Consider the following 43,939-nt stretch of genomic DNA (forward strand, 5'->3'; position numbering starts at 1 on the left):
AACAGATGATCTGCCAGTCATCCTCCCAAAAAAGAACGAATATATGGCACTCAAAGACCAGTACGGAGTCGCGTAACACCAACCACGCAGTCTGGCGGAAAATTGCGATGGGTTAGATGATGCCGCCGATCACGAGTAGTCCGACGACGAGCAGCAGCGTCGCAACCACGCTCCCTCCAGCAAGCAGCTTGTTCTCCATCGCCTTCTCGTGGAGGGGCATCTCGGCGTACTCCTTGCGGAACGCGTCGAGGTTCTCCTCGTCGTAGAAGTACTTCCTCTTCAGCGCGAACCGTTCGGTCACCGCACAGCCGGTACAGACCGGCTCCCCTTCGAGCCGTTCGGTCTTGATGTGGGTGTCGCAGGCGATCGCCCCGCAGTTCGGACAGTAGGTGTACGTCTCGTCGACGCCGCTCGTTTCGCAGTGGACGCAGCGATGAATCCCGTCCTCCAGAGTGACCCGTGAGGGGCCAGCAGCATAGTATTCGTACGGATACGAGTACTCCAGTATCTCTGTCGTCTGCCGAACCTCAGGTAGATACACCGGCTCAATCGATTGCACTGAGATGTCCGAGAGATTCGGCTCACAGGTCTTGTTGTACGTGACGTTATTGTCGCCGGTGTAGGTCACCGTCGTCGTGTGGTAATCCTGGAGGCGGTCAACAGCCCACTCCTTGTACTCCGTTTGGGTCTGGCCGAACCGTCGTTCGTCGACGTCGTCGAATACCTCGGTAAACTGCCCGGTATCGAGGGGGACCGTCGCGTGGAAGTTCTCGGTGACCAGCGTCGCGACTTCGTCGTCGGCCACCTTCGGATGGCCGCGCTCAGCGTGGACAACGAACTGTGTGCGGTCGTTGATCCGGTGGATGACACCGACTGAGGTCTCGAAGACAGAGTTCGTGTCGGCGGTGATCGCAACCACTGGTCGGAACGTCACTTGCGAGTGCGGCACCGGCAGATCCGCGGCCTCGATGTTCTCAATGTCGCGGAACGCCTCCTGGACAGGTGCGTCGACATCCGCCGCCGGATCGTACGGTCGGAGCGTCTCGTCACAGAGGATCTCGATGCGCCCGTTGTAGAGATCGAGACCGATTTCGTCGGCGATCTCCCGAAGGTCCTCGCCGTCGATCAGCTCGATGGGATAGGGATCGTCGTTCCGCTGGAGCCGGTCAGCGTACTCCTCGGCAGGGTTCGTAAATCGACCTGTGGTGGCGACCATCCCTCGCTTCGGGCCGTCGAAGTCGAACGTCGCGATGGCCGAGTGCAGCTTCTGGACGACCGGCCGGCCGACCGTCCCGGTGTGCTTGCACTCGACGATGATCGCCCGTCGCGTGCCGTCGACGATCTCCTCCATGATGACGTCGCGCCCCTCGTCGGCCGTCCGCTCGGCCTGGCGGACGTTTTCGTAGCCGAGGTTCCGGAAGACGTCCTCCATCAAGTCCTCGAACTCGAATCCCGAGAGGTCGTCCAGTACAGCCATCCGAATGTAATTGGACAGTATCTTGCTATGACTATATACGTTGCCGACGGTGGCGACGAAGTCGCGACGACGTGAGCGCTGGTGTTGTTGTTCGTCCCGCAAGGGGTGCGGGACGACACATTCGTCCCGGATTACCGATGAGTTCTGAGAGCAACAGCGAGAGCGCCCCCGACAACTGGTGGTTGCAACGCCGAACAGATGACGACCATTTCGTGTTCGCCTACGAGTTCTCGAAATCCGTCCTTTGCCACGTCCAGCAACCCTCGGACTGGCTGGTCCGGATCGATCGAGCCGATGGGACGATCCTCTTCAGTCAGCACGACCTCCGGTCGCGAGCAGCGGCGTTCGACCTCGCCAAGAGCGTCATGGAGCTCTGTACGATGCTCCATCGGGAGGTCGTCACGGAGCGAAGTCAAGCGCGAAAACCGATGTACGTCGGGCCCCGACCAACCGAGGCCGCGAGTGGGAGCAATCAGGGAGCCGGACCTGGTCCAGATACCGCCCGTCGGCCGTCGGATTCCTTCCCCCGCCAGCCCCCAGAACGACCACGAGGTATGGGTCACTGGGAGGGTGGGTTCCGATGACCGGCGGCCGAGCGTACCGCGGTGAACGCTGTATGGGTGGACAGCTGGTGTACACGCCCGATGGCGACGTACTGGACAAGCACCTCCACGTCTTGCGCCGCGCTCCTGGTGGATTCGACTGGGGACCGGAGGCCGACGAGGCCTGCATCGATCAACTCGCGATCGCGCTGCTGGCCGATTCAGCGACGAAGAAGATCGCACTCGACCACTACAAGGAGTTCGCGCAGTACCTGCGTGAAGAGCTCGAGGGTGACGAGTGGCGGCTCCCGACCAGCGACATTTCGGCCGATACCTGGTCGCGAGACATCGACGTGGCTGATGAGACGCCCTCACCGGAGGACGTCGACATCACGGCAGTCGATTTCGACGAGATGACCTTCGCGGTCGAGCGAGCGCTCTGCGAGCAGCACGACATTAGCATCCACCAGAGCGTCGACGACCGCCGCGAGGAACTGGAAGACGCCCGCCAGGCAGTCCAATCAGAAACTACCGACTCGGAGGCGTCAGAGACCGACACCGGCGGGTTCGAGTTCCCCGCAGCTAGCCAGTAGGGACGGTGAGGGCGTTTCCGGCTCTGTTTGTAGAACCCCCGAGAGGGGTGCGGGGGTCACCACTCCCGCAACGTACCGATGAACGGGAACGCCCGACGCACCACGTCGAACGTAGTCCAGACAGAAGCGCTCGCTAACCGTCGCGACGACTCCGTCGAATACGTCGGCTTTCGCATCGACGGCCAGGCCGTCGTTCTGAATCTCTCCGAACACCAGCGTCTCACTCCGGATCGAAGTCTCGATCTGGTCAACCACAGTCCCACCGGCTACGAGTGGGGATACGCTGGAAGCGGGCCCGCACAGCTCGCCTGTGGGCTCCTCCTCGACTACTACAACGACGCTCAGGTCGCCCGAGAACACTACATCGCGTTCCGAAATCGCGTGATCAGCCAGCTCGAGTGTGATGGCCCCGCGGCGTGCTGGCACCTCACAGGTGAAGAAATCGACGCGGCGATGGCGACGATCACCGACGATGTCGTCGCCCTTCCCGACGGCGGGGGGCCGTCACCGTCACTCCCCGAGAACTGGCGAACGGTCACTCGCCCTGACCGACGAGTCTTCCAGCGGGCTGATCGCGACCACTACATCGTGCTCGGGGAGGGAACCGACGGCTGGCTGGCCGTCCTCTGCAGTCAGGGAGACCGCGCCTACCCGGCACCCCTAGCGAGCCGGACGGTTTCGGGCGATGCCGATGTCGATCGGGCCGTCCGGGCCCTCGTCGACGAGAGCAACGACCTCATCGAGCCACCGGAGGGGGAGTGCTGATGGAGACGCTTCGGTTGTCGCGAGCCACCCACCAGTTGCTCGAACGGGGGGTCGAGGCGCTCGAGAAAATCGGTCGCGAACTGGAACGGTACAACGACCGGCAAGAGCAGACTGACGGTACCGACTCGTGACGCAGACACGTTCTCCCGGCCAGCGAGTGAGTACCGGATTCCAGTACACGCGCACTCCCGAGGGGTGCTCGTGTCCCATTCATCGCGACGGCCAGCCGTTCACGGCGCCGCTCGGCTTGCGGTTCGCAGAGCGCGTCCATATCGAATCGATCCCGCGCCACGTCGCCGGCGCGATCTACGAAGCCCATCATTCCTATATGGACAGTGTCCCGCGGACGAACCTCGTCCATCACGGGCTCTGTTACCAGGACCAGCTACTGGGTGCGATTACCTGGCGCTATCCGCTGATTCGCTCGCTGGAGTACGACGGGACGCGATACGAGGGTGACGAGATCGTCGAGGCAGCACGGATCTGCATCGGCGTCGACTTCCCGAACCTCGCCTCTGCCGCCCTCGCCCGGTCGATGGAACGGTTCGTGCGCCGGCACGGCCGGCGGCGAGGCGTTCGCCTTCTGCTGACGTTCGTGCGAGCTGACTTCGATGGCTCGATGATCAAAGCGCTCAGAGACAAGGGCTGGCACTGTGCCGGGAAAACGGAACCCGGACAGGCAGGTAACCGACCCGACAAGCAAATCCGAGAGCGGCCGAAATGGCGGTTTCTCTGTGAAGTTCCTGCTGAGTCGAGACGGGAACAGACCTCACTCGGACGGTGGACCCCGTGACCACGAACGCTCGCCTCATTGAGTTCGCAGCAGAGGAAGACTCGAACAACCAGCCGGAGCGCGATCCATCAGTGGTTGAGCGACTGTTGGACCCGATATCACCGGCCCTCGGGCTGCGACTCATCCCTGGTCGGGGTGACCCGGTGTACCTCCAAAATAGGGGCACCGAACGCTACCTGTTCCGGGATGCCCACGAGCGGTGGTTCATCCTCCAGCCCTCGGCCAAGGAGTCGGTCGACGACTTCGTTCGCTGGGTGTATCTCCCCGAGGGCAAGCCCGCCGAGATCGCCCGAATAGCGATCCGTCAACGGACGGTTCTCGGCTACAGGTACGTTCAGCGGAGTGAGGCTCCGGAGCCGGTCGCGACGACTGTGACAGCGAGGTATGTCAGTGAGCCCTGGCCCGACGATGTCTACGAGTGTGGTCCCTGTGGTGAGCTGTTTGACGAACCACAGACCCACGCTGTTCATTGTTGGAAAGAACACTTCTGGATTCCAAATCCCAAGCAGATTCGCCGTGCGCGAAGGAAATAACATATAGTTGTTATTTAATGACCAATCTCTATATCGTTTGAATTTGTGTGTGGTAATATGGCGACAAGGATGGCCACCCGACTTGAGGACTACTTCGAGCAACGAACGGACGGAAAGCTCCGTAGCATCGTGAAATACGAGGAGAGTTCCTACGAGATCATCCACCTCAGGGATGATGTTGCCAAGCAATATACGCCGGACGAGCTTGAATCGGCAATCGATGAGTCCCGGATGGAATCGTTAGCTGCCCCAATATATGAGAACACGTTCTCAGAAGGCCACGGACAGCTCACGTGCCTTGTACAGTGCTTCGAGAATGTTATTGAGATGAATTTCGTTCTCGACGATGGGATTGGGGCCGCAGTCGCTCTTGATGCTGAAGCCATGGGTGATGCTCACGGGCTTGTAGCTGAGGCAAGGCAAATCGTCCTCGAAGAGCGAGAGTAGTCGCCGATACTGGGCCATCCAGCCGCATTTTGAGAGGTTCTTCACGCCTATCGGCGACAGTTGATTAACCAACGAATTCCGAGGGACCAGAGTGAGTGTTGGTTAAGTGGTGTTGTTGTTGCGCCCGGCAGAGGGGCGCAGGGCGCGAGACGATGCAGGCGGCCGTCGATGAGCGTTCCTGCGTCGAGGTGACTGAAATGAAGGACCCAGAGTCGAGAACCATCTTCGCTGGCGTCGATGGACGTACCGACACCGAACTGCCCAAGTGGTACCGACAGCGGCACGGGGGCGAAAACCCCGTGAGCTTCGCCGAGGCGATCCGTGACCTCCCGCAGGCCGTCGAGACGACCGTGGCGTACCAGAATCCCTATACTGACGAGTGGGTCGAGACGGAGCGGTTCAACGCGCTCGTCGAGCCAAGTCGCGCTCGCTCGCAGGCCCGAGAAGGGGACGCCGAGACCGATCCGCTATTTCACGTTCCGACGGACAGCTACGCGATCATTAACCCCGTCGACGTCTACGGACCGCTGGAGGAGGTCCTTCGCGAAGAGACCATCGATGGGACGCCGCTGGGTGACGTGATGTTCGGCGAGATCCGGCGCTACCGGAGCGGCGGCGAGGTCCATATGGACATCATGTTCGACGGCCTCGAAGTGCACCTCCCCGGCCGGTCGGACCCGATCACGATGGGCGTCACGTCGGGTTACGACTTCTTCGGTGAGCACGCCGTCTACGTCGAGGGGTTCGCTCAGGACGGGTATTGTTCGAACACGATGCGTTCGCTCACCGACAAGGAGGTCATCAAACACGTCGGCGACGTGTGGAACTTCCGGAGCTGGTGGGAGGAACTCCTCGCACAGGTCGAACTCGTCGCTGACGACCTCTTCGAGTTCATCCGGGACGCCCAGGACATCGACCTCGACTTCTCGGAGCTGCCGTTCACCGTCACGGAGTTTTATAGTCTGCTGGGCTTCCCGGACTACCTGGCCGAGCGCGCTGCGAGCGATGCGGAGGCCAACGCGCCCTCACCGATCGAGATCGATATGTGGACGCTGCATTCCGGGGCGACGTACGCGCTGACCCACTTCTTCCAGGGCAAGGAGGGTGCGTCGCTGGACGGCTACGTTCGCACGGCCAACGACATTCTGTTCAACCCGGAGGGCACCATCGAGCGCGTCGAACGCGCTTACGAGGAGCAGCTGGAGACAGACGGCGATGACGGGTCGCAGGCGTCGCTCGCCGGCGAGCGGGCGCTCGCGAGCATCGAGCGCATCAGCGACGATCTGCAAGAGAAGGTCAACCAGTTCGAGGAGCGCGAGGACGCGCTTCGTGAGCGGTTCCAAGATGCGATGAGCTGATTGTCGGAGCGGCGTTCATTGATACAATCCTAAAATAGCAGTCTACGTTAGAGATTCCGGTTCCTCGTTATATTCGACTACTAATTCAACATCCTCAGGACCGAGTTCATCGCGTTCCGCTTCCAGCGTCTCAAGAGCGTCTTTAACCGGGAAGAAATCCGGCTTCTCGAGTGCATCTTCTGTCGCCCAGGCGTATCGAATCGTTTGCTGGGAATCGATAAGGAACACGGCACGCTGCGGGACGCGCTCGTGATTCTCCCATTCGTCATAACAGATGTCATATGACTCAGCAACCCGCCCGGAACTATCACTAAGTAACGGGAAATTGAGGCCGTATTCCTCGGCGAATGCTCGGTGGGCGTAGACGCTGTCACCAGAAACTGCCCAGACATCGAGAGCTGGCGTCAGCTGAAACCACTCCGCATCGCGAATCGCACACAGTTCGTTTGTACAAACAGGACTGAAATCAAATGGGTAAAATACCAGCAATGCAGCCCGATCATTGGCAGTTGTCTCATCCAAGCAGTACCCGGTTTGTTCTCCGTCACGGAAACCCGGAAGAGTAAATGACGGTGCAGACGCTCCCTCGTTTATCATGCGACATAGTCGCACACGAAGACAGGATAGTCTTTGGGTCAGCACTGCGATCTGAATTGTTGACTACTTGATGGGGGATGAAATCCATTAGAACCCGTACGTCAGGAGTTCGCCGTCGCCCACTCAAGAAGGGGTTCTAATCTCGAACGAATCTCATCCCCCTCGGCAGTTAGCGCGTATTCGACGCGTGGCGGAATTTCGTTGTACTGCGTCCGTGAGACGAGTCCTGCCTCCTCGAACTCGTCGAGGCGTTTCGAGATTGTCGAGGTACTCGCCGTCGGGAGGTGCTCCTCAATCTCCGCGAACCGCAGCGAATCGTGTGCGCCGATGATACTGACGAGTTGCATCGCGTATTTTCGGCTCAATGTGTCGATAACTCCTGTGAGCGGGCAGTAGCACGTCCCGTCGACATCGCACGCGGGCGCCGATGACGTAGTGTCTGCCATAGCTTCGTGGCCTCCAACCTACTCTATAGCTTCGGACTCTGGAGTATAAGAACTTCCCGTCGTAAAGTTTCGGTATAGATGACTCACACATCCGACTATGATCTCGTGATTCTCGGTGGGGGCGCCGCAGCCTTCGCCGCAATCACCGAAGCGAGTCGACGCGATCTCTCGACAGCGATGGTGAATACCGGCTTGCCCATCGGCGGGACGTGCGTGAACGTCGGCTGTGTCCCGAGTAAGCATCTGCTCGCCGTCGCCGAGAGCGGCGCTGCAGCGTCGGAGAACCCTTTCGACGCCGTCCGATACCCCGAGGAGCCGACCGTGGATTGGGCCGCCGCCCTCAACGACACCGACGAACTCGTCGAGCGGTTCCGGCAGGAGAACTACGTCGACATCGCTGAGCACTTCGAGATCGACATCTACGAGGGGTACGGCCAGCTGGTCGACGATACTACCATCGAGGTCGTCGACGGCGCCGACGAGGGCGCGCGCATCACTGGAGAAAAGGCCCTCGTCGCGACCGGCAGTTCACCGTGGGCGCCGCCCATCGACGGCCTCTACGACGTCGACTACTACACGAGTGAGACCATCCTCGAGGAGCGCGACCTTCCCGAGAGTATCCTAATGCTCGGTGGGGGATACATCGCGCTGGAGTGGGGACAGATCCTGCACCGTGTCGGCATCGACGTGACGGTTCTCCAGCGCTCCGACCGCGTCCTCTCGGACATGGAAGGCCAACTTGGTCGCGAGATGCAGCGTGCATTCGAGGAGGAGGGCATCGAGGTGATCACCGGCAACGACTTCCAGCGCGTCCGCACGCTAGCAGCTGACGGCGGCGCCGAAGCGATTCAGTCAGGCGTCGCCGTCGAAACGACCATCGACGGAGACGAGCGAACGGTCACCGGCGACGCGCTGTTCGTCGCGACCGGCGTCCAGCCGAATAGCGAGGGCATCGGCCTCGAAACGGTTGGGATCGAAACGAACCCCGACGGGACGATTCGTGTCGACGAGTACTTCCAGACGACGAATCCCGACATCTACGCGGCGGGCGACGTGATCGGCGAGCCCGAACTGGAGACCGTCGCCGCCAAGGAGGGCAATCACGCCGTCAAGAACGCGTTCGGCAACGAGGGCGTCAGCATCGACTACGACGCGGTGCCAGCAGTCGTGTTCACCAGCCCGGAAGTCGCCGCAGTCGGGACGACCGAACTGGAGTACATGGACGAGCACGGCACCTGCTCGTGCCGAACCGTCCAGATGGCGGATGTCCCGCGAGCGAAGGCCGTCGAGAACACGGATGGCCTCGTCCAAGTCGTCAAACACCACGAAACTGACGAGATCGTCGGCGTCCACATGGTCGGCCCCCGTGCCGCCGACATGATTATGGAAGCCACGCTTGCGGTGACGTTCGGCCTCACGGTCGACGACATCATCGACACCGTCCACCCGTTCCCGACGTTCTCCGAGGCGTTCAAACAGGCCTGTCAGGCGTTCCGACGGGACATATCGATGATGAGCTGCTGTATCGAGTGAATCTCACTCCGGGTCGGCCGGCGCAGTACTGCGGAGGAGCATCGTCTTCACACGACCAACCCCATCGAAATCACGGAGCCGATACACGAGTTCCCGCACCCGCGCCGCATCGCCATGACAGAAGACGGTCTCTAAACACCACTCGCCCTGGTGGGTATGGCTCATCGTTTCGATGACGTCCTGAAACTGGTGCTGGGCCGAATGGAGATCGTGAATCACCTCGTGGTGCTGGTAATCGAACGCCAGTACAGCGACGACCTCGCCTGAAACCTCCTCGAGCTGTGAATGTCCCTCGATGTATTCCTGCATCGCTTCACGAATCGCCCGCGAGCGGGAGTCCAACCCCTCAGCCTGCCACGTCTCATCGAACTCCTCGAGAATGTCCTCAGACACGTTCAAGCTCGTGCGCATACTCCCCAATTGATCCCCTACTGTCTTGACCCCTCGATTATTACGGAATTCCCGTTTCAGTCTTAACAACCGCTATACAGCGCAGGGATAGAGGAATATATGAATGCTCCACGGCGAGGCGTTACCAGTATTGGTCGGGGCGATTGCGCTCGGATTTGTACACGGCATCGAGCCCGGACACGGATGGCCAGTCGCCGCGAGCTATGCGCTTGATCAATCCAACAAGTGGCTCTACGGCCTCGCCAGCAGCTTGCTAATCGGCATCGGCCACCTCATTAGCAGTCTGGCGATGGTCGGCGTGTTCTTCTACGCGAAATCCTCCTTTCAGTTGACGCAGGTGAACGAGCCGATCTCGATTCTTGGCGGCGTTTCCATCGGCGGTCCGGTCAGCATCGTCGCAGGCATCTTACTCATCGGACTCGGGATTCGAGAGTACACACACGGCCATTCTCACCAGCACGAGGTCGACCACGGACACGGTCAGGACCACGATGAGCATACGGAGGAGCAGTCGAGCCACCACAGCCACGGCACGCCACCCACGCACGAACACTCCCCGGATGGGCCTCTTACCTGGGTGAAAATTCGGCTTGGAAAAATCGGAGGGCACTCCCACGAGCACGGGACCGATCCGGCTCCTGACGCCGACCGCGGACTCCTCGGAATCGCCTGGTTCGCATTCGTCCTCGGGTTCGCTCACGAAGAAGAATTCGAGATTATCGGCCTCTGTGCCGGTTCGACGTACTGTCTGGAGCTGATGACTGCGTATGCGCTGACGGTCATCGTCGGCATTGTCGGGTTAACGATGCTCCTCATCGCCGGCTATCAGGAGTACGAAGAAACAGTCGAGCGGTATACACCGTACCTGCCGCTGTTCTCAGCGATCGTCCTCGTCGTCATGGGACTCGGCTTCATCGCCGGCGTCTTCTGAATCACGCCGAACGCTCTCCACCGTCCCATTCTCAGTGAGGTCAATAAGCGCGCGATTTAGCAGTTCCCGGAGGACGAACTCCTCGTAATGCTGTGTTGCACAGTATTCGCACGGCTTCATGTCTCGTGCCACCGCTTCGATGTCGTCGCCGTGCTCCCCATAGAGCGTTTCAACGAGCCCTGCTAATTCGGCGGTCGCGGTTTCCTGCGCCTCAGCGAGCGTCTGCTCAGCGTCCTCTGGAAGGTCATACGAGAATATCCGCGTGTTCGACTTGTAGTACTTCCGCGTCCCCCCACCAGCTTCCTCGAGACGGGCGATCTCAACCATCCCTGCGTCCTTCAGGACGTTCACGTGGTGGCGCACCGTCGTCTCGGCCTTTTCCTCGCCACGACGATGCAGTTCGTCGTGAATCTCCTCGATTGTCATCTCCTCGGTTGCGAGCATGTCGAGGATCTTCGCCCGAACGTCGTTCTCCAGTGCCTTCGCTTTCTCCGGGTCCGTCGTCACGACTTCGCGGATCGGCACGTCAGATTCGAGGAGCGCCATTATTGTGACGAGGTAAGCGGACGACGACGGTAAGAGTAACGCCACGCTCCCGACAGCAGTATCAGTACTTCGAAACCGCTATGAGTTTCGTCATAATGGTTATCCGCGTCGCACGATAATCAATAGGCACGATGGGAACGACACACGAACAATTCAACGTCGGGGGAATGTCCTGCTCGTTCTGTGCCGAGAGCATCAAGAAGGCCTACAGTCGAACCGACGGCGTCGAGGACGTCGACGTAAGCCTTGCCCACGAGGAGGTCCTCGTCGAATACGACGATGAGCGCCTGACCGGGGTCGAGGTGAAGGACACGCTCCGAGATCTCGGGTACACCATCCGCGACCCGGACAAAGCGAAGCGGTACGAGCAACAGCAGGCCGAACTCGCCGACGGCAAGCGCCGCCTCCTCTTCGCCGGCGGCGCATCCATCGTTGTCGCTGCCCTGATGGGATGGATGATTGTCGTGATGGGGCGCTTCGAGTCAGTTTCTCTCGCGATGGATATAGTGACTCTGGGGCTGGCACTCGGGACGATGTTCGGCCCAGGACGATACATCAAAAAGAAAGCCTACCAGAGCCTGCGCCGGGGGATCTTCAACCAGCACGTCCTTCTGGAAGCGGGCGCGTTCGCCGGGCTCGTGGGGGGACTGCTTGGCCTGTTCGTGTTCCCGAGCTTCCCGACCGTCCACTTCTTCGCCGTCTCGGTGTTCATCACCACCTACCACATCCTCTCGGAGTACACCAGCCTCATCGTCCGCACTCGGGCCTCCCAAGCCGTCCAAGGCCTTCTCGACCTCCAGCCCGACACGGCACGCCGCGTCAGTGATGACGGTGGTGTCGAAGAGGTCCCTGTCGACGACCTCGACGTCGGTGATCGCGTCCGGGTCAAGCCCGGCGAGAACATTCCCGTCGACGGTACGGTCGTTGAGGGTGCGTCCACGGTCGACGAGTCGGTCGCCACCGGCGAGTCGATTCCCGAAGAGAAATCCACAGGCGACGAAGTGATCGGCGGTAGCGTCAACGAGACGGGCACGCTCCTCGTCGAGGTGACCGCCACCGGCGAGGACGCGTTTCTGAACCAGGTGGCCCGCGAAATCGAGGAGGCGCGGGCGATGAAACCCGGCATCATCCAGCTCGCCGACCGCGTGCTCAAGTACTTTGTCCCGGGCGTCTTGTCGATTGCCGGGCTGTCGTTCCTCTTCTGGGTGGTTGCACCGCTCGCGTGGGGGGCAGACCCCAACGTCCAGCGCGGGGCGTTCGCAGCGCTGGCGGTCCTCGTGCTTGGCTATCCGTGTGCGCTCGGGATGGCGACGCCGCTGGCGCTCATCCGAGGCGGCGGGAAAGCCGCCGACCGCGGCATCCTGATGCGCTCCGGTGACGCCTTCCAGATATTTCCCGACGTCGACCACATCGTGTTGGACAAGACCGGCACCATCACCGTCGGCGAACCCGCCGTCAGTGAAGTCGTCGCGTTCGGTGCCGACGAGGTGGATGTACTCACGACTGCGGCTAGCGCGGAGGCCTTCTCTGAACACCCGCTCGCAGATGCGATCCTCGAGTTCGCCGACGAGCAAGATGTCGAGTACGCTGACCCCGATGATTTCGACTCCGTGACCGGCAAGGGCGTCCGGGCAACCGTGGCCAGCGACGACGTGCTGGTCGGGAAACCGGGATGGCTCAGCGACGAGGGGATCGACCTGTCGAAGGGGAGCGACGACATCGAGCGACTTCAGGGCCACGGCCTCACCGTTGCCGGAGTTGTTCGTGACGGTGACCTACTCGGTCTGATCGGTATCGGTGACGAGGTCAAGAGCGACGCCGCTGCGACCATCCAACGGATGCGAGACGCCGGCATCACGCCCGTGATGATCACTGGAGACAACGAGCGCACCGCAGACGCGGTCGCCGAGGAGGTCAGTATCGACCGCGTCATGGCCGACGTGCTGCCCGACGAGAAACGCGAAGAGATCGGTCGCCTGCAGGACGAGGGTCACCGCGTAGCGATGGTCGGCGACGGCATCAACGACGCTCCCGCACTCACGCAGGCCGACATCGGGATCGCCATCGGCGCCGGGACCGACATCGCCATCGAATCGGCGGACATCGTCCTGATGGGCGACCGGCTTGGTGGCGTGATGGACGCCTACGAGATCGGGAACGAGAGCTACCGGAAGACCCGTCAGAACCTCGCGACGGCCTTCGCGTTCAACGGGGTCGGTGTCGCCGCCGCGACCACGGGGCTCGTTCACCCGGTGTTCGCGATGCTCGCGATGGTGCTGTCCGTCTCGGCCGTCCTCGCCAACAGCTTCGCTGGTCAGCTCCTCTCCGGCGAGGGTGTCAACACCGAGTTCGCCCTCGACGACCGCACCGACGGCGAGCGTGGAGACGGCCGAGTGACAGCCGATTAAGCCACTACGTCGTAGCCAGCTTGTTCGATTGCCGCGTTCACGTCGTCGTCTGAGACTCCATCCTCGAGGACCACGTCGACCGTGTCAGCTTCGTGGTCGGCCTCGATCCGATTCACATCATCGAGGTTTCGCAGGGCGGTCTCCACGTTCTGTTCGCACCCGTTGCAGGACATCCCGGTGACTGAGATCGTCTTTCGCTCCATGCGGGCCTGTAAACACTCGCGGGGAATGACCATTACGGTAACCGTTGTATCGGTTTCATCTCTATTAGAGGTGGACATTATCGTCCGGAGAGTTGTTTGTGTCGGCCCCAAAGGGGTGGAGGCTCTTTGAGATGGGAACCACTGACGACGAAGAGAGCGACGAATTCCCTCCAGAGAAGCGTCTGGAAGCACCGAACACGCGCCTGATCAAGGCAGGGATCGCGACGATTCCCGATATGGAAACCTTGCAAGAGTGTGTAGCCTACGAGAACGCCCACCAAAATCGAACGCAGATTCTGCGCCGGCTCAAGTGGAAAGCTGAAGAGTTGCGTGAGGACGAAGGGTAAGCGCTGTCCTTAACCAACACACTCCGCGTGAGTTTCCCTATTGTTGGTTAATATGCTGTGCCGCGGTTTTTCGGGCCCCTGAATGGGCGCGGGGCGACCAACAGCCGCCTCGCGAGTTCCGTTATGTCCCTCGGTTTGAGTCCAGACTCCAGCACGGCTAGCGACATCGCTGTCGCCAGACAAGCGGACCATGTGGCGTTCCTCCATCGAGCCCCATTCGTCGCCGATTCTCTCGCCCTCGGATTTCTCCCCGGGTTTCGGGAAGACTGTGGGTACCAGACGGACCAGTACCTGAACCTCGAGATTCCTGTCGGGATGCTCGACAACGATTTTCGGGATCCCGATCTGGAGCGGTTCGTCGACCGCTTTTTCGAGTACGAACCACGTGTCGGGGTCATCGGGGACGTCGACGAAATCGACGACGTCGACGCCCACGTCGCTGCTGCTCGTGAAATCCAAGCGAGCTACCCCGAAGCTGAGCTCATCGTCGTTCCGAAGTCGCGGGCGGTGATCGACGCGATACCTGAGAACCTCGTCCTCGGGTATTCACGGGGATACGCCGACCGCCTGGCCCACGATTTCTCCGATCCAGCCGATTGGAGAGGGCGGCGCGTCCACATTCTCGGCGGGAGTCCGCCCAAGCAGCTCGACGCTATTCGACAGTTGACCCGACCGACACTCACTGACGAGCCACCGGCCGATATCGTCGGCGTCGACTGGAACGGGCTGCATCGCGGCGCACAGTTCGGTGAGTTCTGGACGGCCGACGGCTGGGACGACAGCGGTCGCGACGCCGACCACGTCACCGTCCGAAAGACGGTGCGCCACAGCCTCGCTCGGGTCCGTGAGTTCTGGAGGGCGCACGGAATCTGGCCCGAAACGACACCGCAAGACGAGGGGCTCAACGTCGAGTACGAGGGACCGAGCCCTGCCGATCTCGAGGACGCCGCCTGTACCGAGTGCGGGACGAACGTCTGGCGAACCCGCCGCGGCCCGTACGTCGCCGAGTACGATACCGGCGCAATCTGTGGATACTGCAGCTACGAGTGCTACTTCAGCCACCGTCATCGGAACAATCTAGAGGAAATCGCCGGCGATCAGAGCGTCTACCTCCCGCCGGCGTGACTTCGCGACCTGTTTTTCGTGCCCCCAGAGAGGGCGAGGGCTCCTTCGAAAGCTCTCAGAGGTGACTTCCAGTGAGTCAACAACAGAGTCCCGACAACGTCTCGGTCGACGATATTCCCGTCGATATCGACAACACGCAATCAGCGGAGGTCGATCCAGCCGACGTCCCCGACGAAATCGAATCCATCACCCGTGGGCTCGTCGGTGAGCAGCCGCCGACGAATCCCATAGTGGTTCTCAAAGCGGCCCGGTGGTGGTACATTCACGGCAAAGGCGGCACGGATCCCGCCTTCCAATGGGCCATCGAGTGGGCGCGTCATCTTGCGACCGACACGCCCAGTGACGTCGAGCAGTTCGACGAGTTCCTCGAGTACCTCGTTACGGTCGGCTTTGCAGACGAACGTCACGAGCTCCGCTAACCGACAGAGCGGTTTTTTGAACGCCCCTGAAGGGTGCGGTGCGGTCTGAACAGACGCAGTCGCCGTGAATTCGATTCGGTGATCACGATGTCTACGACCAGTGATTCGTCGGTTTCCTTCGAGGAGACCGACACGCGTTCAGACGAGATGAACAGCACTATCGAACAGTGGATCGACGACCTCGTCGCCGGCGTCGACGACGCGCAGGCCAGCAAAGAGTTCCAAGAGTGGCTCGATGTCCAGAGTCGTTTCCACGACTACTCCTACCGGAACACGCTCCTCATCAAGCGACAGTGTCCCGAGGCGAGCCGGGTGGCTGGCTACCGGACGTGGCAGGAGGAGTTCGACCGCCACGTCAAGGAGGGCGAGTCGGCCATCTGGATCTGGGCGCCGATCATCACCAAGCAGTGCCCGGAGTGCGAGAACTCTCCGAGCTACCACGAGGACAGTGACTGTGAGTACGACGAGACGCCACCCGAGGAGTGGTCCGAGGGCCTGGTCGGGTTCAAGCCCGCGCCGGTGTTCGACGTCTCCCAGACCGAGGGCGAGCCGCTTCCCGACCTGGACACGGAAGCGACCGGTGACGCCGGCGACCTCGTCGAACAGTTGACTGGCGCCGCTGACGACCTCGGCGTGACGGTGCGGATTGTTCCGGCCGAGGAGTGGACCCACGGCGAGGCGAAGGGCATCTGCGAGCAGCTGAGCTTCGTCGACGTCCAGCCGCTCGTCGAGGTGCGTGATCGGGAGAATAAGGCCGACCTCGCGCGGACCCTGATTCACGAGTACGCGCACGCCCTGCTCCACTTCGACGTCGACGACGACACCGAGCGGGCAAAACGCGAAGTGGAGGCCGAAGCCGTTGCGTACGTCGTCGGGCGGTACTTTGGGTTGGACACCAGCGGGTCGGCGTTCTACCTCGCTGCGTGGGAGTCGGACGATCCCGAGGTCGTTCGCGAGCGCCTCGGGCGGATTAGTCGGACGGCAGAGGAACTCATCGACGTTCTCGAAGGCTGAACAGCTGACTTCGCGGGTTTAACCAACAAATTCGTCGGTCACTCACTTTGTTGGTTAAGTTTTTCAGCGCCCGCCGAAGGGCGGAGGCGCATCTCACCCTCCGTCAAACCATGACTGATCGATATCTCACGGCAGTTCTCGAGGAAGCCGAGCGCGTCGCAGAGCAGCACAATCAAGTCGCGCAATCGGCGGACAATCAGGCCCACGAGTACCTCCGATACGCTGTCCTCCGACTCCTCGAAGACGAGACCGGAGAACAACCTCACGCCTTGCAGCTCGACGGTGTAACCGTCGGATACGGGAGCGACGAGGCGATGTTCGACAGCTGGAGTGACGCCGTCGAGTGGTGGGACCATATTCCGCCCCAAGAAGGATGCACTCGGTTCCGAATTTTCTATCCTGCCGAGTACGAGACGATCCCTCGAACCATCGTCGACGCGATGGGAGCACTCGGCGCATGGCGCGTCTGGTCCGGTGACGCTGTCGCCTGCGGGTCCTATGACCATCGAGACCGTCGCGAAGTCCACTACCTGTGGCGAGAGGGGCATCCGATCGAAGCCCTGCTGGTCGACCGGCTGCAGAGCCCTGACGCCGCTACGCCTGACGGGGGCCAGACAGGAGATATGCGTGATCGGATGGTCGTCGCAGAGTCTTCTTCTCAAAGCGACGATCTCGATCCCCGAACGAGGCGAGCCGTCACCGAGGAAATGTCGATTTCGTTGCTCGAAAAAGGCGGTCAGTATGAGGTGCGATCCGGGTCGGGAAACCGATACGAAGTCGACATCGTCAGTGAGTCGTGTTCCTGTCCCGACTGGCAGCAGCGAGCACCCGATGGAGGATGCAAGCATCTGCGGAGAGTCGATCTCGAGATCATGCGCGGCAGTGTTCCACGGCCCGACGGGCGACTCCCAAAGACATCGATTTGAGGCCTTTTCGCCGAGGGACCGTTTTTTCGGAGCATATCGTCTACCTCGGAACGTCGTCTACTCCCGTCGCTGCAATCCACTTGTTCGGTTCGTTCTCCAGGATGTCCCAAATGTAGAAGGACACGTACGACATTAGTCGAGCTATGGAATTCTTCACGGCGGCCGACGTTCTCAGCCACAGAACGGCCGCGACACCAGATGAGCCCGTAACTGTCGATCTGGATGACTCGATTCAGAATGCCTTGACGCTCATGCTGGAACACGATTTTGACCAGCTCCCAGTGGTGAGCGATGATGGTGTTGAGGGTACAGTCACGTACAAATCGGTCGCAAAATACGTGAAGTCAATGGACGATCCGCGGGTCGAGGAGACCTCCGTCAAAATCGCCCTGAATACAAATCCCAAATTCGTGGAGCGAGACCACGATATTTTCGAGTTGTTCGATACGCTTGCGGAGGATGACTATGTCCTGATTGGCGACCAAGATGACTTGGACGGGATCCTGACCCGCTACGATATCCTCTATTTCCTCGAACATCAGGTCGAACCGTTCCTCCAGATCGGCGAGATCGAGGAAAGTCTCCGCCACCTGTTCCGTACATTCTTTGATGACCTGGACCAGGCTATCGACGAGACGTTCGCCGATCGCGCTGAGCATGACGAGAGCTATGAGGCGCCTGATCGCCCCGAAGACTTCTCGTTCGATGACTATCGGATGTTCATGATGCGAAACCTCGATCACCTGCCACCCCGCCTCTCACAGGAACGCGACATGGTCGAAAGCCTGCTTGAAGATATCCGTGAGACGCGGAACGCGCTTCTCCATTTCCGGGCCGAAGCCGATGAGGTTGATCGGGACCAGTTGGATATGGCCCATGGGTACTTCACTGGCATTGCAAGTACCGTGTAGGGCACCACCAAGCCCACCGAATTTTACCGGTACTCTATATCACTGACAGAGATTAAATATCGAGTCTACAATGGGCAATTGTAGAGGAAGCTCTCGTTATGGATTGGCCGTATTTAACGCAGACGTCCGGACCTTCGCCCGATGCGAGCGAAAACCAGTATTTCACGATCGAGGGCAACGTCCGGAACCACTATGTGGACTTCCCGAACCATCTCGTCGACGCGTTCTTCTCGAAGATACTGCACGAAGTGCCCGAAGCCTATCCGAACGATCCCGAGAGCCAGTACAAGGCGGCACTCGAAGTCACAGAGCGATATAATGAGGCACTTGATGAGATGGGGCTGGACTTCCTCCAGCTCCGGGTTGTCGACCGGTCCTCATCACGCCCCCACCCGTATTATGGGCTCCAAATCCATGGATTGGATAGCTCCAGGTTCGATGCCTTTCTCGACTCGTTCGCAGAGACAGACGAAACGACGCTAGAGGAGAAATACCACTATCTCCACGGCTCAAAATACCCGGTCTCGGAAGTGGCCAGCAAATCGCAATCGGATTCCATTGCGTCGAGAAAGTAGGTGCAGGAGGCTGTCAAAGCGCGAGTTGAATCGGAGAAGGACTCGATCACAAAGACGACGGAGACGTTGCTCTCCAGGATCGACGAATGGCGTGACGAACTCCAAACATACTGGCGGCGGACGACGTGGCAACGGTTCAATACCTTCCCCGCAGTGCATCTCTACCTGTTGGAGATGGAAAGCATCATCACCAATATCGATGTGCTTGCAGACCGCGGCTCGATCCCGCCGTGCTACCGAGAACTACGGAAGCTCTTGGAGAATTTGAGCTGGTCGGTGTTCGACGATCTTCTGTTCATCAACGCCGAGTACGCTACCATCTACGATGACTCCTCAGTACCGGCGCATATCCCGCCACGCCCATTCTTGTCCGCAAATCAGCAATGGTATGACTGGGTTAGAGGTCGACAAACTCCGAGTTTTGAGACACAGCGCAGTCAGCTCCGGGACCGGATCTACGACCACAGTACCCGGTCACGACTCAGCTACGACGACAGGTACGGCATCACCAAGGGTACCATCACCGAAGTGCTCAAGACGAACCTCTCCTACCCGCTCTACATCGCGCTGGCAGGACTCAAAGTAGAGACCACCGAGTCTGTCGAATCGTTCGTGACTCCTGTCAACCCTACCCATCTCAAGCCTGGTGTTCGCCGCACGATACAGAATGTCGTCCGATCACTGAAAGAGGGGCGACGGCTTGGCCAGCTTGACGAGGAGTTCATCGATACTCTCACCGACGAACTACTTGACATCGAAGCCAACTACCTCGTACCGCCGTTTCCATCCAACAATCACGTCATCGGTTACTTGGATTCGCTCTGGCACCACGAGCTTCCCTCCCGCCTCGATGACTTCTACGGCGAGTACAGCTTTTTCATTCACTCATATCCGTCTTCGTGGCAGATCTACCCTCACTCTTCCATCCTCGAGTTCAAGATTCTCGCTCACGAGATTGATCGATTCAGCCACGCGACCTCTACCCTCATCGAACAGTATCTCACAACGTACCACCGGAATTGAGGGAGGCCGGTGATTAACCAACAATCTATGGCTCTGGCGAGTTGTGTTGGTTAATACGAAGGGTCCCAATGTCCTACGAGCCACCGACGCCGCCGGCAGACCTTCCGGCGGACATCGTCGACACCCTCAACGAATACTCCTCAGACCAACTCCGCCACGTATCACGCTATGCGGAAGCGTTGGCCGAGTACAAAGAGCGAACGGACCGTCTCGAGTCGGACCACGACGACAAGGACGAAGAGCGCCCACCCGATCTCCCGGACGACGTCCCCACCAAGGCAACGATCACGATCAAGGAAATCAACGATAACCGCTACTACTACTGGCAGTGGCGAGAGGGCGAAACGGTAACCTCCAAATACAAAGGTCCAGTCAAGTCGGAGGACTGAATCTATCGGGGCCACCCGCCCGATAGCAATGTGTTCGCTCACCAAGGCGAAATCAAATCAGGGAATCACTCCCTACGTTACGCAGAACGCCGGTTTGACCGCGCAGAGCGGACGTCGGCACCGTCGCGGAGTTTGTCCGGACAGTACGGACACACCCGTGGCGTATCGACATTATCCGGGGTAAACACACGAGCATACTGTGCAGTAACGAAGGACCCGCAGTTCTGGCATTCGGGCATACTACGGACGCTATACTATACGGATAAAGGCTTTCTGACCGAACGGGCCGTCTGAGCAACGAAGCACGCTTGAACTAGGACAGCACCAGTGATGCCCTGCCGCACAATACCCGACTGCGTCCGAAATGGCGGAATGAGAGACTTCCGTCTGTATCCATGAGCCTCAGAAGGCAGCAATCGACTTCGTTCGCAGTAGCGGGACAGACCACAGCCGTGGCGACGGGACGAAGTGAAGAAGGAGTGTCAGCGCTCGGGTCGCGGGGCAGTCTCGTACCGTTTGATGTCGTCGGTCTTCTCGACCCGGTCGTAGATCTCTCGAAGCGTGTCTTGTGCGCGGAGGAGCTTGTGGTCCTCGAGGAACTGCCGGCCGCTCTCACTGATTCCGTAGAACTTGTACGGGAGATCGTTCTGCCGGCGGTCCTCGGGCAAGAGGATCTCCTCGACGATGCCGGCGTCGACGAGCTGCTGGAGGTGCTGGCGAATCGTCGTCTGGCTCTTGCTCGGGTTGACGTAGTCGAGTTCCTTCAGCGTCGGTAGTTCCGACGGATGTCCGAGGATGTCCTGGAGGAGCGCGAACCGCGTCTCCTGGGTGACGACGTTGAGTCGCTCCCGTACGGAATCGAGATCGCTTGGCGGCTGATCGGAGGTACTCATTACTTCGTTATTGGGGTGGTGCGTGCAAAAGCGTTTCGCCCTAATACGAATCGGGTAGGAGCGAATCGGTCTATGATGAGGTCGCCACATTAAAGCACGCTATCCGAGTATGCACGGGTAGATGAGTGAGGATCCAGTCACTGTTGATGAACTCGCTGCGAAGGCCGAGGAGTATCTTCACGAGACCTCACTCACGCCGGCGGAGTACGAAGCGCTGAAACAGAGTGTTGCGGAGCTCACGCCGATCTTCTCGGCTGAGCATTCGTACTTTGTCCTCGGCAGCTATGGTCAACCCGAGATTCGCCGTCTCCAACTCGTGAAAGATCGCCTCAATCGGCGGGCCGGCGCGTATGCATTTTTGATGGTCGACATCAGAAGTGAGTGGACGAACACCTATCTCAAATTCCGACTGCTCGCCGATTATACGGATACAATCGTCGGTGTCGCCGAACACGCCCAGGGAGGGTTTCTGGTCGAACAGGGCTACTTCACGGCCCTGGAGGAATATTTCGCGAAAACGCACGTATTCAAGCGCGAATACGAACCACTCGACCTGGAGGACGTTGAGACCGGAGTGACGAGTGAGAATCCGTATAGTGGTATGCAGACGGCCATTTTTGAGATGTTGGACGATGGCGGTCGGTTATGCCGGTGGACTACTGAAGACGAGCTCGTCGAGTGTGTTGGCACCCTCTGAGCGGACACCTGTGACCTGACGTTCGCTGGCGCAGTCGGCTGGTATTCGATAGCCCGGTTGGCGATGGCTGCAGAATGTCGTGGACGAAAGGGGTCCCCCCGGAGTGTGAATGGGACCCGTCAGTCCGACACCCCTCGGTGTGAATGGGCAGCCACCCTCCTCAACACGGCGTTCCATTTCGTCATTGAAAGACGTAGCAAAGCGGAGCCAGCGAAACGGTTTGGCGGATATCCCACCCCCACACCCCTCAGTGTGAATGGTCCCACCACGTGGGGCACCACGATTAAGCTGCTCCTAATTGCGGAACCCGACGAGCGCGGACGCCCCTCCGCCTCCGCGCTGGCGCGTCGGCTTCGGCACAAGTGCCTCGCCTTGAAATAGGATACTACTCGAAGGGCTGTTTAGACTCGTATATATTAAAATTATCTATTACTGCGGTGCGACACACCAGCCAACCACTGCAAACAGCCTATTTTACCGTATTACCCGCTCTACGGGTTGTTTCAACCACACGAGACTGCTAACGGCTCTCCAACGACACCAGCATCATCGAAACAGCTGCCATCCCCTATGCCATACCATTCACACCGAGGGGTGGGGGTGTCACCATCCCATCAACGTCTGGAGCTCCGGTGTCGAATTGATCAGCCCAGTTCGAGTGCTCTCGACGTCACCCTGGAGTGAGTACGATCTGAACTTTCCTTGATCACCGCCTTCCTTCTTCTTCGATTCGAGAACTCCAGTCGTCACGTGTTTGTTCAGGAGTTCAAGTGCGCGATTGTACCCCTTCGGCTCAACCTTGACATCCCGTGCAACTGTTTGGTACACCTCGTGGATCTCGGACGTACGGAACCACTCCTTCTCCGGGTTGTTCCGATCAAGTCGTGTGAGTGCAAAGAGGAGTAACTTCCCGGACAACGGCGTCCCCTTCACCATTTCCATAAAGAGTTCGACCTCGACGAGTTCGTCGGCCTCGTGAACGTGCTCAGCGGTCACGATGTCGTCTCCTTCCTCGTCGGCAATTTCACCCGCATTGCGGAACAACCGAACTGCACGTCGAGCGTCTCCGTGTTCTTCAGCTGCGAGTTCGGCTGTTGTAGGTATCACCTCGTCATCGAGGACTCCATCGTAAAACGCGTCGCGGCGATTCTCGAGGATCGCGATAAGCTGATCTTCTTCGTACGGCGTGAACGTTCGGTGTTCCGGTTGGAGTGTGGATTGCACCCGGGACTCGATTTCGCCTTTGAATTCGATGTCGTTCGAAATCCCGATCGTGATGACTGGGAAATCTACGTCGTCTTTCGATTGTGTCCGTGAAAGCGTGTAGAGTACTTCGTTGACCTCGCCGTGCTTGTCGATTTCGTCGATAATGACGACGAGCCCACCCGAGAATTCCCGCTGAACGACGGGCCACAACTTCTGATCCCGGTAGTGTTCTGCTGAAAGGCCCTGATAGGGGACTTCAAGCGGGTTTTCCGCTTTGGCGTTCACCTGTTCTGCTATCTTTCGGAAGGTGGAGGTATACGTAGAAATCGGGTCCGGGTTAATGTATGCAGTAACGATGGGCGAGTCCGTTCCCTCAGTTGCCGCTTCGAGTCGCTCACAGACGTGCCTTGCAACTAGTGTCTTCCCTGTCCCGGTTTCACCCCACTCTAGAACGTTGTCCGGAACGCTGTTCGTCCGCATTTTCCGGAGATTTTTCGCCAAGAACGTGATGTGATCGTCACGGCCGACGATCCGGTTGGCGTCTGGTACGTTATCGATTTCGAGCAGCCACGGTTTTTCAAAAATATTCGATTCGTCTTCGTCGTTGTCCTCATCGACATTCAAGATCTCGTCGACGGTCGTTTGCGTGGATTCGTTGTTTGGCATAGCCGGACCAATTCATCCCATTCACATATAGGTTGCCCACCCACGGTGTGATTGATTTCAAATCCCATTCACACTGAGGGGAGTGTAACTGATACAGGGTACTCCCCCCGGAGTGTGAATGGATTCGGCTTAGAGAAAGAGATTCACAATCTGAATACATATCACTCCACCATTCACACTCCGGGGGGTGTCGACGTTGTCGCCCACTTGTGGTTTTTCTCACCGAAGACGATCTCCGTCCATTGACCCATGTATCTCATGGGTCCATCTATCGATAAAATAGAAATATGGTGGTAAAGGGGCGCTATCGACATCTCAGAACAAGGTCATCCGTTCTAAGTCATTGTAAAATCGGTCAACTCTACTTCTCGTGTCTCGGCGAGACTCCGTCGAATATCCGTCCGATCCCAACCCAAGGGCGAGAGGACGCTTTCGACAGCGCGGACGAGTTGTGTCTCGTAATACGATGGATCGTATGTTTCGACCTCTTCGTGGGCGAGTACGACGCGTTCCCGTGAGGATTTCTCGTCATCAACCACGACATACTCAATATCTTGACCGGGATGAACAGCGAGGTCCTGGTCGCGAGCCCGTTTCAGCGCTGCGACGTTCTGTGTGTTCTGGGTATAGCCGTCGAGTGGTTTGGAGACACGATTCCGTTCGACGAGTCGCTCCACCGCTACCTCACCGGCATGGAGTTTCGAGACTGCACGGTCAAGACAGCTGAGGACTGCCTCTGGTGACTGCGTCGCATCGAGGCGATCGAGGCATTCTCGCTGGACGTCCTCAATAAATGGCGGCGTCGACCGCTGGCGGGCTTCGATGCCTCTGATCTTGAACTCGTCCTCATCGACGACCTTTCCGAAATACTTCGTAAGCGCGCCGGCGTCGCTCTCGCGTTGTGGGACGAACGCCACCCAGTCATAGTGCGATTCATACTCGAGGCGGATGTCGACTGCTTCGGTGATCTCGGTCGCGAGGGCCTCGAGGGACTCGCGGTCCTCGTCGTCGACGTCGGGGTTTGGGGTCACCCAGATGGAGTCGACGATGCCGTGGACGACACGCCAGCCGGCGGCTTCGAGGCGTTGCTTCGCCGTCAACAAAATCTCGCGCGCGAACGCATTGATTGCCTCGTGGCACTCGATGCGCCCGTATTTGGCGTTGTTAAAGCCTTGGTACCCAAAGCAGGCGACGAGGATCCACTTCAGCGCCCCCGACCGCCCTTCGAGTTCGTCGAGGCGCTCCTTGTCGGGATCGTCGCGTTCTTGTTCGCGACGGATGGCGGCTTTGATCTCGTCGCGCGCATCGATGATGGGCTGGAGGACGTCGACGAGGTAGCCCCGGTCGTCACAGATCGAATAGCCGAGTCCGGGGACGTCCTCGCGGTCGCGATGGCACTCGCAGCGAATCACGTCCGGCGAGACGTTGTGCGTGCAGATGATGTTCGGATACAACGAGGAGAAATCGAGTTCGTGGACATCCTCGTGGAGTCCGACCTCGGGCGCGAAGATGAACCCACCACGATCGGCATCGTGGAGCACCCCTGTTGATTTGAATTTCTCGTGGCGCCAGGAGTGCCACGGGACGAGGACGCCGCGGTCGTGGGCTTCGCAGATCTGGATGGCTGTGAGGATGTTGCCGATCGACGCCCAGGCTGCCTCCTGTATCGGCTTGCGCGACCGCGAGACCAGGTCGAGGACGCCGTCGATGTTGGTCTCGCCAAAGAAGAACGTGTTCGATCGGTCGATGATTGCTCTTCCGGGCACGTTGTAGCGCGCCGGCGAGTGCCCGACGCGGCCGTAGCTCGCGTAGGTCGACCGGCTCGCGAGCTGCTGGAAATCGCCCTTTGGGGTCCGGCTCAACGAGAAATTGTCGGCGCCAGTGCTGGCAGCCATCTCGTACAGGGTCGGGACAATCTCGCTCGTCGAGCAGACGAGGACGTCCGGATCGTGGTTGTCAAGCGCAGCTTGGACTGTCGTCAGGATATCTTCTGGCGGGCCCGTGACCGTCTCGCCGCCGACGGCAAGTTCGGTATACGCATCGCCGGTCGTCTCTGTGAGTGGGACGTCGAGTCGCAGCGTCGAGAGATCGCACGTTGGCGTCGGATCCACATCGTTCTCGAGACAGTACCGAAACTCCCGCGAGAGATCGACATTGAAGCAGGCGAGATCCCCCACAGGGTACTCGGACAGCTGGCGTGCCTGTCGAGCCAGCGAGGTGATCCGATCGATGTGGGCAACGTCGACGGCGAGGACGTCCTCGTCGTCGCGACGGAAGCCTGGCCGCTGGGCGACGATATCGGTCGCGACGACGTCCGGGTGCCGTTCGTACACGCTGCGGAGTCTCGTGAGGTCGATCTCGTCATCCGGTGCGCGGGATGCGACGTAGAAGCGCGGCGAGTAGTCATCGCGTTCGGTCGCGACGGCGCCGTCAGCCGTCGTCTCCCATTCGAGGACACGGCCATCATCAAGGAAATCGAATGTGAATGGCATTTTCTATCCATCGTCCTCCAGCATAGGCACGCCAACGTACGCTCACCCGATAATCGACAGTGTGTCGCTTCCGGAGTTCAGGGAACCAGTGTGACACGGCTGCGAAGGGCGTGGAACGCGAATTTGGGGCTTTCCATCCATTTTCCGCAAACACTTCCGGGCCACTGATCCCCCTTCACCGCCCATCTTAACCAACAAAACCCACGCTTGCTACGGGATGTTGGTTAAGTCTACTAATTACGGTACTGAGGCGCTGTATTCGATACAAATTCATTCGAGAACCTCGAGATCCTCGAGTCCCAGGGCATGGAGAGTATAGTGACCGGGACTATCTTCGATCAGCTGTTTGAATGTCAGCCGAAGCGTGTTCTCCTGCTCCATCCGATGTGCGGTTTTCAACACGACGCGGTCAGGCGGCACGATCTCGTCAGGTGCATCGAGACGCAGTGTCCGATGAAATTCGATATGTCGGACCTCATCTCCCTTCCGGGGGTCCTTTCTCTCTTCGTGTACACTTCCGACGGAGGTCTCCCACGGATTCTGAAACGTCACGCCGCCAGCCTCAACCGGACCGTCCCCGGTAAGGTGGATTCGAATTCGATCACCTGATTCCAAGTCGTTGATCCTCTGGAAGCGATCTGTTGCCATATTATCTGTTGCCATATTAACGGTCAAGTACCCCGTACTAAAAACCATCAGTGCAATCCGTCCTCCGTTGTACCTGCCTCGGAGTGTTGTTGCCGATCGTCCGCCTCGTTGAGTGCGTTTTCGAGTTCAGCGAGGCGGTCTTCGTGTTCATCGAGTCGGGCTTCCTGTTCGAGATCGATGCTGATCAGCGCCGGCAACAGCGGGTTTTGGTGGTTCAACAGGCCACTCGCGTCAGCGTGCTCGCGAGCGTATTCGAACAGTTGGTCGAAGCGTGGTTGGTCGCGACGACGGAGCGCCCGCCGGAAATCCGTCCATCGCTCCTCGATAGCCCGCAGCGCATCCCGATACGTCGGATTGGTGCGCCCCATTACTATCGCCCTCCAGCACTCGTCCAGGCATCGAGTAGTGGGTTCGCAGTGAGTGATGCGGTCGTTCCGTTGGCCGTCACGCCCGTTCCGACGCCGTCGGAGGTCGTGGTCGGGGTGGAGGGCGAGGCCGGTTCCAGCCCGACCTGTTCGGCACGCGCGCCGAGTAACTGACGCCAGTAGGTAAACGTCGTCTGGTAGTATGCCCCATCGTCGACGGGATAGACGAGCGTCTCGAACTCGTCGCCGACGAACCGTGGCCCCATCCGGGTTTGCTCGCACTCTAAGTGGTGCTTGGCAGCCGTCGCGACCGGCGCCGCGAACTCGTCCGCTTTGCTGCGAGTAACGAGCACCGGCACCTCGTACCCATCCGCGTAGGTCGCCAGTCGAGCGAGCGTTCGCGCTTGGAGTGTCTCGGCGTGGGCGTCTCCAAGCGTGTCGTCAGTGCGGTACTGCGCGTCGACTGCTGGGGCGACGATGAGCGACGGGGTGTGCGAGGACGAGTCCTCGTTGCGAGCCGTCGACTGTCGACTGCTCGTTCCGGTGTCGGCGGTGGATCTCCGGATGGATTGGTTCACCGCCGTCGGGAGATCGCAGACGGTGCCGTAGTGCTGGTAGGCGGTGAACCCCCGCGCGACGTGGATCCGCTCGAGCAACCGCTGGCTGGGGGCGATTTGGGCGAGCGTGGTCGTCGTCGCGTGGCCGTTCGCGTCCACCCAGAAGGCGGGGCCGTCGTACAGGAGGAGGTGGTCGAGCACGAGCGATTGCAAGATTGGGACGCCGCGGCCGCCTTCTATGTCGAGCAGCGTGATGCCGTCCTCAAGTGACGGCAACAACATATCGTCCGTAGCCGGATCGGCCTGGTCAGCAAGGGACCGATTGCGGTCAGCGCCCCGTGTCGGCTGGTCTACCGCCAATCGGTTCGACGTTGAGTGTTCTCCCATACTCGATTAGTTGTCTACGTTCCCGATAAGCCGCGGCGTGTCGCTTCCGCGTTTCAGGAAACTCGATGTGATCCCCTCTAATCCCGGTACAGTCCCGAGTAGTCTCCGTTTGGATCCTGTTTCCGAGAATAGTTCCTGAATCGAGCGTACTTCGTGTTAACCAACACCCGGCCGTATTGACGGCGGTGTGTTGGTTAAACCTACCCAGCTGCAGTCTCGAGCCTGACTGCTCGGAATGTTAATGCTCAACGCCACGTTGGAAGAGGTGCTCTATGAGCTATCCACGAACCCACGTCGACCACCGAAACCCCGATCACCACGAGTCAATGCACCCAACTCGAAATATCGTGAACGCCCACGTTGTTGCCGGGGAATTTCTCACTTCGCGGTACCACGAGGCGCTTCAAACTGTTCTCCATCCTCTCGGCGAGTCTCTGGACACCAAAGACCAACATGCGCTCAACGACCTTGGCATCGTCCATGCTACTGGTTCCTTGAACGAGCTATCCCCGATCGTTCGTACATACGTCAAACTTGACGAGTATTGGACACGCACCCATCGCACTGCGCTCAACGAACTATTCGCTGATCGACGTGCTCACGTCCTGAGTTGCTGTACGCGGTTCCTTTCTGAGTTCCCTCGACACACTCTTGAAGCCGAATCTGGCCGGTCCGGAACTGCGCTGGATACTACCCTTGCTCCGCTTCTCGAGTGCGGATTTCTCTCACACACTGATGATGAGAAAACCCCATACTCTGTTGATGAACACCACGCGCTATATCGACCGACTGATCGGCTCTTCGACGCACTTCTTGACCAAGCAGCTGTTCTCTGTGAGTTACTGCCCCCGACCGAACTCTAGTTACACGATTCTGAACTGGGTCTGTAGAAATCCTCTTGATCACCTATTTCTGCGGTGGAACAGTCGATAAGTAGGCTTGCGAATTAGTCGCTATGCATCCTGACAATTTTGGGTGATATCTGGAGTAACCTCTAAGAGACAGGATGCATATCTTGTAATAAACGGAAAAGAGCCGAAGGACAGTGACGACCGGCCAATGAAGACTGGGTAGTGAGCAGAGAATCTTTTTCTAAATGGCATGAAACGACGCTATGTGAAGCGTCCTATACTGCCTCGTAGATAGGAGAGCTAAATATCAAGTTGGTTCAAACTCGTGAAGTATCTGATGAGTGGACCATTCTACGGCTCACTTGCTGCCTCCGCCAGCGTCTTCGTGGCCATACTCACAGCCCTCCTCGTCAACAACTACGTCGAAATCAAATCCCAGCGTAGACAAACAGAGACAGAACTCGAACGGGTAAAGGAAGAGCTGAAGAAGTTCAAGAAGCAGCGCGACAACCACAAAGAGACGATAGACGAACTGACCGGGAGAAGAGAAAAACGGTTCAAGCAAAACGCCAGAGAAAGAGTCTCAGACTTCATCGAAAACCAGGTTCCCTCTCAAATTTCCCAGCCTATAGAAAAACTGGATATAGACATCCTCTACCAACATCTGAGTGACTACCACAACTTCGACTCCCCGGAGGAGATAGAGGAGAGCGACGAGAACTATCACCGCCAATTACTGGAAGAGCATTACGACCAGATCGAACAAGCAGTCTTGGGAGAGATCACTTCCTCGTTCGCGGAGGACTACGATATCACAGGCCGTCGGTCCAGAGTCACTGGATCAGATAGCGATGCTCTGGAGGCGGCTATTGAGAAGGCTAAGGACAAAGAAGATGACGGAGATGAGGACTCCTCATCAAGTGCGGGCGATATCGAGGTCCGTGCAGAGGGAGTGGATGAAGAACCTGAACCTGTCGAACCGGACGAGTTCATCGCGGACTTCAAAGAGGAATACGGCCTTGACAGTCTCAGGAGAGAGACCAGAGAAGCCCTTGAACAGCAGTACAACGAGTTCAGAGACCGAAGCCAAATGGATCGACTTCAGTCAAGTATAGAACGAATCAGAGAATCCAGATCTTCCTTTAGATTGAACAACGTATTTGATACTCCGGACATCACAGCCGGACTGGGAATCCAGGAAAAAGCCCGACTGCAAGAAGCACGTAAGGATCTCGCTCACGCTGAAAACCAGATCGAGACACTACAGAGACGGAAGAAGCGTTTAGAAGATGAGAAGTCTGGGCTAAACGCGGAAGACCTAATCCCTGTACTTACAGCGAACGTCGCAACCATCATCTTCTCCGTTGTCGTCCCGATCTTCGCCTACCTACTATTCGCTACAAACACAGCGGTCACAGTACCGAACTGGGCATGGATAATTTCACACACCGAAGTCAACATCTTCCTCTCCTGGCTGCTCGGCCTCATCATCGTATTCGTAGAAATCTATCTCCGGATTACCGGACGTGAGCTCAAGAAGTATCTTCCTCAAAGGCTGCAGTAAGCTGTTGAATTTTATCCGCAATCGCATCACGTTTCTCACGCGCCTTCTTGCTCTTCTCGCGTTCACGCTCCTCCCTCTTCTTCTCCCGTCTCGCCTTCTCAAACGGATCCTCCCCGATATACGCAACCGAGACATGGATCTTCGAAGACGATTCGTTGATCTTCTCGATCAGTTCCTCCAACTGGATCAAGGCCTCGGCGGGAGCAGCTGACGACTCACTACGTTCCCGCAACTCTAGGAGACGGTCAGAAAGCCTTCCAGCAAAATTGTAGAACTGGTCACGTCCTTCTGCCTCGCTTAGATTCAGGTTGTTTACTCGCTTCACGAACACCTCTATCTCGGAGTATAGTTCGGAGACCCACTGGTCGTACTCGGACTGGTTCTCTACCTCTAACTCCTTCTTCCGCTTACTGCCAGTGAGAATTCTGTCTGCGAGAGCGTTCCACGGCATTATAAAACACTGTTGGCCATCGCCGGGATAAAATCTCCGTCAAGTTCACACCCTTCTTCTGAAAATGCTGTATCTGCCTTTGTATAGAATCTTCCTCCAATCGAAAGACCCTCTACATCTTTCACCAGTATCTTGAAATTTGGTGGATGGGTCACGTTCTCCTGTACTATGTCGTTTGGCTGGACTTACCGATAATACCCAAATCGACAATCAAACGAGGGAGTAACAGAACCAGCCCTTCACACTTTCAGATACGTTGAAGACTCTACCAGCTGCATCAAAATGTATGTGTGGCCGAAACTCGCTCTTCATCGACCAGGCCGACCTCGAGGCCCGCTTCGACGCCGAGGTCGTCACGGACGGCGGGTACACACCCCGATACAACATCGCTCCTGGCGACGACCTCCACATCGTCACGAACGAGGCTCCAGACGAGATCGAGGCCTACCACTGGGGATTGATTCCGTTCTGGGCGGACGAGCCCGAGGAGGGCATCATCAACGCTCGCTCCGAGACTGCCGACGAGAAACGTGTCTTCGAGCAAGCGTGGGAAACCCGTCCTTGCCTCGTACCCTCGTCAGGGTTCTACGAGTGGAAATCGCCGAACGGCGGGTCGAAACAGCCATACCGAATTTTTCGCGAGGACGACCCCGCGTTCGCGATGGCTGGGCTCTGGGACGTCTGGGAAGGCGACGACGAGACGATCTCGTGCGTCACGATTCTCACGACGGAGCCGAACGACCTGATGAACTCAATCCACGACCGGATGCCGGTCGTCCTCCCAAAGGACGCTGAGTCCGACTGGCTCGCCGCAGATCCGGACACCCGCAATGAACTGTGCCAGCCGTACCCGAAGGACGATCTGGACGCCTACGAAATCTCGACGCGGGTCAACAACCCCGGCAACGGCGATCCCCAGATCATCGAGCGGCTGGACCACGAGCAATCGGGCCTCGGCGAGTTCAGTTCGGGATAGCTGACGGCATCACGGTCACTGCATCGGCGACGCCGCCGCCGAATCGACGAGCGAGTACTCTCGGTCCCGACTCGTCCCCTCCGCCTCGAGGAGGTTGTACTGCTCCATCTTCGAGAGGTACGTGCGGATAGTCCGTTTCGTCCGCGGATCATCGACGTCCTCGGAATAGCGCTCGTGAATCTCGCTTGGCCCGATCGGGCCGTGCTCGCGAACGATGTCGTAGACGACGCGCTGGTGCGGCGTGAGCGAGTCGAGGCTCTTCTGCTTGATCTGGGCCCGAGCATCCTCGGCGGCGTTCAGGAGAATATCGTCGGTGATGCGCTCATGGTTCTCGCGATCGGCCTTGCCGGCGGCTGTTCGGAGGATGCCGATTGCGAGGCGGGCGTCGCCGGCGGCCGCGTCGGCGATCCGGTAGAGCTGGTCGTCGGTGATGACGTCCTCATCGAGTCCCCACTTCGCCCGCGCACTCAGAATGTCGTACAGCTGCTCGTCGTGGTACTTGTCCATCCGGACGTGTTCGCTGGAGCGCAGGCGGCTCACGAGGCGGTCGTCGACGCGGCTGAACAGCTCCTCTTCCTTGTTCGCGATGCAGATGATCGCGAACTGCGGGAGGCTGTGGAGGTCGTAGATGACGCTGGGGTCCTCCAGTTGGTCGACCTCGTCGAGAATGACGACGGTTCGCGGGCCGTCATGCTGCTGGAGGCGGTCGACGAGTTCGTCGTGCGGCGTCGACTGTCGGTGGATGTCGATGGTCGCGCCGAGGTCGTCGAGGATCTGGTAGAGCGTGCGGAACCGGGTGTAGTTGCGCCAGCAGTTGACGTAGGTGGTCTCGACATCGAGGACCTCCTCACGTAGGCGTTCGGTGACGAATTGCGAGATGCACGTCTTGCCGGCGCCGCTGGGTCCAGTGACGATGGCCGTGTCGGCGGGTTCTCCGTTCGTGATGGGCTCAAGAACGCTGGAGAGGTGGTTAACTTCGGCGTCGCGATGCTCAACTTCCCGAGGGACGAACCCGGCGCGGAGAACGCGAGCATCGCGGATCATCGTTGCTTGATAGACTGGTTTTCTGGCTAGTACTAAAACGTGACCGGGTTGCTTCCGGAATTACCCCATTTGACGGCTTGATAGCTACCTCAATCACGGTGATGTCCGGCGGTTTTGTTTGTGGAAGATTCGTGCTTCCGGGAACTTCCGGAAAGCCCTCTGCCCCCCGAAAGTGCCTCTACTCTGTAGCTGGAAGTTGGGATAACCAGTTCAGTACAGTTTGCTCTGCATCGTCAATGTCTGAGACTGAGTTCGTCCCCCCGAGGAGATTTTTCACACTCTCACTCGTTACAGCTGGTTCTACAACAGTCGCTTGTTTGGCTTCGGCGACCCGACTACTTCGGGTAACAGACGATCCACTCTCTCCACGCTGACCACAGACGAACTCCACATTATCGACTTCTGCTGGGGCAGCTTCGCGGACGAGCGCTTCGAATAGTGGATCTCCAGGTAGGAGCAGCCGAATCGACGGGAACTGCTCAGCAATCTCTGGGTTGAACGTCACAACAACACCGCTACCCCCTCCAAGCTCTGCCTGAGCTGTCTCTCCGAGCGACTCCGGCATTGCTACTGCATCCTCCTCTGGCAGTTCCAGAACGTATGCATCGTCGACGATATCTTCGAAGTCGTCGGCGCGGTCATGGTTCCGGAGGGCAGTAAACGACCATTCTGTCTCTTCGAGGCGGTCGCTTTGCGTAATCTGCGTCTCGATCGTCTCCAAGCTCACCAACGGTTCATACGACCGATCACCGGTCCCGATCTCATCGAATGCGGGATAGCAATAGGGTTCCCACCCGTCAAGTCCGGAACTCTCGATTATCGCCTCTTTCGTCGCCACCTCTTCTGGCTCACCTGCTAGCCCGGTCTCCTCGGCTTTCTCCTGGGCACGTTTTGCCCGTGAGTCCGCTTCTTCGACGACTTGCTCACTTGGCTCTCTGGTGTCATCCGATCCGGAACTACCCATAACGGCGTCTTTGATGTCCTGCTCGATGCTGTTCAGTACCGGACGCATCGGCCCAACCACGTTCTCGAACAGCTGTAACCGTCCCTCCAGTTCCTCGTAGATGTCGCCGTCGATGCTGTCCTTATAGGCGTAGTTGATGATCTTCACGACCTCGTTCTTCTGGCCAATACGGTCGATTCGACCGATGCGTTGTTCAACCCGCATCGGATTCCACGGCAAATCGAAATTGATCAGCGCATCCGCGGTTTGGAGGTTCAGCCCCTCACTCGCGCTGTCTGTACAGATCAGGATATTGGTATCCCCGTCAGTGAAATCGCGCTTGATCGCCTCTTTACCGACGTTCACCCACTCTCCGGTTGTTTCGTCGTACTGCATCCCGCCACCACCACTGTACGTACCGACGTTTGGATGCGTGTCTGTCAGCGTCTCACGGATATGCTCGAGGGTGTCGTGATACTGCGTGAAGATGATAATGTTATCACGGGCGCTCTGACGGAGTGAGCGAATGTCGCGGCGCAGCTGCGCTACCTTCGGGTCGGTGTGGGCTTGCCTGAGATCGTCCACGAACTCTTGGAGGGCCGTCCGCTCCGCCTGAATCACGTCAGCCGCGCCACGACTACTCGGCTGATAGGCGTCGAGGGATGCTTGGCCGATTGCCTCGTCGATGGTCGCTTCCGTCACTCCGGCGTCCCTACTAAGCTCGGAGACCTCCTCGGTCATGTCCTCAACCTTCTCGTCGAGCTTCTCCATCCGGCGCTGGAGGCTCTGCTTGATGGCGTGTAGACTGCTCGTCAGGCGTTGACGATACGTGGTCATCACGAAGCCCAACGCGAGCTTCTCCTTCCCTGTCAGGATTTTCTGCGACTGCTTATACGTCTCATCAATATACTGCTCTACCTGATCGTACAGCGGGGCTGCGTCACCCAGCTCGATACGTTTTGTCTCGACATCCCGAGTCGGAACCGTATCGTCGAGGAGCCCCAGATCCTGACACTGCTCCAAGACCGCTCGAGTATTCCGGAAGATGCGGGACTGAACTGGTGTCGCCCACTGAGAAGCTTCCACAAGTGCGCTCCACTCCGTTGGCCCACAGTCGAAAATGAGCGAGCGAGGATCGTCAAAGCGAGGGGAGGTTTCGCGCACGCCGACGAGTTTCTCGAGGGCTTTCCGCTGTTGAATTGACTCCGTGTCCGTCGCCTCGACTAGCGCCTTCGCCTGCTCGTCGTAGCCGGGATTCGACGTGAGATGTTCGTGAATGAGTTTCCCGAACCGTTCAATTCTCGGTCGGCCTTCGTCCTCCTCCAGATCGAGCTCTTTCTGGAACTGTTGGAGAACCTGTTGCTGTCCATCGGCTATATTCTGATACCGAGAGCCGACGGTGCTGAGGCTGTCCTCGAGTGCCTGCCGTGTTTCGAAGAACTCGACGAATCGGTCCTTGTCGTCCCAACCCTCTGGAAGATCGCACAGTCGAAGGAGATCGTAGAGCTCGCCAACATTCAGCTGCATAGGCGTCGCCGTGAGAGCGTAGAGACACCGGGAGGCCTCCTCGGCTTGTCCGAGCAGGTCGTAGAGTTTCGTCTCCTCGCGAGCACTGTGTGCCTCGTCGACGACTGTGAGGTCCCACACGTTCTCGTCGATGCGTGGGGCGACGTGTCCCTGATTACCTTCGCGGCGGGCGGTATGCCACGACTCGATTACGACGGTTGGCTCATCTCTCTCCGTAACGAACGAACCAATCGGCGTGTTCTCCCAGGCATCGGCGTCGACCGCTCCGGATGTGGGGATACGGTGGTCCTCTGCGTCTCCGAGAGGACCGATCATGTAATCACCGTCGTAGGACCGTTCGTGATAGTAGGCGTGGATATTGAAGCGGTCGAGGAGTTCGTTCTGCCACTGCTGTACCAACCCTGCAGGAACCAGAAACAGCGCCTGCTCAGCCTCTCCGACCTGCATCAGCCGTGAGAGGGTCAGGCCTGCTTCGATGGTTTTGCCGAGGCCCACCTCGTCACAGAACAGGAGGTTGTTCGGGTAGATACTGACTGCTGTATCGGAGATCGTTCGCTGATGGGGCCAGGGGGTGACAGTACTGATTTCCTCTGCGAGATGGATTCCTCCCGGTGTTCGTCCGGCGACCGAGACGACGCCAGCGGTATCGTCTTCGGGCACCGTCGTTTGGGGGTCGTGATTCTGGACCCGCTCGACGTGTTCCTCAAGTGTTCCATCGGTGTCCTTCCAGTCGATGAGGTCCTGGCGTGCAGCTTCGTCGAGCTCGAAGACATCGACGGAGGGGTGGAAACCGTTCCAGAGTGCGTTGAACGTCGAGACGTCTTCCTCGACGTACTTCGCTTCGCCGCGACTCCAGGAGCGATGAACTTTGAAGCGTTCGTAGTTGTACTGCCACGCACTGAGCGTCTCGTTGATACTTCCCTCGAAGCTGATCTTGTTGCCCTCGCGATCGACACCGATGCCGAGCTTCGGGTGGAAGAGTCCGTCACCGCCTTTGGGGTCGCCGACCTTGATTTGGAGGTCGCCGCGGTCGAGGAGGGTCGCGATGATGGTGAGTTGGGACTCAACCCACGGTTCGAGGGGTTCATCTGCGTCAGGGAACATCGCTCCCTTCTCGCGCTTCTGGAGATCGGCTCCAGCGATGACACGTACTGTTCCATCAGTCTCGAGGAGGGAGTCAACCCCTTCGAGAGCGTGCGCCAGACTACGCAGACTCAGATAGCCGGCCAGCCGGTCGTAGCGGATAACCTCGTTGAGGAATGGCCGGTAGAACGTCTCCATGAGCGTCCGGTTGGTCCGGAACTCGCTCTCGTACACCGGCTCCCACGAGACGTCCCTGAGGGTCATTTATTCGAACTCGTTGAGTGCTGCCTGATTATCTTCGTCGTCCTCTCCTCGAACGTTGAGATTGATGTTGCTGATGTCGATATCGAGGTATTCGCCCGTGCGCCCCGAGAGTATATCGCGAAGGGTTTCCGCAGTTTCGTGTTCTTGGGGAAGCACCTCGAGGAGGGCAGTGACGGTGGTCCGGAACCGCTCGTCATTCTTCAGACCACGATCGGATAGCCACTCCCAGGCAGCTTCTGGACCTTTGGTTTCGTAGACGTGGATGGCAGAATGGACTGCATCGATGCCGTGACTGAAGCGTTCATCAGTCGGGTTCACGGGATATTTGCGGCTGGAGACGTCTTCTCCGTTTTCGACACGAACGATGTCCTGTACTCGGTTGCTGTGGGTTTTGAGCTGGACATCACCACTGCTTTTCCCCCAGATTTTGGTGTCCCGTTTCACGTCGTCGATGTTGACACCGACGCCGATTCCGAGCTGTCGAGCCTCGTCATAGGGCATCGTGTCTGTTTCGTAAATTAGCCAAGAGAGGACGTACCAGCGCGTCAGCCCGTCAAGATCGTCGAAGCCTTTCGTGTCCAGATACCGCTCGGCGAGAACTTCCGCGACGGCGTCGCGGGCGGCTGAAAGTGCGTCGCGGGGCGGGACTTCCTCCCCCTTCTTATCCACGACGGGGTAGTTATCGGCGAAGACGCGTAGAGTTGGACCGAACGCTGCGATAATCGTGTCCGTCTTGGTGAGGCTCAGACCGGAGTCCAGAAGCTCTCGTGCAGCTTTCTTTGCTTCGGACCGTGTCTCAGATTTCACATCGTCCCAGAGCGTCGCCCCGCCAGTATCCTCCTTCTCGTGCAACGGCTTCCGTCCCGTGAGGAGGATTGTGCTGTCAGCACTCTGGCTCCCGCGCATCACGACGCGGTTTGGCATTTCACTTGTGATCGGGTGTGTCGCGGTAATTGTGAACCCGGCTTCGATGAGCGACATCGACAGCGTATCCCAGGCGTCGGTCTCCTTATGTGTGAACATAATTGTCAGGACGCCGCCGGGCTCAAGAGTCTCGTAGAGTTCAGAGAAGATTTCTGCCATCTTCTCTTCGTAGTCCTCTTTTGCGAGTTGCTTCTTTGACTTCTCACCTTCCAGTCCTTCGAATCTGGAGGTATTCGCAACAGCTTCGTCAGACTTGTTGGTTAGTTCTGAGGTGAAGAACTCGGGATGGACGTCGCTCAAGTACGCCTTCTGCAGGACGTAGAAGCCATCTGCGAGTTGGGCGTACATGACGCTATCATAGTATGGGGGGTCAACGACTGCAGCTTGGACAGAACCCTCTCCGACTTTCGACGTGAGATCAGCTGCATCCCCACAGTACACCTCTGCTGCGTCTCGGCCCGCAGCCATCTCAACGAGCTGCTCGTAACAGTCGATCACCTTCCGCGAGGTATCTTCGTACCCCATCGTTTCAGAGACTAAATTGTTGTCGCAGAACACTCGACGGAACGAGTAGTTGTGAGACATGAACATATTCGCAGGATATCCTCTTCCTGTGTCCCACGGAGACATTCGAGAGTTCCGATCAATCATCTTACTGGCAGAGATCGTAAGGATCGTCAGGATGGCCTCTGCCTCGCGTGTATCGTATTCCTCACGAATCTCCTCAGCGCATTCTCGAAATGCGTTACAGTACTCGTAATGGGAGACCAGCTGACGCGGATTGAAGATATCTCGCCATTCCTCCATCCCGTAAGTCGCCGGATCGGTGATACGACTACTCACTTCGACCTTTTCAGACAGGAAAGTGAGCAGCTCGAAGTCGGATTCGATACGCTCTTCGGCGCGCTTGAGGGCTTGCTGGTCGAGGTCGTCACCCGCCCGATACCCTGAACCACCACGGGGATCGTCGTACTTGACACCGTAAATCTGGTACTCGAACTCGCCGTTCTTCAGCAGTTCCCGAGTCTCTTCGTACTCGGTAATCACACCACAGTGGGGGCATTCTACGTCCGAGCGCGATACTGTCCCCTCCGACGGATCGAAGTCAGTGTTCGAGTTCTCTGTGAGCTCAACGCATTCATACGACACGTCCCCGTTCTCGTAGTGTGGTTTGATCGCGACGCCTTCGCCGGCGCTACGCTTGTGGAGCCACCACTTCGGCATCAACGGGACCGTCCCAGCACAGGACTCACACTGAATGTGGTACGTACAGGCCGATGCCAGCACTTCACGGCCATCCCGCTTCGTAGGGTACAGATCGTCGAGCTCCTCGCTCGCCTTCTTTTGGATTCGGTCGCGCCATTTGTAGAGGTCATCTTCGAGCGATCCGACCTCCGGCGCGTACTCTAACATCACCTTCAGGATCACCGACGGGACGGGATTCAGCTCATTCGCGATGGTGGGCAAGTCGTAGCGGATGGACTCGAAGGGAATCACTCCGCCACCAGCAGTCGCATCTAGAACAGTCGGTAATTCGCCATCCCAGGTCTCTCGCAACGAGGTATGTAGATCTGCCAGCTCGTCTTCGGTCGGAGACTGTGTGAACGGTCTCGGATAGCCGTACCACTCGCCGAGTGTCCCGTCACGCTGTCCTTCAGTCGTCTTGCGCTCTTGAACGTACTCGCTGATGTTCTCTTCTAGACCGTCTGGCCCGATCTGCATCAGCGACAGCAGTTCATCCGCACTCGTTCCCTCCTCCATTACCGATCCAAGAATCGCCAGACGAGCCGCAGGGGTGGGGCGGCGAGCGAACCACGGGTGGATGTACCGGTGCGGCGGCATGTGCTTCGGATTCGCTTCCTTGAGATTCTCAATCCCCACTGCCTTCAGGGGAAGTTCGCCCTCGATTGCCAGCGAGGTGTACTCGTCGTCAGATTCAGATTCGGTCTCGGATGTCGTGTGGGAGTCGCTCATAATATCGAAATCTCGTTAGATGTGGTCGGCGAGCAAAACGCGAAGTGCTTTCGTACCGCTGGGCGAGGACGGCGAGCGAGCCTTAGCGTGCCAGTAGTAGCATTCACCCAGGCTCATCTGGTCGATTCCCTTTGCGACTTCACGAAGACGGTCCCGGCGTCGCATTGGCTTCATCGCACGGAACGCGATCGAAAGCCGAACACCGGCCGCTTCGGGGAGACTGACGCTTGCGGGGTCGCCTGTACAGACGGTCTCGGGATCAAGACTCAGCTCACGGAAGGTGGATTCGATGAGGAAACTAACCTCGTTGAACGCCCCGCCGCGTAACGTCGCGATACGAATCGCACACCAGTCATCCCAATCGTACGCTGCGTCATCTGCCCCGGGGAGTTCGGACGGAGAACGGTCGCCGACAATGGCCTCCTCCAGTTCACGTACTGAGACGCTTACCGCTTTTTGCACTCTCTCGAACCGTTCTCGTCGAGCCGTCGCGATATCACGGGGCGCCAGCTCGTAGAGCGTGATTTCGTGCTGGTCGTCGACCCGATCACGCGTCAACACGAACGTCGGTCGATTCCCGTAGGCGCCGGTGGTGAAGGCGAACGAATTCCCCTCGGCGATGCCCTGGCTCATACTTGAGTCACCTCGCTGGATTCGATCACACGGATCTGCGTGTGCATCGTGACGGTGAATGCGTTGTCGACCGCGAGGAGCTCGTCCAGGAGGTCGAAGGTGTCGCCATAGAGACGGTCATCGCCCTCGTCGAACTCAATCGCGAACTCGGCTTCAGCGGTACGACCGCCATCCGGATTCGCGAGATCTTCCGGCTCCATGTTGAATCTGAGGTGGCTCGCAAAGACCTCCGGGCGTCCATTGAAATCGACTTCGAACTCTGATTTCGAGTCGGCTCCGTCGTTGGCTTCATAATCGAAGTCCATCGTCGTGTCCTCTGCGAAGTCCTCATCGTTGCTGAGTTTGTTCGCAGTGAACCACGCGCCCTTCCACGCATCAGCCCCGTCCAGATGGATCCAGACGCCTTCGACGATGGGCGTCAGTTCGTCAGGGTGTCCGTCGTACTCCTCGCGGGCGCTGGTAAGTTCGTCCGCGATGTCAGCCCGCATTTCCTGCAGGGCCCGAGAGACGTGTGCGGGCTCGGAGGTTCGAACTTCGATGAGTTTACTGAACGGCTCAGGTTCGTCATCGCCACCTGAACCGCCGCCGCTACTGCCGCCAGTCTCCTCCTCATCGTCGTCAGTGGTCTCGTCCTCTTCCTCTTCGTCTTCGTCGAGTTCCTCCCAGTCGATTTCACTCCCGACGTCGTCGACCAGCTCATCAAGCGAGGTATAGAGTGTGTGCGACTGCGAGAGCTTCACGTCCTGATAGCTGAGGCCCGCGTGCAGATTCTTCGCGTCGTCGAGTTCGTGATCAGTTGCCGTGAGCGTCGTTTCGGGCGTGTAGTACCCGGTCTTCTGCTCCTCGTCCCAGTAGGCGTACCCGTCTTCACGGACGAGCTGGGCGATCGTCTTTCGCAGTGGGATGGGTGACAGGAGAATCTCCGCATCCTGACGTTTCCCGAACTGTTCTTCGATTGCTCTCGTCGTCATCGAGGTCGATCCGACGTTCCAGATCGTCGCCTCGAACCAGTCAACACCGTAGGCGTCCTCTCCTTCGGGGATGATCGCGCCTGCTTCATCGAGCTTCTCGATGACACTCTGATGGATGGTGCTGTCGGTAGTGACGTTCCGATGAGCCAGGCCGTCTCCAGTCGGGAAGTAGAGATGCGTATACGCCTTTTTGATGTCCTGATCGAGCGTGCCCTTCGCGCTATCGAGGCGTTCACCGAGCTTGTCCTGCTGTTCGGTGTTGAGCTCGTACTGGTCGCCGAGGTTATTCTGGATGTGTTTGATGGCAGCGACGCGCTCTGCGGTCCGCTTTGCGTCGGACACGTCGTTCGCGCTCGCGGCGAGGAAGACGACGTTGTTCTTGAACACCCGTGGCGTCTTCTGCCCGCCACTCGACGATGCTGTATTCTTGAACAGCGTTTGGATTGCCTCGGGGACGGTCTCGTAGTCCGTGATGGTGACCGTATCGAAGTCCATCACGCACAGATGCGCTTCGTCGGCCGTATCCGGGATTTCGTGCGGCTCTTCCGGCCCGACAATCACATTCAGACTGCCCTGACCGAGCGCCTCGTCGAGGGCTTCCTCGAGATGCCGACGGGCGAGCCCGTCTTGCAGTTGCTCGACGACGGAATCGATGAGTTTCGTGAGGTTTGGCTCTGACTTGAATTGGATCTTCTCACCGTTGTCTCCGTGTAGGTAGAAACACGCAGACCGACGTCCCTCTCCAAGGAGGTTATTGAGCGCGTCGTCGTAGTGCGCTAGCTCGACTTCGGTGTTGGCAATCGCGTGTCGAAGAGGCCGGCGTGTAGTGCCGCGCCCGTCGGCGCCCTTCACGATGCTTTTCCAGAGGATTGCCGTCGTCAGATGTGTTCCGAGTGGGGGGTGTCCGTTCTTGACCCAATTCCGGTCCTCTTCCTCTGCGTTCGCCGTGCCATCTTCCGAGAAGATGTCGGCCTTGATCGCGGCCTCGAAGTCCATGTCGACCGACGAGAACAGCCGGAGAAGCGTCGAACGAACGTCCCCATCGGAGGGATGCATATCGAACAGACGAACGAAGTGGCGTTCTTGGTAGTCGCTCTGGTGCTGCCAGAGGCGGTAGACTGCGCGGGAGAGGAGCTTGAGCGCACCACGAGTGCGCTGGAACGACGGGAGGGAATCCAGTTCCTCTGTGAGTGTATCGATGACCGTCGGATGAATCGGGTAGCTGTCTTCGAGGCGGTCTCGGTGTTCCGGGTTCGTCGCACTGTCGGGGAAGGAGTCACGATCACCCGTATAATGGGACATGTAGGCATCAACTGTCGCATCGCGCCCATCTTCCACGACGTTCTCGAACAAGCGGTGTCGCAGGACAGCGGCAATTTCGTTGTCCTCCGTCGGCGTAATGGAGCCCTCGACACGGTCGCTGATACTGTTGAACTCAGAGATGGTCTCGGAGACCAGACCACGGACGTCTTCGGCTTGGTCGGCGAAGGCGGTGTCCGCGATACTGAGGACAACAGTGACCTTGTCGTTGTTCTGCGTCGCGGACAGCAGCGACATCAGGAAGGTATTCGTCTGCTTCGCGAGCGTCGAATCTCCGATTTCGACAGCGGCAGCTTGCTCGAGATATGCGGCGATCTCGTCGATGAGGATGAGCGATGGATTGTCGTTCCGCTCGAAGAGCCGCTCGAGTTTGGTCGTTCCTGGAGGCGTTCGGTTCTCGTCGTTTTCGCGCAGGAACTCGTAGCCTTCCCGCCCGAACAGCTGGTAGGCCATTTCGCCCCACATCGTCTTCGTCGCGGGGGCGTCAGGGTCGTCGTAGTTCGAGCGAGCGTCCTCGGCGTCGACGTGTGTGCCCACGAAGACGGCTGAGTTGACGTCGAGACCGAGTGCGGCGGCGTCAGTATACTCATCGGCGATGTCTTGGTCGAGGATGAAGTCAGACAGATCGGGGACAGCACTCGGCGATTCTGCGAGGTGATACGCGGCGATCTGGTTGTGGGTTTTCCCGCCACCGAAGCTGGTGTCGAGTCGGAGAATGCCGTTCGTGCCGGTGTAGTCGTCGTTATGTGCGCCGACGAAACGGGTTGCGAGACGAGTGAGAAGCTCCTGCAGACCGCTAGTGGGGTAGGTTTTCTCGAAGAAGAGTCGAGGATCAGCGTAGACATTAGGAGCGTCGTCGCTGTGGGCGACGTCCGCGAGGCTAGCCGCGAATTGGTCCTCGGCGAGTTCGCCGGTGAGAACGTCCTGGCGAGGTTCGCAAGAGTCGAAAATACTCGGCGGTCGATTCGTCGTGCCGGTGGTTGTGGGCGTATCGCTCATTCGTTTGTAGAGGTAGTTTCGTTGGCGCGTTCTTTGAGGAGCGTCTTGATTACTGAATCGAGGGACGTGTGGTCTTCCTCGTCCTTGATCTCCTCTAGCTGTTCTTTCGTCCAGTCCTGTACCCGTATCATCGGCATAATTGTATCACGAAATGTCCACTTCCCTGAGTTTCCTGCATAGTAGGTTATCAGG

At 58.6% G+C, this 43,939-nt stretch carries 44 protein-coding genes (1 of these 44 only partly in view); 24 read left to right on the forward strand and 20 right to left on the reverse strand.

Annotated elements, in window-relative coordinates; genetic code table 11:
* A protein-coding gene (locus RR_RS02070) for a hypothetical protein (protein WP_011222457.1) crosses the window boundary here: on the forward strand, positions 1-76 show its final stretch. It extends 875 nt beyond the left edge of the window; the window shows 76 of its 951 coding nt (coding positions 876-951); its start codon lies off the left edge, out of view; it ends in the stop codon at positions 74-76.
* 36 nt (positions 77-112) lie between these two features.
* Here the strand turns inward: RR_RS02070 and RR_RS02075 are convergent, their stop codons facing one another.
* Positions 113-1,477 carry a restriction endonuclease gene (locus RR_RS02075; RefSeq protein WP_011222458.1) on the reverse strand — a complete coding sequence of 455 codons (1,365 nt, stop codon included), beginning with the start codon at positions 1,475-1,477 and terminating at the stop codon, positions 113-115.
* Between the two features lie 137 nt (positions 1,478-1,614).
* Here RR_RS02075 and RR_RS02080 point away from each other — a divergent pair, with 137 nt between their 5' ends.
* From RR_RS02080 to RR_RS02110, 8 genes are all read left to right on the forward strand, one after another.
* Positions 1,615-2,061: a hypothetical protein gene (locus tag RR_RS02080; protein ID WP_011222459.1), complete on the forward strand. Its 447-nt coding sequence runs from the start codon at positions 1,615-1,617 to the stop codon at positions 2,059-2,061.
* Entirely contained in the window at positions 2,058-2,612 is a 555-nt protein-coding gene (locus tag RR_RS02085) for a DUF6166 domain-containing protein (RefSeq protein ID WP_011222460.1), read from the forward strand. The genes RR_RS02080 and RR_RS02085 overlap by 4 nt, the downstream gene beginning before the upstream one ends.
* Positions 2,613-2,690: 78 nt before the next feature.
* Positions 2,691-3,377, forward strand: coding sequence for a DUF6166 domain-containing protein (locus tag RR_RS02090; RefSeq protein WP_011222461.1), 687 nt, complete (start codon positions 2,691-2,693; stop codon positions 3,375-3,377).
* Positions 3,377-3,508: a hypothetical protein gene (locus RR_RS22915; protein ID WP_011222462.1), complete on the forward strand. Its 132-nt coding sequence runs from the start codon at positions 3,377-3,379 to the stop codon at positions 3,506-3,508. The genes RR_RS02090 and RR_RS22915 overlap by 1 nt, the downstream gene beginning before the upstream one ends.
* A 26-nt stretch (positions 3,509-3,534) precedes the next feature.
* The gene (locus RR_RS02095; RefSeq protein WP_049938500.1) at positions 3,535-4,170 is read left to right on the forward strand and encodes a hypothetical protein; all 636 of its coding nucleotides are present in this window, start codon (positions 3,535-3,537) and stop codon (positions 4,168-4,170) included.
* On the forward strand, positions 4,167-4,703 hold the full coding sequence (locus RR_RS02100; RefSeq protein ID WP_332379496.1) for a hypothetical protein: 537 nt from the start codon (positions 4,167-4,169) through the stop codon (positions 4,701-4,703). The genes RR_RS02095 and RR_RS02100 overlap by 4 nt, the downstream gene beginning before the upstream one ends.
* Positions 4,704-4,760: 57 nt before the next feature.
* Positions 4,761-5,150, forward strand: a complete 390-nt coding sequence (locus RR_RS02105; RefSeq protein WP_011222465.1) for a hypothetical protein — start codon at positions 4,761-4,763, stop codon at positions 5,148-5,150.
* 152 nt (positions 5,151-5,302) lie between these two features.
* On the forward strand, positions 5,303-6,508 hold the full coding sequence (locus RR_RS02110) for a hypothetical protein (RefSeq protein WP_011222466.1): 1,206 nt from the start codon (positions 5,303-5,305) through the stop codon (positions 6,506-6,508).
* A gap of 42 nt (positions 6,509-6,550) precedes the next feature.
* Here the strand turns inward: RR_RS02110 and RR_RS02115 are convergent, their stop codons facing one another.
* A complete protein-coding gene (locus RR_RS02115; protein WP_011222467.1) occupies positions 6,551-7,105 on the reverse strand; it encodes a peroxiredoxin in 555 nt (184 codons plus the stop codon).
* Positions 7,106-7,206: 101 nt separating this feature from the next.
* On the reverse strand, positions 7,207-7,551 hold the full coding sequence (locus RR_RS02120) for a winged helix-turn-helix transcriptional regulator (RefSeq protein WP_011222468.1): 345 nt from the start codon (positions 7,549-7,551) through the stop codon (positions 7,207-7,209).
* Between the two features lie 78 nt (positions 7,552-7,629).
* Between RR_RS02120 and merA the strand changes: the two genes are divergently transcribed.
* Positions 7,630-9,084 (forward strand): mercury(II) reductase, encoded by a 1,455-nt coding sequence (gene merA / locus RR_RS02125; RefSeq protein WP_011222469.1) that lies wholly within the window; start codon positions 7,630-7,632, stop codon positions 9,082-9,084.
* Positions 9,085-9,087: 3 nt separating this feature from the next.
* Here the strand turns inward: merA and RR_RS02130 are convergent, their stop codons facing one another.
* Positions 9,088-9,495: a CopG family ribbon-helix-helix protein gene (locus RR_RS02130; RefSeq protein WP_011222470.1), complete on the reverse strand. Its 408-nt coding sequence runs from the start codon at positions 9,493-9,495 to the stop codon at positions 9,088-9,090.
* A 103-nt stretch (positions 9,496-9,598) separates the two neighbouring features.
* On the opposite strand from RR_RS02130, the gene RR_RS02135 reads away from it, so the two are divergent.
* Entirely contained in the window at positions 9,599-10,426 is an 828-nt protein-coding gene (locus RR_RS02135) for a hypothetical protein (RefSeq protein WP_011222471.1), read from the forward strand.
* On the opposite strand, the gene RR_RS02140 is transcribed toward RR_RS02135, so the two are convergent.
* Positions 10,373-10,972, reverse strand: a complete 600-nt coding sequence (locus RR_RS02140; RefSeq protein WP_011222472.1) for an ArsR/SmtB family transcription factor — start codon at positions 10,970-10,972, stop codon at positions 10,373-10,375. The genes RR_RS02135 and RR_RS02140 overlap by 54 nt on opposite strands.
* Positions 10,973-11,103: 131 nt before the next feature.
* Here RR_RS02140 and RR_RS02145 point away from each other — a divergent pair, with 131 nt between their 5' ends.
* Positions 11,104-13,380 carry a heavy metal translocating P-type ATPase gene (locus tag RR_RS02145; RefSeq protein WP_011222473.1) on the forward strand — a complete coding sequence of 759 codons (2,277 nt, stop codon included), beginning with the start codon at positions 11,104-11,106 and terminating at the stop codon, positions 13,378-13,380.
* On the opposite strand, the gene RR_RS02150 is transcribed toward RR_RS02145, so the two are convergent.
* Positions 13,377-13,583, reverse strand: a complete 207-nt coding sequence (locus RR_RS02150) for a heavy-metal-associated domain-containing protein (protein WP_049938502.1) — start codon at positions 13,581-13,583, stop codon at positions 13,377-13,379. The genes RR_RS02145 and RR_RS02150 overlap by 4 nt on opposite strands.
* Positions 13,584-13,714: 131 nt before the next feature.
* Here RR_RS02150 and RR_RS02155 point away from each other — a divergent pair, with 131 nt between their 5' ends.
* The 9 genes from RR_RS02155 (at position 13,715) to RR_RS02195 (ending at position 20,312) form a co-directional block, all read left to right on the forward strand.
* Positions 13,715-13,930, forward strand: coding sequence for a hypothetical protein (locus RR_RS02155; RefSeq protein ID WP_011222475.1), 216 nt, complete (start codon positions 13,715-13,717; stop codon positions 13,928-13,930).
* 123 nt (positions 13,931-14,053) lie between these two features.
* On the forward strand, positions 14,054-15,055 hold the full coding sequence (locus RR_RS02160; protein WP_011222476.1) for a DUF6610 family protein: 1,002 nt from the start codon (positions 14,054-14,056) through the stop codon (positions 15,053-15,055).
* A gap of 71 nt (positions 15,056-15,126) precedes the next feature.
* Positions 15,127-15,474: a hypothetical protein gene (locus RR_RS02165; RefSeq protein ID WP_049938503.1), complete on the forward strand. Its 348-nt coding sequence runs from the start codon at positions 15,127-15,129 to the stop codon at positions 15,472-15,474.
* An 87-nt stretch (positions 15,475-15,561) separates the two neighbouring features.
* Entirely contained in the window at positions 15,562-16,488 is a 927-nt protein-coding gene (locus RR_RS02170) for an ArdC-like ssDNA-binding domain-containing protein (protein WP_011222477.1), read from the forward strand.
* A 110-nt stretch (positions 16,489-16,598) separates the two neighbouring features.
* A complete protein-coding gene (locus tag RR_RS02175; protein WP_011222478.1) occupies positions 16,599-17,414 on the forward strand; it encodes a hypothetical protein in 816 nt (271 codons plus the stop codon).
* A 143-nt stretch (positions 17,415-17,557) separates the two neighbouring features.
* Positions 17,558-18,325, forward strand: coding sequence for a CBS domain-containing protein (locus RR_RS02180; protein WP_011222479.1), 768 nt, complete (start codon positions 17,558-17,560; stop codon positions 18,323-18,325).
* 194 nt (positions 18,326-18,519) lie between these two features.
* Positions 18,520-18,900 carry a hypothetical protein gene (locus RR_RS02185; RefSeq protein WP_137440592.1) on the forward strand — a complete coding sequence of 127 codons (381 nt, stop codon included), beginning with the start codon at positions 18,520-18,522 and terminating at the stop codon, positions 18,898-18,900.
* The gene (locus RR_RS02190; RefSeq protein WP_049938506.1) at positions 18,901-19,923 is read left to right on the forward strand and encodes a hypothetical protein; all 1,023 of its coding nucleotides are present in this window, start codon (positions 18,901-18,903) and stop codon (positions 19,921-19,923) included. It abuts the gene before it with no gap.
* A 68-nt stretch (positions 19,924-19,991) separates the two neighbouring features.
* A complete protein-coding gene (locus tag RR_RS02195) occupies positions 19,992-20,312 on the forward strand; it encodes a hypothetical protein (RefSeq protein ID WP_011222482.1) in 321 nt (106 codons plus the stop codon).
* Between the two features lie 482 nt (positions 20,313-20,794).
* Here RR_RS02195 and RR_RS02200 read toward each other — a convergent pair whose 3' ends face one another.
* Positions 20,795-21,205 (reverse strand): helix-turn-helix domain-containing protein, encoded by a 411-nt coding sequence (locus RR_RS02200; RefSeq protein ID WP_049938507.1) that lies wholly within the window; start codon positions 21,203-21,205, stop codon positions 20,795-20,797.
* A 121-nt stretch (positions 21,206-21,326) separates the two neighbouring features.
* Between RR_RS02200 and RR_RS02205 the strand changes: the two genes are divergently transcribed.
* On the forward strand, positions 21,327-21,902 hold the full coding sequence (locus RR_RS02205; protein WP_011222484.1) for a hypothetical protein: 576 nt from the start codon (positions 21,327-21,329) through the stop codon (positions 21,900-21,902).
* 603 nt (positions 21,903-22,505) lie between these two features.
* On the opposite strand, the gene RR_RS02210 is transcribed toward RR_RS02205, so the two are convergent.
* The 6 genes from RR_RS02210 to RR_RS21410 all read right to left on the reverse strand — a co-directional run bounded on the left by RR_RS02210 (position 22,506) and on the right by RR_RS21410 (position 28,705).
* Positions 22,506-23,774: an orc1/cdc6 family replication initiation protein gene (locus RR_RS02210; RefSeq protein WP_011222485.1), complete on the reverse strand. Its 1,269-nt coding sequence runs from the start codon at positions 23,772-23,774 to the stop codon at positions 22,506-22,508.
* 335 nt (positions 23,775-24,109) lie between these two features.
* A complete protein-coding gene (locus RR_RS02215; RefSeq protein WP_011222486.1) occupies positions 24,110-26,266 on the reverse strand; it encodes a type B DNA-directed DNA polymerase in 2,157 nt (718 codons plus the stop codon).
* Between the two features lie 270 nt (positions 26,267-26,536).
* Positions 26,537-26,929 (reverse strand): hypothetical protein, encoded by a 393-nt coding sequence (locus RR_RS02220; protein WP_232508510.1) that lies wholly within the window; start codon positions 26,927-26,929, stop codon positions 26,537-26,539.
* A 32-nt stretch (positions 26,930-26,961) separates the two neighbouring features.
* A complete protein-coding gene (locus RR_RS02225; RefSeq protein ID WP_011222488.1) occupies positions 26,962-27,282 on the reverse strand; it encodes a hypothetical protein in 321 nt (106 codons plus the stop codon).
* A 2-nt stretch (positions 27,283-27,284) separates the two neighbouring features.
* Positions 27,285-28,223: a hypothetical protein gene (locus RR_RS02230; protein WP_011222489.1), complete on the reverse strand. Its 939-nt coding sequence runs from the start codon at positions 28,221-28,223 to the stop codon at positions 27,285-27,287.
* A gap of 323 nt (positions 28,224-28,546) precedes the next feature.
* A complete protein-coding gene (locus RR_RS21410; RefSeq protein ID WP_171814224.1) occupies positions 28,547-28,705 on the reverse strand; it encodes a hypothetical protein in 159 nt (52 codons plus the stop codon).
* A 706-nt stretch (positions 28,706-29,411) separates the two neighbouring features.
* On the opposite strand from RR_RS21410, the gene RR_RS02240 reads away from it, so the two are divergent.
* Positions 29,412-30,638, forward strand: a complete 1,227-nt coding sequence (locus RR_RS02240) for a hypothetical protein (RefSeq protein WP_011222491.1) — start codon at positions 29,412-29,414, stop codon at positions 30,636-30,638.
* Here the strand turns inward: RR_RS02240 and RR_RS02245 are convergent.
* Complete coding sequence (locus RR_RS02245; protein ID WP_011222492.1) at positions 30,607-31,089, reverse strand: hypothetical protein; 483 nt, start codon at positions 31,087-31,089, stop codon at positions 30,607-30,609. The two genes, RR_RS02240 and RR_RS02245, sit on opposite strands and share 32 nt — an antisense overlap.
* Before the next feature lie 286 nt (positions 31,090-31,375).
* Here RR_RS02245 and RR_RS02250 point away from each other — a divergent pair, with 286 nt between their 5' ends.
* Positions 31,376-32,065: an SOS response-associated peptidase gene (locus RR_RS02250; RefSeq protein WP_011222493.1), complete on the forward strand. Its 690-nt coding sequence runs from the start codon at positions 31,376-31,378 to the stop codon at positions 32,063-32,065.
* Positions 32,066-32,080: 15 nt separating this feature from the next.
* Here the strand turns inward: RR_RS02250 and RR_RS02255 are convergent, their stop codons facing one another.
* The 6 genes from RR_RS02255 to RR_RS22920 all read right to left on the reverse strand — a co-directional run bounded on the left by RR_RS02255 (position 32,081) and on the right by RR_RS22920 (position 43,878).
* Positions 32,081-33,109 (reverse strand): Cdc6/Cdc18 family protein, encoded by a 1,029-nt coding sequence (locus tag RR_RS02255; protein WP_011222494.1) that lies wholly within the window; start codon positions 33,107-33,109, stop codon positions 32,081-32,083.
* A 178-nt stretch (positions 33,110-33,287) separates the two neighbouring features.
* Positions 33,288-36,926 (reverse strand): DEAD/DEAH box helicase, encoded by a 3,639-nt coding sequence (locus RR_RS02260; protein WP_011222495.1) that lies wholly within the window; start codon positions 36,924-36,926, stop codon positions 33,288-33,290.
* Entirely contained in the window at positions 36,927-39,824 is a 2,898-nt protein-coding gene (locus tag RR_RS02265) for a DUF1156 domain-containing protein (protein WP_011222496.1), read from the reverse strand. It abuts the gene before it with no gap.
* Between the two features lie 15 nt (positions 39,825-39,839).
* A complete protein-coding gene (locus RR_RS02270; protein ID WP_011222497.1) occupies positions 39,840-40,457 on the reverse strand; it encodes a DUF7680 family protein in 618 nt (205 codons plus the stop codon).
* Positions 40,454-43,747: an ATP-binding protein gene (locus tag RR_RS02275; protein ID WP_011222498.1), complete on the reverse strand. Its 3,294-nt coding sequence runs from the start codon at positions 43,745-43,747 to the stop codon at positions 40,454-40,456. The genes RR_RS02270 and RR_RS02275 overlap by 4 nt, the downstream gene beginning before the upstream one ends.
* Positions 43,744-43,878, reverse strand: coding sequence for a hypothetical protein (locus RR_RS22920; protein ID WP_006169676.1), 135 nt, complete (start codon positions 43,876-43,878; stop codon positions 43,744-43,746). Before RR_RS22920 ends, RR_RS02275 begins: the two co-directional genes overlap by 4 nt.
* Positions 43,879-43,939: the final 61 nt, after the last annotated feature.

Source organism: Haloarcula marismortui ATCC 43049 (assembly GCF_000011085.1).
GTDB classification, from domain to species: domain Archaea; phylum Halobacteriota; class Halobacteria; order Halobacteriales; family Haloarculaceae; genus Haloarcula; species Haloarcula marismortui.

Excerpts from the sequence above, each read along its gene's own strand:
- RR_RS02080 (WP_011222459.1), top strand. The coding sequence starts at position 1,615 with ATGAGTTCTGAGAGCAACAGCGAGAGCGCCCCCGACAACTGGTGGTTG.
- RR_RS02205 (WP_011222484.1), top strand. The coding sequence starts at position 21,327 with ATGAGTGAGGATCCAGTCACTGTTGATGAACTCGCTGCGAAGGCCGAG.
- RR_RS02265 (WP_011222496.1), bottom strand. The coding sequence starts at position 39,824 with ATGAGCGACTCCCACACGACATCCGAGACCGAATCTGAATCTGACGAC.
- RR_RS02195 (WP_011222482.1), top strand. The coding sequence starts at position 19,992 with ATGTCCTACGAGCCACCGACGCCGCCGGCAGACCTTCCGGCGGACATC.
- RR_RS02245 (WP_011222492.1), bottom strand. The coding sequence starts at position 31,089 with ATGCCGTGGAACGCTCTCGCAGACAGAATTCTCACTGGCAGTAAGCGG.
- RR_RS02120 (WP_011222468.1), bottom strand. The coding sequence starts at position 7,551 with ATGGCAGACACTACGTCATCGGCGCCCGCGTGCGATGTCGACGGGACG.
- RR_RS02255 (WP_011222494.1), bottom strand. The coding sequence starts at position 33,109 with ATGATCCGCGATGCTCGCGTTCTCCGCGCCGGGTTCGTCCCTCGGGAA.
- RR_RS02090 (WP_011222461.1), top strand. The coding sequence starts at position 2,691 with ATGAACGGGAACGCCCGACGCACCACGTCGAACGTAGTCCAGACAGAA.
- RR_RS02130 (WP_011222470.1), bottom strand. The coding sequence starts at position 9,495 with ATGCGCACGAGCTTGAACGTGTCTGAGGACATTCTCGAGGAGTTCGAT.
- RR_RS02085 (WP_011222460.1), top strand. The coding sequence starts at position 2,058 with ATGACCGGCGGCCGAGCGTACCGCGGTGAACGCTGTATGGGTGGACAG.
- RR_RS02140 (WP_011222472.1), bottom strand. The coding sequence starts at position 10,972 with ATGGCGCTCCTCGAATCTGACGTGCCGATCCGCGAAGTCGTGACGACG.
- RR_RS02075 (WP_011222458.1), bottom strand. The coding sequence starts at position 1,477 with ATGGCTGTACTGGACGACCTCTCGGGATTCGAGTTCGAGGACTTGATG.
- RR_RS02160 (WP_011222476.1), top strand. The coding sequence starts at position 14,054 with ATGTCCCTCGGTTTGAGTCCAGACTCCAGCACGGCTAGCGACATCGCT.
- RR_RS02200 (WP_049938507.1), bottom strand. The coding sequence starts at position 21,205 with ATGAGTACCTCCGATCAGCCGCCAAGCGATCTCGATTCCGTACGGGAG.
- RR_RS22920 (WP_006169676.1), bottom strand. The coding sequence starts at position 43,878 with ATGATACGGGTACAGGACTGGACGAAAGAACAGCTAGAGGAGATCAAG.
- RR_RS02180 (WP_011222479.1), top strand. The coding sequence starts at position 17,558 with ATGGAATTCTTCACGGCGGCCGACGTTCTCAGCCACAGAACGGCCGCG.
- RR_RS02155 (WP_011222475.1), top strand. The coding sequence starts at position 13,715 with ATGGGAACCACTGACGACGAAGAGAGCGACGAATTCCCTCCAGAGAAG.
- merA (WP_011222469.1), top strand. The coding sequence starts at position 7,630 with ATGACTCACACATCCGACTATGATCTCGTGATTCTCGGTGGGGGCGCC.
- RR_RS02170 (WP_011222477.1), top strand. The coding sequence starts at position 15,562 with ATGTCTACGACCAGTGATTCGTCGGTTTCCTTCGAGGAGACCGACACG.
- RR_RS02260 (WP_011222495.1), bottom strand. The coding sequence starts at position 36,926 with ATGACCCTCAGGGACGTCTCGTGGGAGCCGGTGTACGAGAGCGAGTTC.
- RR_RS02110 (WP_011222466.1), top strand. The coding sequence starts at position 5,303 with ATGCAGGCGGCCGTCGATGAGCGTTCCTGCGTCGAGGTGACTGAAATG.
- RR_RS02145 (WP_011222473.1), top strand. The coding sequence starts at position 11,104 with ATGGGAACGACACACGAACAATTCAACGTCGGGGGAATGTCCTGCTCG.
- RR_RS02135 (WP_011222471.1), top strand. The coding sequence starts at position 9,599 with ATGCTCCACGGCGAGGCGTTACCAGTATTGGTCGGGGCGATTGCGCTC.
- RR_RS02210 (WP_011222485.1), bottom strand. The coding sequence starts at position 23,774 with ATGCCAAACAACGAATCCACGCAAACGACCGTCGACGAGATCTTGAAT.
- RR_RS02220 (WP_232508510.1), bottom strand. The coding sequence starts at position 26,929 with ATGGCAACAGATAATATGGCAACAGATCGCTTCCAGAGGATCAACGAC.
- RR_RS22915 (WP_011222462.1), top strand. The coding sequence starts at position 3,377 with ATGGAGACGCTTCGGTTGTCGCGAGCCACCCACCAGTTGCTCGAACGG.
- RR_RS02250 (WP_011222493.1), top strand. The coding sequence starts at position 31,376 with ATGTGTGGCCGAAACTCGCTCTTCATCGACCAGGCCGACCTCGAGGCC.
- RR_RS02240 (WP_011222491.1), top strand. The coding sequence starts at position 29,412 with ATGAGTGGACCATTCTACGGCTCACTTGCTGCCTCCGCCAGCGTCTTC.
- RR_RS02175 (WP_011222478.1), top strand. The coding sequence starts at position 16,599 with ATGACTGATCGATATCTCACGGCAGTTCTCGAGGAAGCCGAGCGCGTC.
- RR_RS02270 (WP_011222497.1), bottom strand. The coding sequence starts at position 40,457 with ATGAGCCAGGGCATCGCCGAGGGGAATTCGTTCGCCTTCACCACCGGC.
- RR_RS02230 (WP_011222489.1), bottom strand. The coding sequence starts at position 28,223 with ATGGGAGAACACTCAACGTCGAACCGATTGGCGGTAGACCAGCCGACA.
- RR_RS02150 (WP_049938502.1), bottom strand. The coding sequence starts at position 13,583 with ATGGAGCGAAAGACGATCTCAGTCACCGGGATGTCCTGCAACGGGTGC.
- RR_RS21410 (WP_171814224.1), bottom strand. The coding sequence starts at position 28,705 with ATGGACGATGCCAAGGTCGTTGAGCGCATGTTGGTCTTTGGTGTCCAG.
- RR_RS02105 (WP_011222465.1), top strand. The coding sequence starts at position 4,761 with ATGGCGACAAGGATGGCCACCCGACTTGAGGACTACTTCGAGCAACGA.
- RR_RS02275 (WP_011222498.1), bottom strand. The coding sequence starts at position 43,747 with ATGAGCGATACGCCCACAACCACCGGCACGACGAATCGACCGCCGAGT.
- RR_RS02225 (WP_011222488.1), bottom strand. The coding sequence starts at position 27,282 with ATGGGGCGCACCAATCCGACGTATCGGGATGCGCTGCGGGCTATCGAG.
- RR_RS02115 (WP_011222467.1), bottom strand. The coding sequence starts at position 7,105 with ATGATAAACGAGGGAGCGTCTGCACCGTCATTTACTCTTCCGGGTTTC.
- RR_RS02215 (WP_011222486.1), bottom strand. The coding sequence starts at position 26,266 with ATGCCATTCACATTCGATTTCCTTGATGATGGCCGTGTCCTCGAATGG.